The 54,059-nt window shown below is 59.3% G+C and carries 63 protein-coding genes, 1 other RNA gene and 1 pseudogene; 22 read left to right on the plus strand and 43 right to left on the minus strand.

The annotated features are described in order from the left end of the window. From PY650_RS24370 to PY650_RS24380, 3 genes are all read left to right on the plus strand, one after another. A partial coding sequence (locus PY650_RS24370; protein ID WP_285882172.1) for a hypothetical protein occupies positions 1–368 on the plus strand: 368 nt, incomplete at its 5' end. 341 nt (positions 369–709) lie between these two features. Beyond that, positions 710–1,114 (plus strand): hypothetical protein, encoded by a 405-nt coding sequence (locus PY650_RS24375; RefSeq protein WP_285882173.1) that lies wholly within the window; start codon positions 710–712, stop codon positions 1,112–1,114. 386 nt (positions 1,115–1,500) lie between these two features. Further along, positions 1,501–2,160, plus strand: coding sequence for a hypothetical protein (locus tag PY650_RS24380; RefSeq protein ID WP_285882174.1), 660 nt, complete (start codon positions 1,501–1,503; stop codon positions 2,158–2,160). Positions 2,161–2,347: 187 nt separating this feature from the next. Here PY650_RS24380 and PY650_RS37690 read toward each other — a convergent pair. Further along, positions 2,348–2,524 (minus strand): annotated as a pseudogene (locus PY650_RS37690) (non-homologous end-joining DNA ligase); the annotation flags it as partial. Between the two features lie 177 nt (positions 2,525–2,701). On the opposite strand from PY650_RS37690, the gene PY650_RS24390 reads away from it, so the two are divergent. After that, positions 2,702–2,845: a hypothetical protein gene (locus tag PY650_RS24390; protein ID WP_285882175.1), complete on the plus strand. Its 144-nt coding sequence runs from the start codon at positions 2,702–2,704 to the stop codon at positions 2,843–2,845. A 365-nt stretch (positions 2,846–3,210) separates the two neighbouring features. Here the strand turns inward: PY650_RS24390 and PY650_RS24395 are convergent, their stop codons facing one another. The 4 genes from PY650_RS24395 to PY650_RS24410 are packed head-to-tail and all read right to left on the minus strand — an operon-like array spanning position 3,211 to position 4,911. Next, positions 3,211–3,867, minus strand: coding sequence for a terminase small subunit (locus PY650_RS24395; protein WP_285882176.1), 657 nt, complete (start codon positions 3,865–3,867; stop codon positions 3,211–3,213). Between the two features lie 13 nt (positions 3,868–3,880). Next, positions 3,881–4,312 (minus strand): hypothetical protein, encoded by a 432-nt coding sequence (locus PY650_RS24400; protein ID WP_285882177.1) that lies wholly within the window; start codon positions 4,310–4,312, stop codon positions 3,881–3,883. 22 nt (positions 4,313–4,334) lie between these two features. Then, positions 4,335–4,565 carry a hypothetical protein gene (locus PY650_RS24405; RefSeq protein ID WP_285882178.1) on the minus strand — a complete coding sequence of 77 codons (231 nt, stop codon included), beginning with the start codon at positions 4,563–4,565 and terminating at the stop codon, positions 4,335–4,337. A 13-nt stretch (positions 4,566–4,578) separates the two neighbouring features. Next, positions 4,579–4,911, minus strand: a complete 333-nt coding sequence (locus tag PY650_RS24410; protein ID WP_285870810.1) for a hypothetical protein — start codon at positions 4,909–4,911, stop codon at positions 4,579–4,581. Between the two features lie 37 nt (positions 4,912–4,948). Between PY650_RS24410 and PY650_RS24415 the strand changes: the two genes are divergently transcribed. Then, positions 4,949–5,134: a hypothetical protein gene (locus PY650_RS24415; protein WP_285870809.1), complete on the plus strand. Its 186-nt coding sequence runs from the start codon at positions 4,949–4,951 to the stop codon at positions 5,132–5,134. On the opposite strand, the gene PY650_RS24420 is transcribed toward PY650_RS24415, so the two are convergent. After that, positions 5,103–6,623 (minus strand): hypothetical protein, encoded by a 1,521-nt coding sequence (locus PY650_RS24420; protein ID WP_285882179.1) that lies wholly within the window; start codon positions 6,621–6,623, stop codon positions 5,103–5,105. The genes PY650_RS24415 and PY650_RS24420 overlap by 32 nt on opposite strands. Before the next feature lie 30 nt (positions 6,624–6,653). Here PY650_RS24420 and PY650_RS24425 point away from each other — a divergent pair, with 30 nt between their 5' ends. Then, on the plus strand, positions 6,654–6,938 hold the full coding sequence (locus PY650_RS24425) for a hypothetical protein (RefSeq protein ID WP_285882180.1): 285 nt from the start codon (positions 6,654–6,656) through the stop codon (positions 6,936–6,938). Positions 6,939–6,958: 20 nt separating this feature from the next. Here PY650_RS24425 and PY650_RS24430 read toward each other — a convergent pair whose 3' ends face one another. Both PY650_RS24430 and PY650_RS24435 read right to left on the minus strand, forming a co-directional pair. Beyond that, the gene (locus PY650_RS24430; protein ID WP_285882181.1) at positions 6,959–7,234 is read right to left on the minus strand and encodes a hypothetical protein; all 276 of its coding nucleotides are present in this window, start codon (positions 7,232–7,234) and stop codon (positions 6,959–6,961) included. Positions 7,235–7,339: 105 nt separating this feature from the next. Then, a complete protein-coding gene (locus PY650_RS24435) occupies positions 7,340–7,570 on the minus strand; it encodes a hypothetical protein (protein WP_285870807.1) in 231 nt (76 codons plus the stop codon). On the opposite strand from PY650_RS24435, the gene PY650_RS37180 reads away from it, so the two are divergent. Next, the gene (locus PY650_RS37180; RefSeq protein WP_349644513.1) at positions 7,569–7,868 is read left to right on the plus strand and encodes a hypothetical protein; all 300 of its coding nucleotides are present in this window, start codon (positions 7,569–7,571) and stop codon (positions 7,866–7,868) included. The two genes, PY650_RS24435 and PY650_RS37180, sit on opposite strands and share 2 nt — an antisense overlap. Before the next feature lie 101 nt (positions 7,869–7,969). Here PY650_RS37180 and PY650_RS24445 read toward each other — a convergent pair whose 3' ends face one another. The 10 genes from PY650_RS24445 to PY650_RS24490 all read right to left on the minus strand — a co-directional run bounded on the left by PY650_RS24445 (position 7,970) and on the right by PY650_RS24490 (position 14,861). Continuing rightward, entirely contained in the window at positions 7,970–8,653 is a 684-nt protein-coding gene (locus PY650_RS24445; RefSeq protein WP_285882182.1) for a hypothetical protein, read from the minus strand. Between the two features lie 94 nt (positions 8,654–8,747). Continuing rightward, positions 8,748–9,032 (minus strand): hypothetical protein, encoded by a 285-nt coding sequence (locus PY650_RS24450; protein WP_285882183.1) that lies wholly within the window; start codon positions 9,030–9,032, stop codon positions 8,748–8,750. After that, positions 9,029–9,958, minus strand: a complete 930-nt coding sequence (locus tag PY650_RS24455; protein ID WP_285882184.1) for a DUF1376 domain-containing protein — start codon at positions 9,956–9,958, stop codon at positions 9,029–9,031. The genes PY650_RS24450 and PY650_RS24455 overlap by 4 nt, the downstream gene beginning before the upstream one ends. Next, positions 9,958–11,391, minus strand: coding sequence for a replicative DNA helicase (locus tag PY650_RS24460; RefSeq protein ID WP_285882185.1), 1,434 nt, complete (start codon positions 11,389–11,391; stop codon positions 9,958–9,960). The genes PY650_RS24455 and PY650_RS24460 overlap by 1 nt, the downstream gene beginning before the upstream one ends. Then, entirely contained in the window at positions 11,391–11,573 is a 183-nt protein-coding gene (locus PY650_RS24465; RefSeq protein WP_285882187.1) for a hypothetical protein, read from the minus strand. The genes PY650_RS24460 and PY650_RS24465 overlap by 1 nt, the downstream gene beginning before the upstream one ends. Continuing rightward, positions 11,570–11,863 carry a winged helix domain-containing protein gene (locus PY650_RS24470; RefSeq protein WP_285882188.1) on the minus strand — a complete coding sequence of 98 codons (294 nt, stop codon included), beginning with the start codon at positions 11,861–11,863 and terminating at the stop codon, positions 11,570–11,572. The genes PY650_RS24465 and PY650_RS24470 overlap by 4 nt, the downstream gene beginning before the upstream one ends. Then, positions 11,860–12,078, minus strand: a complete 219-nt coding sequence (locus PY650_RS24475; protein WP_285882189.1) for a hypothetical protein — start codon at positions 12,076–12,078, stop codon at positions 11,860–11,862. The genes PY650_RS24470 and PY650_RS24475 overlap by 4 nt, the downstream gene beginning before the upstream one ends. Positions 12,079–12,087: 9 nt before the next feature. Next, positions 12,088–12,300 (minus strand): helix-turn-helix domain-containing protein, encoded by a 213-nt coding sequence (locus PY650_RS24480; protein WP_285882190.1) that lies wholly within the window; start codon positions 12,298–12,300, stop codon positions 12,088–12,090. A gap of 69 nt (positions 12,301–12,369) precedes the next feature. Continuing rightward, entirely contained in the window at positions 12,370–13,416 is a 1,047-nt protein-coding gene (locus PY650_RS24485) for a hypothetical protein (RefSeq protein WP_285882191.1), read from the minus strand. Positions 13,417–13,508: 92 nt separating this feature from the next. Further along, on the minus strand, positions 13,509–14,861 hold the full coding sequence (locus tag PY650_RS24490) for a site-specific integrase (protein ID WP_285882192.1): 1,353 nt from the start codon (positions 14,859–14,861) through the stop codon (positions 13,509–13,511). A gap of 804 nt (positions 14,862–15,665) precedes the next feature. Here PY650_RS24490 and PY650_RS24495 point away from each other — a divergent pair. Next, positions 15,666–16,457 carry a YdcF family protein gene (locus PY650_RS24495; RefSeq protein WP_285882193.1) on the plus strand — a complete coding sequence of 264 codons (792 nt, stop codon included), beginning with the start codon at positions 15,666–15,668 and terminating at the stop codon, positions 16,455–16,457. A 35-nt stretch (positions 16,458–16,492) separates the two neighbouring features. Here PY650_RS24495 and PY650_RS24500 read toward each other — a convergent pair whose 3' ends face one another. Beyond that, positions 16,493–16,969 (minus strand): hypothetical protein, encoded by a 477-nt coding sequence (locus PY650_RS24500; protein WP_285882194.1) that lies wholly within the window; start codon positions 16,967–16,969, stop codon positions 16,493–16,495. Between the two features lie 144 nt (positions 16,970–17,113). Here PY650_RS24500 and PY650_RS24505 point away from each other — a divergent pair, with 144 nt between their 5' ends. Then, positions 17,114–17,749, plus strand: coding sequence for a trimeric intracellular cation channel family protein (locus PY650_RS24505; protein WP_285882196.1), 636 nt, complete (start codon positions 17,114–17,116; stop codon positions 17,747–17,749). Between the two features lie 81 nt (positions 17,750–17,830). Here PY650_RS24505 and irrA read toward each other — a convergent pair whose 3' ends face one another. Further along, a complete protein-coding gene (irrA, locus tag PY650_RS24510; RefSeq protein WP_285870792.1) occupies positions 17,831–18,250 on the minus strand; it encodes an iron response transcriptional regulator IrrA in 420 nt (139 codons plus the stop codon). A gap of 297 nt (positions 18,251–18,547) precedes the next feature. Between irrA and fabA the strand changes: the two genes are divergently transcribed. The 3 genes from fabA to fabI are packed head-to-tail and all read left to right on the plus strand — an operon-like array spanning position 18,548 to position 21,150. Beyond that, positions 18,548–19,063: a 3-hydroxyacyl-[acyl-carrier-protein] dehydratase FabA gene (gene fabA, locus PY650_RS24515; protein WP_120702581.1), complete on the plus strand. Its 516-nt coding sequence runs from the start codon at positions 18,548–18,550 to the stop codon at positions 19,061–19,063. A 52-nt stretch (positions 19,064–19,115) separates the two neighbouring features. After that, the gene (gene fabB, locus PY650_RS24520; RefSeq protein WP_285882197.1) at positions 19,116–20,339 is read left to right on the plus strand and encodes a beta-ketoacyl-ACP synthase I; all 1,224 of its coding nucleotides are present in this window, start codon (positions 19,116–19,118) and stop codon (positions 20,337–20,339) included. A gap of 4 nt (positions 20,340–20,343) precedes the next feature. Continuing rightward, positions 20,344–21,150, plus strand: coding sequence for an enoyl-ACP reductase FabI (gene fabI, locus PY650_RS24525; protein WP_285882198.1), 807 nt, complete (start codon positions 20,344–20,346; stop codon positions 21,148–21,150). Positions 21,151–21,730: 580 nt separating this feature from the next. Here the strand turns inward: fabI and PY650_RS24530 are convergent. The 10 genes from PY650_RS24530 to PY650_RS24575 all read right to left on the minus strand — a co-directional run bounded on the left by PY650_RS24530 (position 21,731) and on the right by PY650_RS24575 (position 34,420). After that, complete coding sequence (locus PY650_RS24530; protein WP_285882199.1) at positions 21,731–22,747, minus strand: class I SAM-dependent methyltransferase; 1,017 nt, start codon at positions 22,745–22,747, stop codon at positions 21,731–21,733. 226 nt (positions 22,748–22,973) lie between these two features. Then, the gene (gene pnp / locus PY650_RS24535; protein WP_285882200.1) at positions 22,974–25,112 is read right to left on the minus strand and encodes a polyribonucleotide nucleotidyltransferase; all 2,139 of its coding nucleotides are present in this window, start codon (positions 25,110–25,112) and stop codon (positions 22,974–22,976) included. Between the two features lie 323 nt (positions 25,113–25,435). Then, positions 25,436–25,705 (minus strand): 30S ribosomal protein S15, encoded by a 270-nt coding sequence (gene rpsO, locus PY650_RS24540; RefSeq protein WP_104821516.1) that lies wholly within the window; start codon positions 25,703–25,705, stop codon positions 25,436–25,438. Between the two features lie 279 nt (positions 25,706–25,984). Further along, positions 25,985–26,917, minus strand: coding sequence for a tRNA pseudouridine(55) synthase TruB (gene truB, locus PY650_RS24545; protein WP_285882201.1), 933 nt, complete (start codon positions 26,915–26,917; stop codon positions 25,985–25,987). 12 nt (positions 26,918–26,929) lie between these two features. Then, a complete protein-coding gene (rbfA, locus tag PY650_RS24550) occupies positions 26,930–27,349 on the minus strand; it encodes a 30S ribosome-binding factor RbfA (protein WP_285882203.1) in 420 nt (139 codons plus the stop codon). A 76-nt stretch (positions 27,350–27,425) separates the two neighbouring features. Continuing rightward, the gene (infB, locus tag PY650_RS24555) at positions 27,426–30,173 is read right to left on the minus strand and encodes a translation initiation factor IF-2 (RefSeq protein ID WP_285882204.1); all 2,748 of its coding nucleotides are present in this window, start codon (positions 30,171–30,173) and stop codon (positions 27,426–27,428) included. 101 nt (positions 30,174–30,274) lie between these two features. After that, the gene (locus PY650_RS24560) at positions 30,275–30,967 is read right to left on the minus strand and encodes an RNA-binding protein (protein ID WP_285882205.1); all 693 of its coding nucleotides are present in this window, start codon (positions 30,965–30,967) and stop codon (positions 30,275–30,277) included. After that, on the minus strand, positions 30,964–32,568 hold the full coding sequence (gene nusA, locus PY650_RS24565) for a transcription termination factor NusA (protein WP_285882206.1): 1,605 nt from the start codon (positions 32,566–32,568) through the stop codon (positions 30,964–30,966). Before nusA ends, PY650_RS24560 begins: the two co-directional genes overlap by 4 nt. 53 nt (positions 32,569–32,621) lie before the next feature. Next, on the minus strand, positions 32,622–33,230 hold the full coding sequence (gene rimP / locus PY650_RS24570) for a ribosome maturation factor RimP (protein WP_285882207.1): 609 nt from the start codon (positions 33,228–33,230) through the stop codon (positions 32,622–32,624). A 254-nt stretch (positions 33,231–33,484) separates the two neighbouring features. Further along, positions 33,485–34,420 (minus strand): LysR substrate-binding domain-containing protein, encoded by a 936-nt coding sequence (locus PY650_RS24575; RefSeq protein ID WP_285882208.1) that lies wholly within the window; start codon positions 34,418–34,420, stop codon positions 33,485–33,487. Positions 34,421–34,508: 88 nt separating this feature from the next. On the opposite strand from PY650_RS24575, the gene PY650_RS24580 reads away from it, so the two are divergent. After that, positions 34,509–36,059: a trimethylamine methyltransferase family protein gene (locus PY650_RS24580; protein ID WP_285882209.1), complete on the plus strand. Its 1,551-nt coding sequence runs from the start codon at positions 34,509–34,511 to the stop codon at positions 36,057–36,059. Positions 36,060–36,185: 126 nt separating this feature from the next. Here the strand turns inward: PY650_RS24580 and PY650_RS24585 are convergent, their stop codons facing one another. Both PY650_RS24585 and recR read right to left on the minus strand, forming a co-directional pair. After that, positions 36,186–37,406 (minus strand): lytic murein transglycosylase, encoded by a 1,221-nt coding sequence (locus PY650_RS24585; RefSeq protein WP_285882210.1) that lies wholly within the window; start codon positions 37,404–37,406, stop codon positions 36,186–36,188. Between the two features lie 239 nt (positions 37,407–37,645). Then, the gene (recR, locus tag PY650_RS24590) at positions 37,646–38,251 is read right to left on the minus strand and encodes a recombination mediator RecR (protein WP_285882211.1); all 606 of its coding nucleotides are present in this window, start codon (positions 38,249–38,251) and stop codon (positions 37,646–37,648) included. A 57-nt stretch (positions 38,252–38,308) separates the two neighbouring features. Between recR and PY650_RS24595 the strand changes: the two genes are divergently transcribed. Further along, complete coding sequence (locus PY650_RS24595) at positions 38,309–38,935, plus strand: MOSC domain-containing protein (RefSeq protein WP_285882213.1); 627 nt, start codon at positions 38,309–38,311, stop codon at positions 38,933–38,935. Positions 38,936–38,937: 2 nt separating this feature from the next. On the opposite strand, the gene PY650_RS24600 is transcribed toward PY650_RS24595, so the two are convergent. Together PY650_RS24600 and PY650_RS24605 are read right to left on the minus strand one after the other, a co-directional pair. Continuing rightward, on the minus strand, positions 38,938–39,549 hold the full coding sequence (locus tag PY650_RS24600; RefSeq protein ID WP_285882245.1) for a LysE family translocator: 612 nt from the start codon (positions 39,547–39,549) through the stop codon (positions 38,938–38,940). 103 nt (positions 39,550–39,652) lie between these two features. Beyond that, entirely contained in the window at positions 39,653–40,189 is a 537-nt protein-coding gene (locus PY650_RS24605) for an RBBP9/YdeN family alpha/beta hydrolase (RefSeq protein ID WP_285882214.1), read from the minus strand. A gap of 112 nt (positions 40,190–40,301) precedes the next feature. Here PY650_RS24605 and PY650_RS24610 point away from each other — a divergent pair, with 112 nt between their 5' ends. Further along, the gene (locus PY650_RS24610) at positions 40,302–40,778 is read left to right on the plus strand and encodes an Lrp/AsnC family transcriptional regulator (RefSeq protein WP_285882215.1); all 477 of its coding nucleotides are present in this window, start codon (positions 40,302–40,304) and stop codon (positions 40,776–40,778) included. A gap of 17 nt (positions 40,779–40,795) precedes the next feature. On the opposite strand, the gene PY650_RS24615 is transcribed toward PY650_RS24610, so the two are convergent. The 3 genes from PY650_RS24615 to ffs form a co-directional block, all read right to left on the minus strand. Beyond that, positions 40,796–41,119, minus strand: coding sequence for a YbaB/EbfC family nucleoid-associated protein (locus tag PY650_RS24615; protein ID WP_285870760.1), 324 nt, complete (start codon positions 41,117–41,119; stop codon positions 40,796–40,798). Between the two features lie 103 nt (positions 41,120–41,222). After that, a complete protein-coding gene (locus tag PY650_RS24620; RefSeq protein WP_285882216.1) occupies positions 41,223–43,106 on the minus strand; it encodes a DNA polymerase III subunit gamma/tau in 1,884 nt (627 codons plus the stop codon). Positions 43,107–43,153: 47 nt separating this feature from the next. Then, positions 43,154–43,250: signal recognition particle sRNA small type (gene ffs, locus PY650_RS24625), an RNA gene on the minus strand. 91 nt (positions 43,251–43,341) lie between these two features. On the opposite strand from ffs, the gene PY650_RS24630 reads away from it, so the two are divergent. From PY650_RS24630 to PY650_RS24650, 5 genes are all read left to right on the plus strand, one after another. Further along, complete coding sequence (locus tag PY650_RS24630; RefSeq protein WP_285882217.1) at positions 43,342–43,752, plus strand: HIT family protein; 411 nt, start codon at positions 43,342–43,344, stop codon at positions 43,750–43,752. Further along, on the plus strand, positions 43,749–44,708 hold the full coding sequence (gene nudC, locus PY650_RS24635) for an NAD(+) diphosphatase (protein ID WP_285882218.1): 960 nt from the start codon (positions 43,749–43,751) through the stop codon (positions 44,706–44,708). The genes PY650_RS24630 and nudC overlap by 4 nt, the downstream gene beginning before the upstream one ends. A 9-nt stretch (positions 44,709–44,717) precedes the next feature. After that, positions 44,718–45,404, plus strand: coding sequence for a helix-turn-helix transcriptional regulator (locus tag PY650_RS24640; protein ID WP_285882219.1), 687 nt, complete (start codon positions 44,718–44,720; stop codon positions 45,402–45,404). An 82-nt stretch (positions 45,405–45,486) separates the two neighbouring features. Next, complete coding sequence (locus PY650_RS24645; protein WP_285882220.1) at positions 45,487–45,723, plus strand: hypothetical protein; 237 nt, start codon at positions 45,487–45,489, stop codon at positions 45,721–45,723. 116 nt (positions 45,724–45,839) lie between these two features. Further along, the gene (locus PY650_RS24650; protein WP_285882221.1) at positions 45,840–46,208 is read left to right on the plus strand and encodes a VOC family protein; all 369 of its coding nucleotides are present in this window, start codon (positions 45,840–45,842) and stop codon (positions 46,206–46,208) included. Between the two features lie 288 nt (positions 46,209–46,496). Here the strand turns inward: PY650_RS24650 and PY650_RS24655 are convergent, their stop codons facing one another. After that, a complete protein-coding gene (locus tag PY650_RS24655) occupies positions 46,497–47,351 on the minus strand; it encodes a prephenate dehydratase (protein WP_285882222.1) in 855 nt (284 codons plus the stop codon). Between the two features lie 26 nt (positions 47,352–47,377). Next, positions 47,378–48,133, minus strand: a complete 756-nt coding sequence (locus tag PY650_RS24660) for a 3-deoxy-manno-octulosonate cytidylyltransferase (protein WP_285882223.1) — start codon at positions 48,131–48,133, stop codon at positions 47,378–47,380. 151 nt (positions 48,134–48,284) lie between these two features. On the opposite strand from PY650_RS24660, the gene PY650_RS24665 reads away from it, so the two are divergent. After that, positions 48,285–48,866, plus strand: a complete 582-nt coding sequence (locus PY650_RS24665; protein WP_285882224.1) for a c-type cytochrome — start codon at positions 48,285–48,287, stop codon at positions 48,864–48,866. Positions 48,867–48,935: 69 nt separating this feature from the next. On the opposite strand, the gene PY650_RS24670 is transcribed toward PY650_RS24665, so the two are convergent. Together PY650_RS24670 and PY650_RS24675 are read right to left on the minus strand one after the other, a co-directional pair. After that, entirely contained in the window at positions 48,936–50,096 is a 1,161-nt protein-coding gene (locus PY650_RS24670) for a patatin-like phospholipase family protein (RefSeq protein ID WP_285882225.1), read from the minus strand. Between the two features lie 154 nt (positions 50,097–50,250). Further along, entirely contained in the window at positions 50,251–51,195 is a 945-nt protein-coding gene (locus tag PY650_RS24675; RefSeq protein WP_285882226.1) for an AEC family transporter, read from the minus strand. Between the two features lie 412 nt (positions 51,196–51,607). Between PY650_RS24675 and PY650_RS24680 the strand changes: the two genes are divergently transcribed. After that, complete coding sequence (locus PY650_RS24680; RefSeq protein WP_285882227.1) at positions 51,608–52,600, plus strand: adenosine kinase; 993 nt, start codon at positions 51,608–51,610, stop codon at positions 52,598–52,600. 87 nt (positions 52,601–52,687) lie between these two features. Here PY650_RS24680 and PY650_RS24685 read toward each other — a convergent pair whose 3' ends face one another. Then, entirely contained in the window at positions 52,688–53,305 is a 618-nt protein-coding gene (locus tag PY650_RS24685; RefSeq protein WP_285882228.1) for a cadmium resistance transporter, read from the minus strand. Positions 53,306–53,398: 93 nt separating this feature from the next. After that, a complete protein-coding gene (locus tag PY650_RS24690) occupies positions 53,399–53,938 on the minus strand; it encodes an SH3 domain-containing protein (RefSeq protein ID WP_285882229.1) in 540 nt (179 codons plus the stop codon). Positions 53,939–54,059 lie beyond the last annotated feature (121 nt).

Here is a 54,059-nt window from a genome sequence, read left to right on the forward strand (position 1 = left end):
TCGGTCACGAACTTCAGGTGAAAATTTGTTGGTCGTCTTGCTCATATCGGCTCCACTTTCTCACGAGTTGGAGCCTCCGGCAAACCCGGCGCGGTTCAAACGACAAAACCCATACTCCCGTATTCACGCTTTGCTATGAGGTCGGGGCTGAAGACGTGGCCGGAGTGCCGACCTTCCACTACATCGCCAATTGGAGCAGGCACTCGTGGAAAGCGTCTATCGATATTTGGATAGACCAGACCACTGGAAAATTCATTAAAACGATAAGCCATTATGAGCCGGGCTATGGCGAATTCTATTTCCCCGTGGCTCTGCGGGCATTTGACTATGACCCCGATCATGCGAGCAAGCCCGACGTTTCAAACTGAGCGTTCCCGCCCGGTCCCAAAGGAAAAGCCAAGTGCGGAAAAAGGTCAGGAAACGTTCCAGTAAGGGTAAGTCGTACGGGCCGTCGGTCGTCTGGGGATACCTCAGCGCATTTGTGATAGGCCCCGCAGCGGTAATATCCCTGATTACAAGACAATCGGCATACGATCTATCTTTGCCCTGGGTGATAGGCCCGGCCGCCTGGTTAGCAACCAGCATAGGGACATTTTCTTTCCTGCGTGCGCTGATCACACGCACAGGGCTCACATGGGGATCGTTGCTCAGTTGTGCGGCTCTTGCGGCTTTCACCGTTACCGGGACGGTATATCTTTGGGCGCCTCCGATGGGGCCGCTGGTGACGCTCTTGCTCGCGCAACTGTCGTCAACGATCATATTCATCCTGCTAGCTGTCCTCTTGCGAAAGATCCAAATCGGCATGGATCCTGTGAGCAATGTGGAGCTTGGGCCACTGCCCGATCTTGAGGCACTCGGCAAGGCGCTACTGGGCGGGATGGCTATGCTAGTTTTCTGGAACGGCCTGACGGTGATATTTTATTACACCCGATGCGCGGACCTTCGGTGCATGAACGGTGAAATGATAATGGGGGTCCGTGGCCCGTTTTCTAACGTCTACTACGCCTGCTACTTCGGAATTTTGGCTTTTGCCGTTCCCATGTGGGCGACCTTTAGGATGCTGCGCGATTGGGCGAGCCGTCCGGAGGAAAAAGAGGAGAAGCCGCCGCAATGATCGATAAGACGAAAAATCTTGGCATCAGACATATATTGCACCGGGCGTGGATCACCTGGAGATATTTTATCTTACTCTGGATCGCGTCATATGTAGCGATATCCATATATCCAAGCGATTGGGTCGCCGGCCCGTTGGTAATGCTAAATGTTGGGATAGGCATAGGCATAATAAACGGCTTGAAGATATTTCCCGGGCAATCGCGTCACCCTGGACGGACGGGAGACGGAACCGAACAGGGATGATCCTGCATCGCGCCGAATTCACTGAGGACCGGAATAAAAACGGACTATGTCAGCCTGCTTGAAGACGCCGCTGATTGTTTCTCTGAGACGCTCCTGCACAAGTCCGTGTGATCCAACTCGTCGGAAGGAAAGAGAAGATATTTGTCTGATTTAGCTACCCGCACAACATCCCCGCCTCGGGATGAATTCAAGTTCTCCTATATACTCTGGGCTTTTCTGTTTGTTCTCTACGTTGACGTCCTCAACGGGATAAGTTTTGCATACGAGCTCTATTTGGAAGGCGATTTGCTGTGGCTAGGCCCGACGCTCATTGCCCCGTTCGTATGGCTCTTTTTCATCGTCTCGAATGCGATAAAGTTGCGTTGGCGGCGGATGCTGTCAGTAGTGGTCGCGCCATTTCTTGGCGCTATGCCAGTGATCGCTTTTGCTTATTTTGGCGCCACCCCTGACCGCGTGCGCTTTGAATATCATAAGTCCGATTTTCTTAAGGATGTGGAAGACAGCGCTGCCGCTCACGGCCATCCCGTGCTTATCAATTGGGGATGGGGAGAAATAGCCGGCGGTTTCGGCGGAGCAAGCACGGAATTCGACTTGATCTATGATGAAACGGATCAGATTGCGTCTCCGCCCGCCAGTTGGTCCGCAGAATTCCGAAACCGATTAATGAATGGGCAGCCGCGTAAACCTGGAGAGAACTATGGTGAAGGCGGAAGATTGTTCCCGTCCGATGACAACGTGTCGGAGCCCGTTATAGATAGTATGGGCGGCCACTTCTATCTCGTATCGCAGTTGTTCGAGTAGATCGCCCCGGACCAACCATCGAATTCTGCCTGGATCTTGTAGCGAGCGCCGCTCACGAACGTCATGTTCTGCAGCAGAATAGAGATATCATTTGCTGACGCTCCGAACGCCCCCCCGAGTGTGCGCCGCTGAGCGGGTCGACCAGTATTGGGGCCGGTCACCTTACTGTAGGCGCGGGTATGGCCCGTATCGCCGCCGTTGCCGCCGCCGACGGTTCGTAACCAACTATCATGAAGCTATCGCTCTGGACGCATTTGACCTTGATCCAATCGCCGCGGCGATCGGAGTGATACGGCGCATCGGTCCGCTTGGCGATGATGCTCTCAAGGCCATGCTCGTACGCGGCGGCAAACAGTGCGGCGCCTACCTCTAAAGGGGTACACGCAATTCTTCGACACGCCCCAACCAATGCGTTAGTATCTCCTAATAATCTCGCAGCAGATCTAGCTCGACCTCGGTGGTAGACGGCAGTCAATCCGAGGCGATTGGATTCTGCTGACAACCTTGTTCTGCAAGGCTGAAATTCAGAGAGGGCAAGGGCATGAGCGACGCAAAGACCAGCAGCTTGACGATTGCTGTTGTAGTTCCGTGGCTTTTAACCCTCGTCACCCTGGGGTTTGGGGGCTTAAAATACTTAATTGATCAGCGGCATGCGAACGAAAGCCGTATTGCAGAGCAACAGTAGGCGAATCAAAGGCCGTTTCTGGAAAAACAATTAGAGGTGGGTTTCCAGGCGGTGGACATAGCAGCGGGGCTCGCGACGGAAACAGATCCCGTCAAGTGGGAACAGGATCGTATAGCTTTTTGGCGCCTGTATTGGGGAACACTCAGTATCGTGGAAGACCGTGGAGTTGAGAGTGCCATGGTTAATCTAGGCCGCAGTGTCCCAGATCACGCGCCAAATCCGCCTCCTACCCTACCTATGTCGGCGCTTGGCGCTCCGTCCTACGAACTAGCACATGCAGTTCGCGACCTGGTATTGGCCAGTTGGAAGATTCAGTTATCGCCGTTGCAAGGGCTGCGAGTAGAATCAGCGAAGTGACATAGTCATCAGTGCTTGCCGCTGTGCTGCGCCAGCCATTCCTCTTCAGTCACAGGCTGCGCGCTGACGACGAAATTCGTATTCACGTTCTCGGTGCGCTCGACGAACATTCCGAGATGCTTGCCAATGTCGACGAGGGCTGCACGCTTGTCGTGAAGCTTGATCTTTAGGCCACCGGCCGCATTCTGGCTGATCTCGGCAATTGCGGCCGCCGTCTCGTCGTCGATATCCTCGCTGGCGATGAGCTGAACATTGTTCGTCACGATGTTTTTGATCACCGCGACGTCGCCGCCATCCGGATTGTCTTCCTCGGTGATCAAGCTTGTCTGCCAAGTCACAGCACGGCGGATGTCTGCAAACCCAATTTTGGCGAGTTCCTTCAAGACGCGATCTGCCGTAATATCAGTGCGATTTGCCCGCGCCTTCATGGCGCTTTGCACCGCTGCGAAAACATGCGGCTTCACCTTACCATTGCTTACCCACTGGTAAGCCTTGGAAGCCGCCACGGTTTTGCTATATCCGGCTTCGATCGCCGCTCGCTTCGGATCGAGGTCGATTAAGTATTCTCGCACAAATCGGATCTCGCGATGCGTCAGGCCTTCTTCCCAATCGGCCAAGGCACCAATTGCAGAATCCGAGGTTTTGATGTCATCGATCTTGCTCATATCCAACCCGATCTCAACGTTTCGCTATCGCAGCTTCGAGAGCTTCCAGCCGATCCATTATCTCGCCTGCCTCTACCGCCTTCCTGTGGCTGTCGATGATGGCGACAATGCTCTGCGCCTCAGACGGTGACAGCTCGCCTTTGCTGGCGGCACCGAGCACACCCGCAATCGCCGCGGGGATATCCTTCGCGCTTTCGATCTGCTTCATGGGAAACGTGATTGCGCGAGGAATTGGGGCCGGTCGCGGGTGCAGGAAGGCGGCCGCGCGTTCCGCTGCCCAATCTCGGCGTTTCTGTTCGGCCTCTTCGTCCATCATCACATCAAGAAGGTACTGCAGCGGCGATTTTGCCGATCCGAGGATATCCGCGGCAAGCTCGACGGTGCGCTGATTCAGCGATCCTTTTTTCCTTCCCGCTCCCGGCCTCGCACCGCCTACTTTCGCCATGTATGATATTTCCTGATTGATTTCAGTGGACGGTTGCCGACATCAATTCGGGCTCGGTCATCACTTCGCCCGGCCCGATGCTTCTCCACATGATCAGCAAATCATTATCGAGCAGCGAATAGCCGTGGGACGCAAGACACTTGGCGATGTCGGTATCCGTATGGTGCTCGTCAGCGAGCACAAAGAATGTTCGTCGCACCGATGGTTTTATAGCGGCTTCGATCTTTTCCAACCTTTGACGAATGGAGGTCATGTACCGGCTCCGATCAATTCAAGCGTGCGCCGCCGGTCTGGAGAGCGTGGTCCGTCCCGAGATGGGCTATTGCTTTGGTGAGGTAGGCCCGAGCGTAGAAGACGGCAGTTGCCCGGGTGTCTTCGTCATCCATGACCGCCTCGATTGCTTGGCTCAGAAGCGTTCGAGAGAGGCAAAGCAACGCCACAGCGTCGTTCGCGCCACGGCACTCGGCCTGGTCAATGACATCGAGGGCACGATCCATGGAAGCTTTGGTAGCATCGTCCTGGCGACCACCAGCCTTCAGCGCCATGATCAAGGAGACGGCTTCCGCAACCGAATTGATATTGTTCGAGCAAAGTGCCATTTATTGTAGACCTTTCACCGTTTGTGCGCGGGCCATCATGTCTTCCGATCGAATGAACCTGCTGATCGCTGTCTGCTTTGTCGTCTTCGCCGTCATTATGGGCGCCATGACGTGGTTCTTGCGATACATGGGCCTAGAGTTTGTCCTCGGCGCCCTGTTCGGATCGACGCTCATGATCGGCTGTTTCGGTGTCATCTCCCGAGATTTCCGTAACCTGAAGTAAGCTGGCGACCGCCCTGTTGCGTCATCGCCGCAACCAAGGCAGCGATGCGCGGATCTGACATCGGGACGCCGGCACGATTGGCGAGAGCCGCTACCAGTGCGTCACGCTGCGCGCCCTGTGCCACCGAAAGGCTACCTAACTCATTCGCGAACCTAGATCCTGCCCGTTCGGCCTGATCATCCAAAACGCTCCTGACAGCCTTGTGCGCTACCTTCAGGCCAAGGCCGGTCATGGTGGTGTCGGCGGGCACTTCCGCTGTCCTTGAGACGTTATCGAGCATGTTGCCAAAGCGGTTGGCCATCGCTGTATCCGAGCCGCGCGTAACGCGATTGGTGGTATCAGCGAAGGCCTTTTCGTTTTCCAGAACCTGAAACAGGCGATCCGCCTTATCCTGACCAAACAGCGTAGCGAGCCGAGCTCGGTTCCAATCACCTTCGCCTTTGATGAGCTGATTCATTCTCGCAACGTCATTGGTGTTTGTGCCGACGATGCGGTCAATTTCAGCCCGTGCGCCCTGTGAGAGGCGAAACGGAACTGCGGATGGTCCAATCTGCATTCCCTGCGGCTGCGCGCCCTGCTGGACTTCCTGAACCAATTCCGAAGGCCGCGGCGCGGTCCGGCCGCTGTCGAGTACCTGCTGGCCCCGAGATACGGCGTCATTCTGGCGAGCCAGTTCGGCATACATCGCGTCCGGTTCCTTGATCTGAGGAACCGCCCGGGTGAGCGCGTCGTCAAGCATCTGACGCGCCTCGGTCAGAGCGCTGATCGCCTTGACGTTCTGCTCGTTCGACAGCATGCCATCGATCGCCTGACGGGTCTCGAACATGACGCGCGGATCGCTCGAAAGCTGATCTGTGCCATTCACATTCAGCATGCCGCGCACCTGGCGAAGGGCATTTTGTGCCGGTCCGCGAAGCCGGTTGATATCGGCATCAATGGCGTCGGCTATCGGTTGAACATCGTAGGGGCTGGCGCCTTGAAATGCTTGCCGATAGGCCGGGCCAACGGCTTGCTGATTTCCGGCGATATTGGCCTCTACCTCGGATGGAACGACATTGGGGCCGAGATTTTCGTCGATGGCTGCCGCGAGGCGCGCATTTGCACCCTGTGCTCTCTCGGTCAGCGGCGTGACGATAGCGTCACGCATTCCGGGCTGAGTTGCCGCCCCACGAGCCACTCCGAGCCATTCCGGAGAAACGTCCGCCAATGTTGCATCATCGCCCATACGCGAGAGAGCGTCTCGAAGCAGCGCAACCTTATCCGGATTGGCCATTGCTTCTTGCAAATAGCGCTGGGCTGGCCCGGATAGGCCGGAAACAGCATCGGGCGAGGTCGTGAAGCTCCGTACCGCCGAACCGATAGCATTGCCAATCACTGGCGCAGCAACGCCGACCATGGCACCGACACCAGCGCCCAACGCAGTCTGCTTTGGATCGAAATCCGACCGCACCCCGCTGTCGGCGGCGCCGATGCCGGTGCCGGACAGCATGGAAGCCCCAATTTTCGCGAGGCGAGATCCTTGGCCAAGACCAAACAAGCCGGGCGCCGCGGCCACGACGGGAGCGGTAGCCGCCACACCGCCAGCCACCTGCAACCCGGTGTCAACATATGGATGCTCGGCATGGAATGCCTGATCTGTCCCGTTTTGGATATCAAGCGACTGCTGATATCGATCGCCAATCGACCCTTTCAGTTGGTCTTGTTCATCGAACAGAGGATTCAGGGCATACGAAAGCAGGGCGTTCGTACCTGCGTCCATGCGGTTGAGCAGACCGCCGACGACCGGAACGCCGGTTGCAACTGAGCGAACAGCATTATTTGTCGTCAAGCCGCCTTGATTGCCGGCAGGCTGATCAAGCGTGGCTCCTGCTGGCAACGGTGGGAGCGCAGCATTTGAACTAACCGGAAAATTCTCGGTTTGACCTGATACAGCGGGAACGTCGAGCGTAGCGCCAGGAGGAAGCGGCGGAAGGGCTGCCATTGTCCCTTGCTGCGGCTGATCAAGCGTAAATCCCGGTGGAGGTGCAGGAATCTGGGACGCCGCTCCTTGCGTAGCCGGCTGATCCAGTTGGAAGCCCTGAGGCAACGCATGAAACGCATTCGCCAAGTCCTGATCGGACATGGCGTTGAATTGGGGATATTGCTGGCGGAGCGCAGATAGCGCCTGTTGCGGGACACTCGGGGGGATTCTGCCAATTGACGGCATTAGCGCACCTCCGCGATATCGCCAGGTTGGAAAACACCAGAGAAATCGCGACCTGCGCGCTTGAGCTTTTCAGCCGCCGCCTGAAGGCAAAACTCGTTCGGCGTCATACCGGCACGGTTGGCGGCATCAAACAAGCTCTCGCGAAAACCTTCCATCACAGTCGCGCCTCGGAGCATCACCGGAACCCGACGTTCTCGCCGGTCGGTCTTCCCGGCAGTATTGCAGTTCATGGCAATCTCCAATGAAAGAACACAAGGGGCAAAACGCCTTCAACTGGCAGCTTTTCCTTGGGTTCGTTTTACTCCCGTCATCCAGTTAGAGCTTCGCCGCCGCAGTGAAGAAGTCGTCGATTTGCTGGGACGTGAAAACCATGGCGGCGAAGCCTTGCTGCATCATCGGCGACGATTTGACGAAAGAGCCGGAGTATTCGTAGGCGATCTGCGTTGCCCGATCCTGCGTTTTTACCCAAGCATCTACCTGGTCGAGGAGGCCGGCCGCGAGGAGCTGCAGCTTGAATTGACGCGCTGACACGGAGGTGACCTCAACAAATGGTTCAGGAGTGGCTTCATTGAACGTAGCCTCCTCGTCCGGAGAAAGAACGATATCAGCGCCATCTTTATTGATTATGATCAACTTACCATTCCTTCTATTGCTAGAGTTCCGGAAAGCGTCACCGCCCCTACGGGACCGATGCGGATTGCGTTTCTAGGGGTGGTGCTGTTTCGAAATTGCGCGCCGCGCTGCACATAAATGGTAGTCGCGCCACCATTGAAGTCTGTGGTGCTTGAGAGGCCAAGGGCCCCTCCCGAAGAGACATTGAATTCCTCCACAAGCAGATCGACGCCACAAGAGGTAAGTGCATTCGAAATGAGAGCATATGACGATGCAGTTTGCTGCAATGCTGCAGTAGCAGAACCGGTCGCAGAAATAATTTGTGCGCTATAATCGGATGCACCGGCGTCAAATGTGCTGCCGTTGTTTGTACTGGAGCGCCAATAAATATCGCTTTGGGCAGATAGAATGATAACCCCATGGATACGCAGCCGCCGATATGCGGAAAGATTTGTAAAATCAACGGCAGCCACCCCGGAAAATGTCGACACCTGAATCAGCGCCCACGGGATACCAAGATTTATTCTGGCGTTCACGACATCCGATGCACCATGACCGCCAGCAACGATCGGGCGAGGCGTGTTGGCGTCCGTAGCGAGGTCGGCGAAGATGCCGTTGACGACCCCGCTTTGAATGAGCGTATTTGGCGTGAATGTGCTGCCGGGTGGTAATGAAAATACACCGCTTCCGTTTCGGGGCATTAGCGTCTCCTGTTGCGTCGCAGACAGAATCGCATTCTTAGCCGGGGCCCAACAGACCCTCGGAAATGCGCGGAAATCGGCGACACAGAACAAGTCAGCTTTCCGCTGTCCCCGTTTCAGTAAAATGTCGGCGGACAAGTGGATTTGTTCGGTCTCCAGCACGAAGTAGTTCCAGCGCCTCCGGGTCGTCCTGCATCACCATGTTGAGGGCGGGCAGAGAGATGACGAGCGCTCCGCCGGACATGGGCACACGACCAATGCCGAAGCGTTTGCACCACGTCCGAATCGTCCGATCTGTCTTTCCGGTGTGCTGGCAGGCTTCCCGAATTCCGATGCGCTCGGCGGGGCGGATGAAAATCGGTGGAACTCGCTCGCTCATGCTCCACGCTCCATCTCGGTCCATCCGTCGCCGTCGCCGGGTTCGAGCAGGTGAACAGGGACGCGACAGCCCGTCATTCCGGGCAATGGCCCCAACTCGCGCGTTGACCATCGGCGCTGGCGTCGGGCGCTCTGCAGGCGAGCTGCCCACTTCTCGCTCGTCTCGATGGCGACTGCGCCCGCGACGTTTTCCCAACTGCAGGCGTTGATCCATCTGGCCGCGTGCTTGACGTATTGAGGATCTTTGCCCCTGGCCTCGATTGCGAATGCGGTAACCGCCGTGACGATAGTGTCGAGGGGAACCTTCATCCGTGCCTTCCGAAAGGCTGCGAGGGCGTCTTTGCGATCGACCTTCCGGGGATAGACCGGCCAGAACTTTTCCTCGAACTCGGTGGCGATCAGGTCCTTTTTCGGCTCTCGAATATTGGCTTCGGAAAGGCCATTTTCAGCGCCGTCCCGCGAACTCGTTTTGCGGGAATTATTATCTTTTATGGATATGGATATGGATTGTTGCCGTTCTGTTGGCACTTCCGTTACCCGTTCCGTTGGTACTTCCGTTACAACAGCCGTTGGGATGGTATTGTTCTTTTTCAATGCCTTAGCGTTCGAAGATGCAAATCCAGCGGCGCGTTTTTGTTCGCGACTTCGCTCAACGAATTCGCGCCCGGCCGTCAGCCTTTTCTGCGTCCAAAGTCCTTCCCGGAGGGTCCAGAAGCCCATGACGACCGGCTTCAACGTTGCCCACTTTTTGGGGGTAACGCCGACCATCAAAGCGAGCCGGCGGTCGTCGTCGGGAAGGCCACATTCGGCGGTCCGCCAGGCGAACATCAGGAGCCGAAGATAGACGCCATGCTCCTCGTTGGTCAGGTGCTGCGTGTCCGCAATATAGGCGTCGGTGAACAGCGGGAGAGAGGGATATTGCGCCATTACGACCTCGCAGCGTTGCGGACCGCGGAGCAGGCAATATCGACGAAAAGGTCGACGGTCCGGGTCGGGCCGTTGCGCTGCTTGGCGATGATGAATTCGAGACGGTTCTGGCATTCGAGGAGCTTGTCGCTGCGCTCGAATTCGTCGTCGGCGGTCTTGGCCTTCTCGCGCGCCAAATAATAGCTCTCGCGATACAAGAAAATGACCGTGTCGGCGTCCTGCTCGATCGAGCCGGATTCGCGGAGGTCCGACAACATCGGCCGCTTGTCCTCGCGGGTTTCGACCTGGCGGGAAAGCTGAGACAGGGCCAACAGCGCGACATTGTACTCTCGGGCCATGTTCCGGAGCGCCGCGGAGATTTCCGTGATTTCGTGCGTCCGATTGCCCTGATATCGCGACGACGCCGCGACGAGCTGCAGATAATCGACCATCAGCACCTCGATCGGTGTGCCGGCCCTCTCGGCGATTTCGGCCATCCTTTCGAACTTCACGCGGATGTCATTGATCGCGAGGCCCGACGCGTCCTCGATCTGCAGCGGCAGCCCCGAAAGCACGGCCTGTGCGGCATAGACATGCTCCATGGAGGCGTCATTGACGCGCCCGGCCATCAAGTCAGAATATTCGACCCGGCCGAACCGATCGAAGGCAATGTCGCTGAGAGCCCGCATTGCCAGGGTGCGAGCGCCCATCTCAAGCGAGATGAAGCCGACGCCGACGCCAGCCGCCGCGGCTTTGATGCCGACGCCGAGCCCGATGGCGGTCTTGCCCATTGCCGGCCGAGCACCAAGGACCGTCATTTCGCCCCGCTGGAGGCCGCCCGTCGCGCGATCGACGTCGGCGAGACCCCAAGTGATGCCGGTCAAACCGTTGCCCTGCGTCCTGGCATCCTCAATCGCCGTGACGGCTGCTTCGGAGGCTTCGGCCATCGTGAAGCGGGTCTTGCTGCGCTTGCCAGTCCGGAGTGCGGCACCAATGTCGTCGAGCGTCCGACCGAGAGAGCGGATAAGCTCTGCCGGGTGGGTTGCCGGATCGGCGGCGGCCGCCTGCACGACAGCGGCCTGATTCCCGAGTGAAATTCTTGCCCACTGCTGAAGCATTGCCTGGATGCTGGTCCGAAGGCCGGGCACGCCACGCACGCAGCCACCGACCAAGCGGGCGAGGTATTCCGAAAGACCAATGCCGAGTCGGCCTTTTACCGCGTCCTGCTCTTCCTTGCTGAAGAGTTTGTACACGACCGGCAGACCGGCATTGCCATAGGCGCTATCCGCTTCCTGCATGCGTTCGAATATCCGCCGATGCAGGTTCTCGACAAAATGCTCCGGCCGCAGCGTGCCGGAGACGAGCTTAAGATTTCCGGATGACAGGAGCGTACCGAGCACTTCCTGTTCCAACTCCGGAATATAACCGTCTTGAGAAATTGATGGCGTGCTCATCAGCCGAACGCCCTCCGAGCCGTGCGGTATTTCTGCGCCAGGGCGCAGGCCTCACAGGCTTCTTTCATCGAAAGGGAGAAACGTTCACGGATGGTCGGAACCGCCTTTGCGGGCTGCTCCTTTTGATCAGCAAGCCATTGTGCGGCGGCGACCGTGTTCGGGTTTTCGGAGGCGTCCGTCATGCGGACCTCCGATCATCGCATTGAAGAACCATCACCTCGGACTTCAAGCGGTAGACCGCGTGGTGCCCCGGAAAGTCGCCGCTATGGGGGGTGTTCACGGTCTCGATGAGAAATCCGTAGCTACGCAACTTAAAAATGTAATGAGAAAGACGAATGCCAGGGTGATGGAGGGAGGAAATACCCTGATCGCCGTTCTTGATCAGCAACTGCATCGTTTGGGCTTCTCGGCCATGGACGAACATTTCCGAGCCGTCAGATACCTTACGGACTTTGATCTTAAGCTTGCTCATGCTCGACCTCCCAGGCCAGAAAGCCGGCAGATCGTCTGAGCGTGCCAGAAGGACACGCGGAAGCGACGCATGACGGACTTGACCGCCAGCAATTCAGATTGAAATTCGAAGTGGGTTTCGGTACGGTTCAGGACGTCGACGCTGCTGGAAAAAGCTTTGACTTCCTGAACCCGGTGAGCGCCTGCCAGCGCTGCCGGGTTTTCCATCTTGATCATGGCCGCACCTCACGCCGCGACCGAGGTAGCGCGACGACGGTTTGCCGCGATCCACTTTTCAAGATCATTAGGATCGTAGACGACGACTCGGCCGAGCTTGATGTATTCGGGACCACCGCCAATCAAGCGAAGCTTCCTTAGCATCCCCTCCGAAAGATTGGCGTAAGTCGCCGCTTGCTTCGTGCGAAGCATCCGACGTTCACTATTTGCTGCGTCAGCCATGTTTGTTCCTTTTCAGCTACCGGAAGAGATGTTCCGTGACTGAAAGGTCGCCGACTGAAATTTCGCCGTCTATTTTCGCATATTCGCCGACGTAAAAAACTGGCGAAACTCTTCTAACTCATTGGTTCTATTCTGATTTACAGGCCCTCGCTTCCCTCTTCCGCCAGAGAAAAGGTTTTTGAAGTCGTCTTCGGCGAAAACCTCACGAATGTTAGTCCGGCTGGCGTTCAATAATTTGGGTAGATCAGTTTCTGCTTCGTCCTTGCTCCACATCAAGAGACCACGCGACTTGAAGAAACCGGACGCGGCGTGGAATGCATCTCGTACTTGCTGCTTGCCCGCAGGGCGCTGACTTAGCGGGGGACTGGGCGTCTCCTGAGGTTGGACGGGTTCAGTCATCTGAGCACGCCACTCCCGTTCGATATCCGATCGGGATAGATGCACGTCCGAATAATAGACCTCATCCGGCTTGTGTTTTTCTACGAACCGAAAATTCCGCAAGCCACCAGAGCCGGCATCGTTAGCCAACGGTCGCCCCGGCTCGACAAAATCAAGCACTGCCCATCGAAAGGACTCGATGCGCTCATGTTCGCCGGTGGTTGCCCGTATGCCCGTTGCAGCGATTTTGTCGCTGTACAATGCGGTAAAGAATTCCGCCTTCCCTTTCACAAAATCTGGGAAGTGATTGAACCGGCCTACGCGATTTTCCCTATCAGCAGCGATTTTGAGCCCACTTAGAGACGCCGGTGACATCGCGCCGAGGTACCATTGCTCAGGCCGCGGTCGAAGCGGAGGGCGACCGGGCACGTTCTGCTCCCGAGGGACTGTTCGCCAGACAAGGCACGACTTTCGATAGGGGTCATAGAAATCAGTGACAAGGTCATAGTCGCGCCAGAACATCCAGGCCATGGCCATGACAGGTGACCATACAGGCTCGTGCGCCACTGGAAAGCGGCTCTTGTCGGCAAAACTTTCGAGTCGTCCGAGACCTTGCCGGTCAGCTTCCTTCTGCGCTTCCGGAGGAGTCAGCATCCCTTCTTCGACCCGATCAATCAGAGCTTGGCATTGCTCGTAGCGGTCCGATGCGGCTTGAGCCGCTTTCAAATCTAATGTCATCGTGCACCTGCGATGCACCAGCTTAGCCGCAGGGAAACCGGTGGTGCTGACCGGCTTGTCGGGTGCCCCCTATCCCTGCAGTATGGTCGCGATCAGGATTTTCCCGGTCGCAATGGATGTACATTCTCTCGCCGCGGCCGGTCGCCCATGGCATCGACGATTTTCGAACCGATGAGATCGGAGGCGCGGCGCTTCGGATCGTCAGCAAGATGCGCATACCGCTCTGTCGTTTTCATCTGGGTGTGTCCAAGGAGCTTGCCGATGATCTGAAGGCTGAGGTTTGCCTCTACGCCGACCGATGCATGGGTGTGCCTCAAGTCGTGGATGCGAACCCTGAGCCTTGGATCTTCGGCCGCCGCATCGAGGCCAGCGCGTTTGCGAATGTGGTGCCAAGGTCTCTTCAGATCGGAACGGGGGCGATGCTCGATCTTGCCGTCTTCGAGAACCTTCGGTTCGCCCGGAATGACGTAGGGGCCCACCTTAGGCAGCTCGGCAAGAATGACCTGTGCCGGACCGTTGAGGATGACGGTTTTCTTCCTCGTCTTGCTGTCATCGAGAAACAGGAGGCCGCGCTGCAGGTCTACATTGGACCATTTAAGTTTGAGGATTTCGCCGCGGCGGGCGCCTGTCAGAATGAACAGACGAAGCGCGGCGGCGGCAAAGGCATCAATCTTGATGCGCCTGTTCTCAGTCTTTGGCGCATGCTTCACCTGCTTCTTCGGATCTGGGTCCCACGGGATACCGCCCGTCTCAGCCTCACGGATGGCATCGCCGAGACGCCCCAACTCCTCGCTTGTCAGATATCGCTCGCGGCTGTCTTCCGGATATTTCGTAATGCCGGCGGCCGGGTTCTCCATCTTTGGCAGGGCTTTGACGTCGATGCCCCAAGTGTACATTGAGCTGACCGTGGATAGGACCCTATTTGCCGTAATCGGCTTGTCCTTCAACGAGACGTGCAGCTTTTCGATATCCCCTTTGCCAACATCCTTGCCCTTCTTGCGGCCAAGCGTCTCGGAAGCGATGCCCAGCCAATGAGCGTAGAGCTTATAAGTTGAACTCTTCTTTTTCGCGTCGACCGATAGCAGATAGTCGTCCTTGAGCGTGTCGAATGTCGGAGACAATCGCTCGGCGCTCTTCTCCTTCGCCGGGTCCTTGCCCTGCACAACTTCGGCCAAGACCGATTTCGCAAGGCGTCTTGCCTCATCCGGGGTGACCTTCTTTGTGCTGCCGATGGTGTATTTCCGAGCCGCGCCATCACGGCCGCCCCCATACCGATAGAGGACTACGTAGGACATCGAGCCAGTTGGCCGAACTCGGATCGCAAAACCTGTCGCGCTGGTATCGGACACAAAATATTCGCTCTCGCCTGGCTCAACCCGCTTAAGCAGATTGAGGGTAATCTCAGCGGTTATCGCGGAGTTGATAGGAGGTTCTTTTTTTGCCATCGGGGAAGCACCAGGGAAGCACAGAATGGGAATCTTGATATCTATTCATCGCGGATGGTAGCAGAGATTCGTTGAAATTAAAGAGATTTCGGGACATCCATGGCTCCCGATATTTCTCGGTAGCCGATTGACCCATTGCATGGCATGCAAGAGGTCAGCGGTTCGATCCCGCTTAGCTCCACCAGCCTTCGCTCACCGAGCTTTGGCTCGGCAGGCCGGCAAACGAAGGCTTTACCGCTGAAGCTGCGTAGCAGCGTAAGCGGACCTCTTTGCTCGGTGTGAGTTATTTTCTCATTTTTTGAAATTTGCTCTGTGGCAAACAACCCAGTTCTGAGCGCGCGGTAGTTGCATTGATTGGCGGACACTCTATCATGCCTGCACATGTAATACGTCTACATCCTCGCAAGCCACGAGTTCCTGGGCTGTCACTATATCGGCGTCACTGGCGATCTTAAGACCGCTTGGCAAAGCACAATGCCAAGGATTTGCCGCATACCTCGAAATATGCTCACGGTCGATCAAGACTTATGTCGCCTGTTGCGATGAATCCAAGGCAGTCGCGTCCGATATCTGAAATCGGGTTCGGGACGCGTCTTCGCACAGAAGTAATTGTAGTCTCAACCCGCCAGCACCCAGCATTATCTTGAGATTGACGACACCTTTCCATGTTAGGCTCCGCACCATTTCCCTCCCGCACCCACCGAATTAGCCACATTGCAGCGCAAAAAAATCTGCTAGTTAGAAACCCATCGTTTTCTGCGAATGCTCCAAAGAGCTCCGGCTCGACATGCCCGAGGATATATCTTGTTCGTTTTTTCCAAACTCGTATGGATTTTTGGTCAGCCGCTTTCACTGGCTTTTTTCTTCGGCGTATTGGCGCTTATCGCCAGCCTTCTTCACAAGCGCTTCATCGCTATCGTCTCGACGTTTCTCTCAGTCCTGATCCTGTTTGTCGCGCTTTACACGACGACGGGCGCCTATATCGTCCAGGGGCTGGAGGAACGTTTTCCGCATCCGACTGGTGATCCCGCCGAACTCAAGTGCATGATTGTTCTTGGCGGCGCCACGCAGAACGAAGTGACGACGGCGCGGGGCGGTTATGAGCTCGATTCGGCCGGAGACCGCCTCATCGAGACGTTGCGGCTAGCGCAGAAGTTTCCGCAGGCGCGCGTCGTCGTCTCCGGCGGCGACGGCTCGATCAGTGGCAACTACGAGGGCGATGCCGTGATTTCCGAGCGCTTCTTTGTTGCTCTCGGCCTACCGAAGTCCCGGCTCATCGAGGACACGACGTCGCGCACCACCTTCGAAAATGCCGTCAACACGAAGGAGTTGCTGGCCAAGAACGGACTTTCCGATTGTCTGCTGATCACGTCCGGCTTCCATATGCCGCGCTCCGTGGGCATCTTCCGCAAGCAAGGCATCGATATCGTCCCCTGGCCGGTCGATTACCGCAGCACGGGCAAGGAAACGCTTGGGTTCGATTTCACCCAGCCGTCGCTGAACGCACAATTGTTGGCGACCGGCATCCGCGAATGGATCGGTCTCGTTGGCTACTACGCCGCCGGACGCACCTCGGCCCTCTATCCGGGCCCGTAGTCGCGTGGCCGGATCCTACTAGGGGTGCGTAGCGTTTACTTTTTTGACACGGTGACGAATTTCACGCCGCGGACGCGGACGGTAATCTCGCAATGGCCGCCATCGGCGCGATCGCAGTAGTGCGGGTGCATCTTCATGACCAGCACCATGTTGCCGAAGCGCTGGATGAAATCGTAGCCGTAGATTTGTGCGGTGGCGACGAGAATAAAGCCGCCTTCGGCGACATGGATGTAGAAGTTGTAAGGGCAGCCCTCGTCGGTGCAGTCAGGCCCCTTTTCCCCCTTGCAGGTGATTTCGCCCTCGTTGATCACCATGTCGGTCAACGTATCGTTGTTGATGTCCCGTTCCGTGGCAAAGCCGTCCCCGAAGCTCGCCTGGCCCCCACAGCGCTTGGTGAAGTGCTCCTTCTCGAAGGCGACGGGATCTTGCACGATCGATTGCTGCGCTTGCGCCACCACGGGCATGATCACGAGCGCGATGAGATTCAGGATCACGATCAGCAGGGACTTCACGGGGTATTTCCTCTTGAAAGCGCAGGGACGGCCGCCGGCGTGGCGGCGACCGCTGCGGCATCTTTATAGCTGCCTGCTTGCGCGGCCCTTGCCGCCGTGATTCACTCCTCCGAAAAACCTGCCGGCACTCTTCTGGAGCCTCGAATGTCGCTTCTTTCGTTTCTCGATTACGTCGGCGTCGCTCTGTTCGCCGCGACCGGCGGGCTGTCGGCCTCGCGCAAGCAGCTCGATCTGATCGGCTTCCTGTTTTTTGCGGCGGTCACCGGTATCGGCGGTGGCACGCTCAGGGATATCATCCTCGGCCGCGTGCCGGTCTTTTGGGTGGTGAACCCCACCTATATCATCATTTGCGCGGTCGTCGGTGTGCTGGTCTTCTTCACCGCGCATCTGTTCGAATCGCGCTATCGGCTGCTGATCTGGCTCGATGCGGTCGGTCTGTCCGCCTATTGCGTCATGGGTGCGGCTAAGGGCATGGCTGCGACGGGCTCGCCGACGGTAGCGATCGTCACCGGTGCGCTAACGGCGACTTTCGGCGGCATCCTGCGTGACCTGCTGGCAAACGAACCCTCGGTGCTGCTGCGGCCGGAAATCTATGTGACTGCGGCGCTGGTAGGAGCCAGCGTCTTTACCGCTGCGAACGAGACGATGATGCCGCTCTACGCCTCCGCCGCGATCGGAGTTGCCGCAGCCTTCGCGGTCCGTGGCGGCGCGCTCTGGTTCGGCTGGACCTTCCCGACTTACCATCATAGGCCCGGCCGGCATCCCGATGACGTGATGTAATGGGAGGCGGTACGAATTAGGCGGTAGGCAATAGCAAATGGCTAGAAGACAATCCTATCGCCTATTGCCTATTGCCCAGCCTTACCGCTGCTTGCGGCGCAGGCGGATCACGACGTCGACATGCGCGATTTCCATGCCCTTCGGCGGCTCCGGCAGATTGTCGATCGTCAGATTGCTGACCGGAATGTCCAACACTTCGTTATGGCCTTCGACGAAGAAGTGGTGGTGGTCGGAAACGTTGGTGTCGAAATAGGTCTTGGTGCTTTCGACGGCGAGCACGCGGATCAGGCCGGCCTCCGTGAACTGATGCAGGGTGTTGTAGACGGTGGCGAGCGAAACCGGCACGCCGGCCGCGACTGCCTCTTCATGCAGTTCTTCGACGGTTAGGTGACGGTCGCCTTTGGCGAAGAGGAGATCTCCGAGCGCGACGCGCTGGCGGGTTGGCCTCAGGCCCGCGCTGCGGAGCCTGGTTTCGATGGCAATTTCGGGCTCTACCGCCATTCAGGGAACTCCAGATTCCTGATCCTAGTAAATCTTTACTAAGCCATATAACTTTTGAGGAGATTGCTTTCAATAGTTTCAATGGAGTGGGAAGGCAGCTGAAAGCCGTAAAAATAGGTTCTTGGCGCATTTGCCTCTGGCAGCAGCCCTAGCCTTCCTGTATGCGACCACCACATAACAGTGAAGTGTGTAAGATCGGATGGTGGAATTGGGCGTCATGCTTGCGCTTCATTTTCTGTCGATCTTGCACTAAAGCTTCACATTCATCGGCATCCTTGTGGGGGAAACGGAATTTTTATGACGACGAGACAATCCAGCTTCAACTATGAGGAAATCCTGGCCTGCGGCCGCGGCGAACTGTTCGGCCCGGGCAACGCACAGCTTCCCCTGCCACCGATGCTGATGGTCCATCGCATTACAGATATTTCCGAAACCGGTGGGGCCTTCGACAAAGGCTATATTCGCGCCGAATACGACGTGCGTCCCGATGACTGGTACTTCCCCTGTCATTTCGCCGGCAATCCGATCATGCCGGGTTGCCTCGGCCTCGACGGCATGTGGCAGCTCACCGGCTTCTTCCTTGGCTGGCTCGGCGAACCGGGTCGCGGCATGGCACTGTCGACCGGCGAAGTGAAGTTCAAGGGCATGGTTCGTCCGGACACGAAGCTCCTCGAATACGGCATCGATTTCAAACGCGTCATGCGCGGCCGCCTCGTCCTCGGCACTGCCGACGGCTGGCTGAAGGCCGACGGCGAGGTCATTTATCAGGCGACAGACCTGCGCGTAGGCCTGTCGAAGGACAAGGCTGCCTGAACCGCGGCACTGCCGCCTTCACAAAAGAGACGTTTTAGAAAAGGTCATCGACATGAGACGGGTAGTTGTTACGGGTCTGGGGATTGTCTCTTCGATTGGAAACGATGCTCGAGAAGTGACTGCCTCGCTGCGCGAAGCCAAGTCCGGCATTTCTTTTTCCTCCGATTTCGCCGAACACGGCTTCAAATGCCAGGTTTGGGGGGCGCCGAAGATCGACACGACCGATCTGGTGGACCGTCGCGCGATGCGCTTCCTGTCGCAAGGCGGCGCCTGGAACCATGTTGCCATGAAGCAGGCAATTGCCGACAGCGGCCTCGAAGAGAGCGAGATCACCAATGAACGCACCGGCATTATCATGGGCTCGGGCGGCCCGTCGACCCGCACGCTGATCGAAGCCGCCGATATCACCCGCAAGAACAACAGCCCGAAGCGCATCGGCCCCTTCGCCGTTCCGAAGTCGATGTCGTCGACCGCCTCGGCAACGCTTGCGACTTGGTTCAAGATCCACGGCGTCAACTACTCCATTTCGTCCGCCTGCTCGACCTCGGCGCACTGCATCGGCAACGCCGCCGAGATGATCCAATGGGGCAAGCAGGACCTCATGTTCGCCGGCGGCCACGAGGATCTCGACTGGACCATGTCGAATCTCTTCGATGCCATGGGCGCCATGTCTTCCGACTTTAACCAGAATCATCCGGAGACCGCTTCGCGCGCCTATGACGCTAAGCGCGACGGCTTCGTCATTGCCGGCGGCGCCGGCGTGCTGGTTCTGGAGGAGCTGGAACACGCAAAGGCGCGCGGCGCCAAGATATATGCCGAAATTGTCGGTTACGGCGCCACTTCCGATGGCTACGACATGGTGGCGCCTTCGGGCGAGGGGGCGGTGCGCTGCATGCGCCAGGCGCTCGCCACCGTGAAGGGCGACATCGATTATATCAACACCCACGGCACCTCGACACCGGTGGGCGACAGCAAGGAAATTGGCGCGATTCGCGAAGTCTTTGGCAGCAAGATCCCGCCGATCCAGTCGACCAAGTCGCTGACAGGCCATTCGCTCGGCGCAGCCGGCGTGCAGGAATCGATCTACTCGATCCTGATGATGCAAGAGCGCTTCATCGGCGAAAGCGCTCATATCACTGAACTCGACCCGGAATTCGAAGGTGTGCCGATCGTGCGCAAGCGCATCGACAACGCCAGGATCGACACGGCACTTTCCAATTCCTTCGGCTTCGGCGGCACCAACGCCACGCTCGTATTCCAGCGCTATAACGGATAAGGCAATGACCGGAATCATGCAGGGTAAGCGCGGCCTCATCATGGGCGTCGCAAACAATCATTCGATTGCCTGGGGTATTTCAAAAGCGCTTGCAGCCGAAGGCGCTGAACTGGCTTTCACATTTCAGGGCGAGGCGCTCGGCAAACGCGTCAAGCCGCTCGCAGCCGAAGTCGGCTCGGATTTTCTTCTGCCTTGCGACGTCGAAGATATCGCCTCTGTCGATTCCGTCTTCGAGAATATCAGAGCGCGTTGGGGCAAGCTGGATTTCATCGTCCACGCCATCGGCTTTTCCGACAAGAACGAGCTGAAGGGCCTCTACGCCAACACCACGCGCGATAATTTCACGCGGACCATGGTGATCTCCTGCTTCTCCTTCACCGAGATTGCCAAGCGCGCCGCCGACCTGATGGTCGAAGGCGGCAGCATGCTGACGTTGACCTATAACGGCTCGACACGCGTCATCCCAAACTACAACGTCATGGGCGTCGCCAAGGCGGCTCTGGAAGCCTCCGTGCGCTATCTCGCCGCCGATTACGGTCCGCGCGGAATCCGCGTCAACGCCATCTCGGCCGGTCCGATCCGCACGCTCGCCGGTGCCGGCATTTCCGATGCCAGGGCCATCCTCTCCTGGAACCAGCGCAACGCGCCACTGCGCAAATCGGTCACCATAGATCAAGTGGGCTCTTCGTCACTCTATCTCCTGTCGGATCTGTCGGCCGGCGTCACTGGCGAGATCCATTTTGTCGATGCCGGCTACAACATCACCTCGATGCCGACATTGGAAACGCTGTCGAAAGCCGACGCGGAGTAACAGTGCTGATCTAAATTGCGCTCTCGGCCCTTGGCCGGGAGGACTGAACCTCAGGATATCCTTTCAGAGGATTCCCGATGACGTCCAGCGACACCGAACCCTTCGCAGCCACCGAACGTCTCTTTCTTAGAAGATTCGCCCGGAGGATTTCGAAGCCTACCGCGCTTTCGCTCCCTGCTGGAGTTCTACCGTTTCCTCTACAGCGACCCACCATCGGCACAGGAGCTGCTCGAGCGTTTTGATGCCGGTTTGAATATCCGTTTGTCGGAAGACGGCGATATCCCAGTTCCAGGCCGCTCGATCCACTGGATGAGCCGACCTCGCTCCAAGCCTCTACCACTGTGCGGGCATTGGGACCGGATATATTGCGCGCAATTGCCATTCTGCTCGTCATGCTCGTGCATCTCTGCCGGAGAAGCGACGCGGCTGCCGCTGGCCGGGATCAAGCCCTATGGCTACGCTCTGGTTTCTTGTCGAAAGAAACTTCCTGACGCTGCGCGATCACGTGATGCCCGCTCGCGCCGAGCTGGCTAGATCCGGCTCACTAAAGAAAAGGCGGCCAATCGGCCGCCGTCGTCGTTTATTTCTTCGCCCACAGCAACTTGAAGCGTGCATTGCGGCAGGTCTCACCATGCTCGCGGAAATTCTCAGCCAGCACCGGTTCGTAGGGTAGGCCGCGATTGGCGACCAGCATCAGGCGGCCGCCGCTGCGCAGTGCCGAGGATGCCGCCTTGATCATCACCTGGCCGAGCGAAGGTTCGGCGGCATGGCCTTGATGGAAGGGCGGGTTCATGATCACCAGATCGTACTTGTCCTTGATCGGTTCGCTCGCCAGATCATGCCAGAAGAAGCGCTGAGCGACCTTCGGGCAGTTTTCCAGGAGATTGGCGCGGGCCGCCTCCAGCGCTTCGTAGTGGGCCTCGTAGAGGTCCAGACGCGCGATTCTTGGCGACTTGGTCGCGAGTTCTACCGAGAGATAGCCCCAGCCGGCGCCGAAATCGGCGGCGTCGCCCGAAAAATCGGTCGGCAGGCGAGATGCCAGGAGTTCGGAACCTTCGTCGAAGCGGTCGTGCGAGAACATCCCCGCAGCGGTGGTGAAGCGGCCGCCGATGCGCGTCGCCGGCTTTGCCAATTGTGCAGCCATGGTGCTGATGTCGGCCGGACGCGCAAGCCAGAAAGCAACGCCATGATATTTCGGCATATGGCCGACATCCACGCCAAGACCTTCGATACGCTTGCGCAACGGCTGAATGCCGTCTTCCTTGCCGCCGGCCACGACGATGAGGCCGCCCTCCTTCACGCGCGAAAGCGCTTGGGCGATATGATCTTCATTCTCACCCTTGTGCTTGGTGCAAAGCACAAGCGCGCCGTCATAATCCTCACCTTCGATCTCCGGCGTCACGTCGATCCGTTGCGCCTGAAGCTGGCGATAGAAGGGTCTGTATCCCTGGACGGCGGATAGCGATGCCGCAAAACCGTCCGGTAAGGAAAAGCCTGCTTCCGCTCCGAGAAACAGGATGCGTTCGCTTTCGCTGGGCACGTCAACAGTGCCGGAGGCAAAGGGGTGGAACAGGGTCTTCAAGGCATCGCGGCTCATAAGCATGGTCTCGTCATGGGAATGGGTTTCGCTCGTCGGCTATGCGCGCCATTTTCACCTCATGCTCTGCCCCTCACCCTAGCCCCTCTCCTCGTTGGAACGGGGAGAGGGCTAGGGCGAGGGGTCAGGCACGTAGTTTCCGCGAAATTGGCCGGACCGAAAGCATTCAATATAAAAAGGGCGCGGAAACGAATTCCGCGCCCCGGAACCTGAATGAAGGCGGGGCTTATTCGGCCGCGTCATCCTTCTTCTTTTCCGCAACGATTTCCTGGCCGGAAGCCTGATCGACGACCTTCATGGACAGGCGAACCTTGCCGCGCTCGTCGAAGCCGAGCAGCTTGACCCAAACCTTGTCGCCTTCCTTGACGACGTCGGTCGTCTTGGCAACGCGCTCCGAGGCGAGCTGCGAGATGTGGACGAGACCGTCGCGGGCGCCGAAGAAGTTGACGAAAGCGCCGAAGTCCGCGGTCTTGACAACCGTGCCTTCGTAGATCTGGCCGACCTCCGGCTCCGCAACGATCGAGTGGATCCACTTGCGGGCCGCTTCGATTTCCTTGCCGGAGGACGAAGCGATCTTGACCGTGCCGTCGTCTTCGATGTTGATCTTCGCGCCGGTCTTTTCGACGATTTCGCGGATGACCTTACCGCCGGAGCCGATGACTTCGCGGATCTTGTCGACCGGGATGTTCATGACTTCGATGCGCGGGGCGAATTCGCCGAGCTGACCGCGGCTTTCGGAGATGGCCTTGGCCATTTCGCCGAGAATGTGCAGACGGCCACCCTTGGCCTGGTTCAGGGCCACCTTCATGATCTCTTCGGTAATGCCGTCGATCTTGATGTCCATCTGCAGCGAGGTCACTCCGGCTTCCGTGCCGGCAACCTTGAAGTCCATGTCGCCGAGGTGATCCTCGTCACCCAGGATGTCGGAGAGAACGGCGAAGCGCTCGCCTTCCTTGATCAGGCCCATGGCGATACCGGCAACCGGCTTTGCCAGCGGCACGCCGGCATCCATCAGCGCCAGCGAGGTGCCGCAAACGGTTGCCATCGAGGACGAGCCGTTGGACTCGGTGATTTCGGAGACGACACGCAGCGTGTAGGGGAACTGTTCCGCCGTCGGCAGCATCGGGTGGATGGCTCGCCAGGCGAGCTTGCCGTGGCCGATTTCGCGGCGGCCAGGAGAACCCATGCGGCCCGTTTCGCCGACCGAGTAGGGCGGGAAGTTGTAGTGCAGCATGAAGTTTTCTTTGTACATGCCGGTCAGGCTATCGACGAACTGCTCGTCTTCGCCGGTGCCGAGCGTGGCAACGACGACCGCCTGCGTTTCACCGCGGGTGAAGAGGGCGGAACCGTGTGTGCGCGGCAGCAAGCCGACTTCGGCAAGGATCGGGCGAACCGTCTGCAGGTCACGGCCGTCGATGCGGCTGGAGGTGTCGAGGATGTTCCAGCGAACGATCTTCGCCTGCAGGTGCTTGAAGATGGCGCCAACTTCTTCGGCCGTGTATTTGGCTTCGCCTTCCTCGGGCAGGAAGTGCGCCTTGACTTTGGCCTTCACAGCGTCGACGGCGGCGTAACGATCAGCCTTCTGGGTGATCTTGTAGGCTTCGCGCAGCTCTGCTTCGGCAAGGCCGAGCATTTCAGTTTCGAGCTCCGAGAAATCGTCCGGCGTAAAATCGCGCGGTTCCTTGGCGGCGACTTCGGCGAGCTTGATGATCGCGTCGATGACCGGCTGGAAGCCACGATGGCCGAACATGACAGCGCCAAGCATAACGTCTTCCGGCAGTTCCTTAGCTTCGGACTCAACCATCAGAACGGCTTCCTGCGTGCCGGCGACGACGAGGTCGAGGCTCGATTCGTCCATCTCGTCGAGATGCGGGTTGAGCACGTATTCGCCGTTGATGTAGCCGACGCGGGCGCCGCCGATCGGGCCCATGAACGGGATGCCGGAAAGGGTCAGGGCAGCCGAGGTCGCGACCATGGACAGCACGTCCGGATCGTTCTCGAGGTCATGCTGGATGACCGTGACGACGACCTGCGTGTCGTTCTTGTAGCCTTCCGGGAAAAGCGGACGGATCGGGCGGTCGATCAGGCGGGAAACGAGGGTTTCGTTTTCGCTCGGACGTCCTTCGCGCTTGAAATAGCCACCGGGGATCTTGCCGGCTGCATAGGTCTTTTCCTGGTAGTTGACGGTGAGCGGGAAGAAATCCTGGCCCGGCTTCGGGGCCTTGGCGGAAACCACGGTGGCGAGAACCACGGTCTCGCCGTAGGTTGCGATGACGGCGCCATCAGCCTGGCGGGCGATCTTGCCGGTCTCGAGCTTCAGCGGGCGGCCGGCCCACTCGATTTCGACGGTATGGATATCGAACATATTTTGTCCTTGCGTAGTGCGGGAAAAGGCGCCGTTACCCATGAATCGGCAGGCGCGTCTTCAACCGCACGAAGTGTGACGCATCACGGGCAAGACAACGAGAGGCTTTCAAGGATCGGCCGAAGCGTGAAGCTTCGGCTGAAAGCATCCGGCAATCCTGCCCCATGACAGGTCAACGGTTGTAATTGGCAGGACCGGCCCATCCGGCCTGCCGGTCGTCTCACATCGCGCAAACGGAAAGCGCGCCGGAGACAAGTTTGTCGGGTTTCAAACCCTCATAAGCATCCGGCGGACGTCCACGCGAACGCCCGCCGGAAATTCCATTAGCGGCGGATACCGAGGCTGGAGATCAGCTTGGTATAACGGCCTTCGTCCTTCTTCTTGAGGTAATCAAGAAGCGAGCGCCGGCTGGAAACCATCGTCAGGAGGCCACGGCGGGAGTGATTGTCCTTCTTGTGGTCCTTGAAGTGGTTGGTGAGGTTGTTGATGCGCTCGGTCAGGATCGCAACCTGGACTTCCGGAGAACCGGTGTCGCCTTCGGCGGTAGCGTATTCCTTGATCAGCGCAGCCTTGCGCTCAGCAGTAATCGACATCGGATGGTCCTTTCTATGAGAGGAAATAATGTCGCCAAACGCCGGGATGTCGTCCAGCATTGGCCGCGAATGCAATGGGGCAGGCCCGATGCTGGCGCTGCCTATAGACTATTTGGGCTGCAAAGGGAAGAGACTCAGTTTTACCTTCGCCCCGGTGGGGAGAAGGCCGGGCGGAGCCCGGGCTGAGGGCAATGCACCGTGGGGCGACCGTTCGTTTTCCCGGCAACTCGCCCTCATCCGCCCTTCGGACGCCTTCTCTCCGAGCGGAGGAGAAAAAACTCAGCCAAAAACCCGCTTCGGCCGAAACTCGCCCTGGTCGATCTCGCCAATGGCGATCAGTTTGCCGCGTGCCGTGGCATAGGCCTCTGTTTCGGCAACCGGCGCATCGCGCCCGCGCACGAGAATTGGATTGCCCATCTTCAGGCGATGGGCCTGATCGTCGTTGATGACGAGATGCGGCAGCGCCGACAGCGCTTCCGCCGTATCGATCAGCAACGCGTCGAGAGCGGCGAGCCGCTCGTCCGCATCTTCGACTGCCTCAAGGGCGACGAGATTGGCGAGCGGCACCATCATCTCCTCAGCAAAGGGGGCGACGAAGCTGCGGCGCAGGCCGGAGATATGGCCGTAACAGCCGAGATCGCGGCCGAAATCGCGGGCGAGCGCTCGAACATAGGTGCCCTTACCGCATTCCACTTCGAAATGCGCCTTGTTGGCATCCGGGCAGGCCAGCAGCGTCAGGCGGAAAATCTCTACTTCGCGCGACGGGATTTCGACCGTTTCGCCGTCACGAGCGAGATCATAGGCGCGCTCGCCGGCTATCTTGATTGCGGAAAACTGCGGCGGGATCTGATGGATGACGCCCGTATATTTCGGCAGCAGAGCGCGAATATCCTCTTCACCCGGACGCTTGTCCGAAGTCGCGGTGACCTCGCCTTCGAGGTCGTCCGTGGCGCGTTCCTCGCCCCAGGTGACGGTGAATTCATAGATCTTCCTGCCGTCCATGACGTAAGGAACTGTCTTGGTGGCGTCGCCAAGGGCGATCGGCAGCATGCCGGAGGCGAGCGGATCGAGCGTGCCGGCATGGCCCGCTTTCTGCGCCTTGAACAGCCACTTGATCTTGGAAACGGCCTCTGTCGAGCCGAAGTCCACCGGCTTGTCGAGGATCAGCCAGCCGGAAATCGGGCGGCCTTTGGGTTTGCGTGGTTTGGACATTCTCTGTCTCTGTTATCGGTCTTTGTCGGTGTCGGTATCGCCGTCTTCGAGGTCGCGTTGGACCTCCGGCGAGCGCAACAACGCATCGATCTTCTGGTAATTGTCGAAGCTGGTGTCGTCGCGAAAGCGGATCTCTGGCATGTATTTCATCTGCCGAAGCTGCGGTCCAAGGCGGCCGCGGATGAATTTCGCATGGCGATTGAGCGTTTCGATGACGGCCTGGTGGTCGGTGACGCCGAGCGGCGTCACATAGGCGGTGGCGATCTTCAGATCCGGCGACATGCGCACCTCGGAAATGGAGATGACGGTGCGCTCGATCAGGTCGTCACGCACCTCGCCGCGCTGCAGAACCTGCGTGATCGCGGCGCGCACCTGCTCGCCGACGCGAAGCATGCGCTGCGAGGGCGCGGAAGAAGTTGGTCTTGTTGCCATTTGTCTTGGTCCCAAAAGGTTCGGGCGCCGGACTGGTGGTTCCGGCGCCCGTCCGAATGTTTCAATCTTTCCTGCCTTACAGCGTGCGGGTGATGTGCTCGACGCGGAAGCATTCGATCGTGTCGCCGATGCGAATGTCTTCGTAGTTCTCGAACGCCATGCCGCATTCCTGGCCGACATTGACTTCGGAGACTTCATCCTTGAAGCGCTTGAGCGTCTTGAGCTTGCCTTCGTGGATGACGACGTTGTCGCGCACCAGACGGACACCGACGCCGCGCTCGACCTTGCCCTCGGTGACACGGCAACCTGCGACCTTGCCGACCTTCGTGATGTTGAACACCTCGAGGATCTCGGCATTGCCGAGGAAGGTTTCGCGCCGTTCCGGAGACAGCAGGCCCGACATCGCCGCCTTCACGTCATCCACCAGATCGTAGATGATGTTGTAGTAGCGGATTTCGATGCCTTCACGCTCGGCGAGAGTGCGCGCCTGGGCATTGGCGCGGACGTTGAAGCCGATGATCGCCGCGTCGGATGCTCCAGCCAGCGAGATATCGGATTCGGTCACACCGCCGACGCCGGAATGCACGATGCGGGCACGGACTTCGTCGGTGCCGAGCTTGTCCAGCGCGCCGGCAATGGCTTCGATCGAACCCTGCACGTCGCCCTTGATGACCAGCGGGAATTCCTTGATGCCCGAGGCCTGCAGCTGCGACATCATCTGCTCCAGCGAGCCGCGTTGGCCGGACTGGCGAGCGGCCGCCTTGTCGCGGGTGAGGCGCTGGCGGTATTCCGAGATTTCGCGGGCACGGCTTTCGCTTTCGACGACGGCGAACTTGTCGCCGGCCTGCGGCGTACCGGAAAGGCCGAGGATCTCGACTGGCATGGCGGGACCAGCTTCCTTCACATGCTCGCCCTTGTCGTTGACCAGCGCGCGCACGCGGCCCCACTGATCGCCGGCAACGACGATCTGACCCGGACGGAGCGTGCCTTTCTGGACGAGGACGGTGGCGACGGAGCCGCGGCCGCGATCAAGCTGGGCTTCGATGACGGTACCTTCCGCCGTGCGGTTCGGATTGGCCTTGAGGTCAAGGATTTCCGCCTGCAGCAGAATGGCTTCGAGCAGCTTGTCGAGGTTGGTGCCGTTCTTCGCGGAGACTTCCACGTCGAGCACCTCACCGCCCATGGATTCAACGAAGACTTCGTGCTGCAGCAGTTCCGTGCGAACCTTCTGAGCGTTGGCCGTCGGCTTGTCGATCTTGTTGATCGCAACGATGATCGGAACACCGGCCGCCTTGGCGTGGTTGATCGATTCGATCGTCTGCGGCATCACGCTGTCGTCGGCCGCAACCACCAGCACGGCGATGTCGGTCGCCTGGGCGCCGCGAGCACGCATGGCGGTAAAGGCCGCGTGGCCGGGGGTGTCGATGAAGGTGATCTTCTGGCCGTTCTGCTCGACCTGATAGGCGCCGATATGCTGGGTAATGCCACCGGCTTCGCCAGCCACCACGTTCGCATGGCGGATGGCGTCGAGTAGCGAGGTCTTGCCGTGGTCGACGTGACCCATGATCGTGACGACAGGCGGACGGGAAACAAGTTCGCCGTCTTCGTCGGCAACGTTGAAGATGCCCTGTTCGACGTCGGATTCCGAAACGCGCTTGACCGTGTGGCCGAATTCACCGGCAATGAGCTCGGCGAGGTCGGCATCGATAATGTCGCCCGGCTTCATCATCTGACCTTCCTTCATCAGGAACTTGATGACGTCGACTGCGCGTTCGGACATGCGCTGCGACAGTTCCTGAATGGTGATGGTCTCCGGCAGCACGACTTCACGCGAAATCTTTTCGCGCGTTTCCTGCATCTGGCTGCGGCGGAACTTTTCCTGACGGCGGCGCATGGCCGAAAGCGAGCGACCACGCGCATTGCCATCTTCGTCGACATCGGCCGTCGTTACCGTCAGCTTGCCGCGGCGGCGATCATCGTCCGTCTTCGGACGTGTGACAGGCTTTGCCGGTTCTGGGCGCACCACCTTGCCGCGCGCCGGGCCGCCACGCGCCGGGCCGCGATCGTCTTCTTCTTCATTGAGGGGACGACGTCGGTTGAGCGGCGTTTCCGTAGCAGGCGCGCCGGGACGCGCAGGCTGGGGAGCTGCATCCGGGCGACGAGCAACCACAGGTGCCGCAGCGGCCGGCTGTGCTGCCGGCTTCGGTGCTTCCACCTTGGCTTCGACCGGCGCGGGAGGTGCTTCCTCGACCTTGGTCTCGGCGGCGCGAGTTGCCTCTTCCGCGGCGAGGCGGGCAGCTTCGGCCTGCTCTGCGATGCGGCGTGCTTCCTCTTCCCGCTGGCGGCGGGCTTCTTCCTCGGCGCGGCGGGCCGCATCGGCGGCGTCACGGGCCTGGGCTTCGGCGAGCGCGCGGCGGCGTGCATCCATTTCGCCAGCCGAAAGGTGGTTCAAAACCACCGGTCGCGACGAACGGTCCTGCTGCGGGCGCTGCTGGTTGTTCTGGTTGGATTGCTGCGGTCGCTGCTGCTGGCCACCTGGCTGATGAATGCGCGGAGCTGGCTGCGGCGGGCGCGGCGGCTGCGGTGTCGGTTCCGCGACGCGCGTCACGGATGCCGTTGCGGCAGCCGTCGTCGTCGGGGTGGTCATTGGCTTTTCGTCTTCAGGGCGTAGCGGGCGACGCTTGCGAGTCTCGACCACGACTGCCTTGGTGCGACCGCGGCCCATGTCCTGGCGCACGGTGCCCTGGTTCACGCCTGAGGGCTTCAGGGTGAGGGTCTTCTTACCCGAAACACTCAGCGTCTTGTCGTCTTTATTGTCGGTCATTCCGTTCCCGTTCCTTCGGACAGGGCACGGAATCGTCCGTCACACCCTGTCGTTCAATACATGTACCTTAATGAGGCGTCCGGCATCGGCCGGTGACCGCGTCATTGTTTTCGCCGGCCAGCGCCGCCCGTTGCCCGGGACTGACCGCCGTTGCGGTACCGTTCGAGCAGGTTTGCGCGCTTCACTACACCCTCACCTGCCTGCCCTGCAAGCGCCGCGGCATGGATAAAAGCGTTCTGGCCCATCAGTTCTTCCATTTCCGCCTCCGTGAAGACACGGAATGACGGTATTTCCTTTTCAGTCTCCATCCCAAGATGCCAGGCTTTTCGGGCCTGGTCGATCTTGCGAACACCGTCGGCGGCGGCATCCATCGCGTGGAACACGGCAAGTGCCGAGCCGTTGCGAACGGCGCCGTCTACCTTCGACGAACCGCTGACGAACTGGCCCGCCTTGCGCGCCATATTCATCATCCCGGCAAGCTGCGCCGCAAGAAGCCGGTCGACGGTGGCGCCGAGATTGATCGGTGCCGTCACCTCCGCCTTCAGGGCGCGGGAAAACATTTTCTTCGCCACTGCCTTGTCCACCAGCGCCCGGTCGAGTTTGACCCAGCAGCCGCGTCCCGGCAGTTGCCGCTTCAGATCGGGAACAACTGTTCCGTCCGGAGCGGCGACGAAGCGGATCAGTTCGTCCGGCGATCCGCTTTCGCGTGTTACGATGCACATCCGGCCGTTCACGTCGCTACCCCCGAGATCATCGTCCTCAGGCGGTGCGTCCGGCCCCCCGGTGCTCATCATGCTTCTTGCTCGGCCTCGTCCTCCGTGGCCTCTTCGGCCTCAGCGGCGAGATCGGCTTCGGTGATCCAGCCGGCCAACAGGCGGGCCTGCACGACCATCTGCTCAGCTTCGACTCGCGACACTTCAAGTTTGGAGAACAGGCCTTCGAACTTCTTCGTTTCGCCGTTCTTGCGCTCGGTCCAGCCGACGAGATCGTCCGCGGCGCAGCCGGCGAAGTCCTCGATCGTCTTGATGCCGTCCTCACCGAGAGCGACCATCATCTGCGCGGACATGCCGTTGATCTGGCGCAGCTCGTCGGAAACGCCAAGCGCCTTGCGCTTCTCGTCCATTTCGGCTTCCAGGCGCTCCAGATATTCGCGGGCGCGGTCCTGGATTTCCTGGGCGGTCTCTTCATCGAAACCGTCGATGGACGAGATTTCGTCGAGATCGACATAAGCCAGTTCCTCGACGGCGGCGAAGCCTTCCGAGGCCAGAACCTGACCGACCATTTCGTCGACATCGAGTGCATCCATGAACAGGTTGGTGCGCTCGTTGAATTCCTTCTGACGGCGCTCCGATTCTTCGGCTTCGGTCATGATGTCGATATCCCAGCCGGTGAGCTGCGAAGCGAGGCGGACGTTCTGGCCGCGGCGGCCGATGGCGAGCGACAGCTGTTCGTCCGGAACCACGACTTCGATCCGCTCTGCATCCTCATCGAGAACGACCTTGGCGACTTCAGCCGGCTGCAGCGCGTTGACAACGAAATTCGCCGGCTCGTTGGACCACGGAATGATGTCGATTTTTTCACCCTGCAATTCGCCGACGACGGCTTGGACGCGCGAACCGCGCATACCAACGCAGGCGCCGACCGGATCGATCGACGAGTCGTTCGAAATGACCGCGATCTTGGCGCGCGAGCCTGGATCGCGGGCGACCGACTTCACCTGGATGATGCCGTCGTAGATCTCAGGCACTTCCATGGTAAAGAGCTTGACCATGAACTGCGGATGTGTGCGCGACAGGAAGATCTGCGGACCGCGCTGTTCGCGGCGAACGTCGTAGACATAGGCGCGGACGCGGTCGCCATAGCGGAAGTTCTCGCGCGGGATCATCTCGTCGCGGCGGATGATGCCTTCGCCGCGGCCGAGGTCGACGATGACGTTGCCGTATTCGACGCGCTTGACTGTACCGTTGACGATTTCGCCGACGCGATCCTTGAATTCGTCGAACTGACGGTCACGCTCGGCTTCGCGCACCTTCTGCACGATGACCTGTTTGGCCGACTGGGCCGCGATACGGCCGAAATCCATCGGTGGCAGCGGATCGGCGATGAAGTCGCCGAGAACGGCATCCGGGTTGCGGTCGCGGGCAAGTTCCAGCGGGATCTGCGTGGAATAGTCCTCGGCTTTTTCGACGACTTCGAGCAGGCGCTGCAGGCGGATTTCGCCGGTCTTCGGATTGATGTCCGCACGGATGTTCGACTCCGTGCCGTAACGCGAACGCGCGGCCTTCTGGATCGCGTCCGCCATTGCGGCAAGCACGATCTCGCGGTCGATGACCTTTTCGCGCGCCACTGCATCTGCGATCTGCAGAAGTTCTAGCCGGTTCGCACTGACTGCCATTGTCTTTAGTCTCCGTCTTCCTGCTCAGGGGTTCCCGTCCCGTCGAGCGGTGGTTATTCTTCTTCTTCGTCCGCGTTGTTCTGGTTCGCAGCCTGGGCCTTTGCCAGCTTGTCGGCGCGCAGCGCATCGCGGATGAGATCGTCCGTCAGGATCAGCTTGGCGTCAGCCAGCGTACTGAACGGAATAGTCACCTTCGGTTCTTCGCCGTAAGCGACCTGATCGCGCTCGATCGTAAAACCCTCGGCGCTGACATCGGCGATCTTGCCGCGAAACCGCTTGCGGTTATCCACCAGGATCGAGGTCTCGCACTTGATAAGATGACCGATCCAGCGGCTGAAATCCGACTTGCGCACCATCGGGCGGTCGATTCCGGGCGAAGACACTTCCAGATGATACGCTTTATCAATCGGATCTTCCACATCCAGCACGGGCGAAATCGCCGTCGAGACCTCTTCGCAATCCTCGACAGTCATGGTGCCGTCGTTGCGCTCGGTCATGATTTGCAACGTCAGGCCGTTCTGATTGAGGAGGCGCACGCGTACCAGACGGAAGCCTATGCCGATGAGCACGGGCTCGATGATGGCGGCGATGCGCTGGTCAAGGCCGGTTTCGACGATCAACCTCGGTTCGTTGGCATTGTTTGCGTTTGTCTCTTCCGACAAGCGTTCACTCCTGCATTGTCGATGCATTTGGAGATCGAACTAATAAAAAAGAGCGGGTCCTTGCGGCCCACTCTTCATCATCCGATCAAGAATTTGATGCGGATATAAGCCCGTTCCCGTCAAATTGCAAGGTCTTCGCATCGAAAGCCGGCTCTGCAGCTTATTTCCGGATTTTTGTAGCAAGTGTCGCCAAGTCTTGCGAGGTATCATCGATGGCAACTTTGTGCCAGAAGCGGAGATCTCGCCGGCTGGGTTTAGGCGGAACGAAGCGCCTCGTCGCGACTCCGTCTTCCTTCTTCGATAAGCCAGTCGCGTACACGCTGCGCCTGGGCGTTGAGTTCCCTCGATCGCGGCCAGACAACATGGAACGCCATATTGGTATTCAGAACATGCCCGCCGACGGCGACTAGCGCCCCTGATCGAAGCTGATCTTCGATCAGATGCTGCCAGCCGAGCGCGATGCCTTCGCCTGCCAGAACGGCCTGCATGACGAGAACATAGTCGTTGATCGTCAGCCGCCGCGGCTGCGGGATATACCGTACCCCAGCGCTCGCGAACCATTCGGACCAGTCGCAAGCAGCCCGGACCGGTTCTTCGAGATGGATCAATGGCAGCGCCAGCAGGTCTTCCGGGCGCTCGGGGCGCCGACGCTTTTCTATGAAACGCGGGCTGGCCACGGGAAACACGACCTCCGGCGCCAGCATCGCGCAATGATAACGCGGCCAATTTGCGGGATTGCCACCTCGAACTCCAAGTGGGATTGGTTCCTCGTCCAGGTCGAGATCACGCACGCTCGTTTGGATGCGTAGATCGATATCCGGAAGGTCTGCCCGCAGACGCGCCAGGCGCGGCAGCATCCACATGGAACCGAAAGCAGTCGAAGCTGCAAGCGTAACATTGGATTCCCGACCCTTCGTTCGAATATCCTCCGCCGACCTCTGGATGCGCGACAAGCCTACAGTGACGTCCACGTGGAAGCGCTCCCCTACGTCGGTCAGCTCAACATTCCGACGCTCGCGGTGGAAGAGCGGTACGCCAAGCTGATCTTCGAGCTTGCGAACGGCCAATGACACAGCTGCCTGGCTCATGCCCAGCTCCTCCGCCGCGCGACTAAAGTTCTGATGCCGTCCGGCAGCCTCGAAGATGATGAGTGCCGAGGCAGACGGCAGTAGCCTTCGAAAGGTTTCCATAAGCTCAGCTTATACAGATACCAAGTTTTTTCCAGCGTTACAGAAACTCGAAGTCGTCTTAGCCTTAATTGGGATCAAGGAGACCGGTATGAGCGAGGCAATAGTCGGCGATAATTCAGGCAAACGGGCACGCGGCGGCCGGTCCGCTCGTCGAGAAGGGACCGCCAAGCCGCACGGCATTCCCTATATCGTCCGCAACATACCGACCTACGACCTCCTTTCGGAGGAAAACCTTCAGAAGATCGAACGGACGGCCGATCGTATCCTCGCGGAGATCGGCATCGAGTTCCGCGACGACCCCGTGTCCTTAGACCACTGGAAGCGGGCCGGAGCCCAGGTCGACGGCGTTCGCGTCCGGTTCGAACCCGGCATGCTGCAGGAGATCGTCGCTTGCGCGCCGCGTGAATTCACCCAGCATGCGCGCAATCCCGCAAACAATGTTCAGATCGGAGGTGCAAAGGTCGTCTTCTCGCCCGCCTACGGCTCGCCTTTCGTCATGGATATCGACAAGGGTCGCCGCTATGGAACGATCGAAGACTTTCAAAACTTCATCAAGCTGGCCCAGGCAAGCCCTTGGCTGCATCATTCCGGTGGCACGATTTGCGAGCCGGTCGACGTGCCCGTTAACAAGCGCCATCTCGACATGGTTTACAGCCACATCAAGTATTCCGACCGTGCATTCATGGGCTCGGTAACGGCGGAGGAGCGCGCCGAGGATTCGATCGAGATGACCCGCATTCTCTTCGGCACCGACTTCGTCGACCGAAACTGCGTTATCCTCGGCAACGTCAACGTCAATTCTCCGCTCGTTTGGGATGGGACAATGACGAAGTCTTTGCGAGCCTATGCTCGCGCCAATCAGGCTGCCGTCATCGTACCCTTCATCCTCGGCGGCGCGATGGGGCCCGTCACCAATGCGGGAGCGATTGCCCAATCCTATGCCGAGACGCTAGCCGGCTGTGCCCTTACGCAGCTCGAACGCAAGGGCGCTCCGGTCATCTTCGGAAATTTCCTATCCTCCATGTCGCTGCGTTCAGGGTCACCCACTTTCGGCACCCCAGAGCCAGCCATCGGTTCGATGGTCGTTGGGCAGCTCGCGCGGCGGCTCAATCTTCCACTGAGATGTGCCGGCAACTTCTCCAATTCCAAGCTACCGGACGGCCAAGCCATGCAGGAGGGCCTGATGTCCATGCTGTCGGCCATCCATTGCGGGGCGAACTTCATCCTGCATTCGGCAGGCTTCCTGGACGGACTGCTCGTTATGTCCTACGAGAAGTTTGTGATGGACGCCGACCTGTGTGGGGCGCTGCATTCCTACCTCGCGGGCGTCACGGTCGATGACAATACGCTCGCTTTCGACGCCTTCCAAGAGGTCGGCCCCGGCAGCCATTTCCTGGGCTCGGCCCATACGATGCGGAACTACCAGACCGCATTCTGGGATTCGACGCTTTCGGACAACGAGCCTTTCGAGAAATGGAGCGAGGAAGGCGGTTCCACGGACATTGCAACCCGCGCCAACAGACAGTGGAAAAGAACGCTCGAAAACTACGAGGAACCGCCGCTCGATATCGCAGTCGACGAAGCCCTATGCGATTTCATGGCAAGACGCAAAGCGTCGATGGCAGACGGCTGGTATTGAATTTCGCCATCATATCGGCTGACGACAAAGGGGTTTGGACGATTTTTGCGTATACTCTGCGGCGACTAGGCGCCTGTCCGCCTCGGCCCAACCCCGCAGCTGGTGGCATCCGCTATCGAATTCTGCCTATTTCAACAGGCCGAGCATCGAACTGTCGGGGTAGCAGGTGGGCGTGCGGCCGCTCTTTTCCTGCCATTGGCCGATCGATCGCCGCGTTTTGTAGCCCGGCAATCCATCGGTGCCGCCGACGTCGTATCCCTTGCGCTCCAGGGTCACCTGCATGCCGGCGACGTCGGAGCGCAGCATCTTGCCGACATCGCCCCATTGGCCCTGGAAGGCTCCCGCGCCATAGGCGATACGGTCGGCGAGATTGCCGATATAGAGGCCGTAGAGGTCGGAATTATTGTATTCCTTGATGACGTAGAAATTCGGCGTCACGATGAATTCCGGCCCGTCGCGGCCGGCCGGCACGAGCATCATCCCGCCGGCGCGAAGCTCGTCGGACGGGAAAGCCTTTCCGGATATCCTGGCGATCCCGAGCGAGCTCCATTGCGAAATCGGCTTGACGAGATCCGGTCCTTCCTGCGCGCAGGAAACGCTTTCCGGTATCGTCACTTCATAGCCCCAGCCGCGGCCGCGCTGCCACCCCTTCTGAACCAGATAGTTGGCTATGGAGCCAAGCGTATCGGGCACCGAAGTCCAGATGTTGCGACGGCCGTCCCCGTCGAAATCAACCGCATATTTCAGATAGCTGGTCGGCATGAACTGCGGCTGGCCGAGTGCGCCGGCCCAGGAGCCCAGGAACTGATCCGGCGTGACGTCGCCATGTTCGAGAATGCTGAGCGCGGCGATGAGTTCGGTGCGAAACATCTCCTTGCGCGTCGACATGAAGGCTTTGGTCGCCAGCACCTGGATCGCCGAATTCGGCAGCTTCGCGGCTCCGAAGCCGGTCTCGCGGCCCCAGATGGCAAGAACGATGGGACCGGGCACACCATAGACCTTCTCGATCCTCTTCAGCGTCGGGCCATATTGCGAAGCGAAGCTGCGTCCGGTAGCCGCAAGCTTCTGCAGCCGTGCTTCGTTGAAATAAGGAGCAGGTGAGGAAAATTCCGCCTGTGTCTGCGGCTGTTCCTTGGGCTTTGGAAAACCCGGCGGGGCGAGATCGGGCAGGTCCCAATTCAGCATTACACCGGAAAAAGCGGCCTTGAAGGTCTTTTCTGAAATGCCGTCCTTCTTGGCTTCCGGCCAGAGGTCGTTTTGGACCCAGGTCTGGAACTGCGTCTCGACATCGGCCTTGGAGGCAGCGAGGGCGGGCAGAGGGAGAAGAGTGAAAAGGACGATAAGCATACGCAGAAAATGATGCGCGATACCCCCCTCGTCCTTCGGACCTTTCGGGACATTTCCTCTGTGAGCGGCGAGATCATGTACGGGGACTTTGTTGCCTCGCTCGTCTTCAGAGTTTTCTGCCAGTTTAAAAATAGATTGTTTGGCGATGGCCATAGCGCGGGTTACCGATCTGCCTCGTGGGGGAGATGTCGCGAAGTGACAGAGGGGGGTGTGTGCGCTCTTCATACTCTGCCTTTCCCTCAAATCGCCGTCCGTGCCCGCAGCGCCGCCGTCAGCGTACCTTCATCGAGATAATCAAGTTCGCCACCGACCGGGACGCCGTGGGCGAGGCGGGTGATCTTCACCTCCAGGCCGGCAAGCTGGTCGGTTATATAGTGTGCAGTGGTTTGTCCTTCGACGGTGGCGTTGACGGCGATAATGATTTCACGGACGCCGCCCTTACTGACGCGTTCGATCAGGCCTCGGATATTGAGGTCGTCGGGACCGACGCCGTCGAGCGGTGAGAGTACGCCGCCGAGTACATGATAGGCGGCATTCATCGCGCCGGCGCGCTCCAGCGCCCATAGGTCGGCGACATCCTCGACAATGATGATAACCGACTGATCGCGCCGGTCGTCCGTGCAGACGGTGCAAGGGTCGACAGTATCGACATTGCCGCAGCGCGAGCAGATCTTCACCTTGTCATAGGCATCGCCCATGGCATGGGAGAGAGGGCCGAGCAATTGGTCCTTCTTCTTGATCAGATGCAATGCGGCGCGGCGCGCCGAGCGCGGGCCGAGGCCTGGCACTTTTGCCAGAAGCTGGATGAGTTTTTCAATTTCGGGACCGGTAACTCGCTTTGCCATGGGAGGCTTTTAGCTCATATGCTGCAGGAACGAAATCGCGGAACGGATGATCGCCCCATGAAAATTCTGGCCGTCTGCATCGGCGCCGCCGAAACACTGCCCGGCAAGAGCTACAAGACCGGCATCAACAAGCGCGCGATCGGCGGTACGGTCATGATTGACGCCGAGGGTATCATCGGCGACGCCGTCTGCAATCGCGAACATCACGGCGGCCGCGATCAGGCCGTTTATGTCGAAGGTTCGTTGACACTGGATTGGTGGTCGAACGAACTGGGGCGCAGGCTGGAGCCCGGCACCTTCGGCGAAAACATCGTCATCGAGGGGCTCGACAATCGCGATGTTGCCGTCGGCGACAGATTCATAGCTGACGATTTAATCCTGGAGGTGACTTCGGCTCGCATTCCGTGCTCGACCTTCGCCGCGAAAATGGGCGATCCGAAATTCGTCAAGCGCTATACGAAAGCGGGCCGCCCTGGCATTTATTGCCGCGTCATCAAAAACGGCACCGCCACCGCCGGAACACCGGTGACCTATATTCCCCATGGCGGCCCAAAGGTCACCATGCCGGAAATGATGGCAACCTTCGGCAAACGATTGTCGGCCGAGGACCGCGCGCGCTATCTGTCGGCGCCTATTCACTACAAGCTCCGCGCACTTCTCGACGACGAAACCCTCGATGCCTAAGTCTATCGCATGGCGATGGCGACAGCCGCGCCAGCCATGGTGCCGGCGCTGGCGCGGTTGGCCATCCGCACGGCGCGGCGGCTTTTCAGGAAACCGCGCGCCTTGATGGCGAAAAAAGCCCAGCTCAGATCGATGACCGCCAGCACGACAAACATGGTCGCCACCAGCTCGACCCAGCCGGCCAGAGTGACGGCATGGATATCGATGATCGACGGCAGCAGCGCCACATAGAACATCATGATCTTGGGATTGCCCATCGTCACGGTCAGACCGGCGAAGAAGAGACGGAGCGGCGATTGCGCATCCGGCAGCTCTTCCTCCGTCGTATTGACGGCGGCGAACCACATTTTCCAGGCGAGATAGAGCAGATAGATCACGCCGGCCCATTTGATCGCGACGAATGCCCAATGGAAGGTCTCGGCAATGGCCGCCAGTCCCGCTACCGCACAGGTCAGCCAGATCCCTTCGCCAATCCACATGGCGGCAAGGAACGGCAGCACGTCGCGCGCGCCCTTGGTCAGCACGCGGGCGACAAGCGCGGCAACGCTCGGCCCCGGCGATCCGGCAGCGGCGAACAACGCGCCGGCAAAAACAAGCAATGTCGTCAGGCTCATGACGTTCTCTCGGATGTTCGGATATTCGCGGACGAAAAAAATCAGTCCGATATGCTTTTTGAATACCATCCCGCCGCGCATTTTCCAAACGTCCTACATCGCCTCAGGCTAGTCTGGCATGGAAGCCTCCGAAAAGTGCGTAGCCTTCCGGCCAATCGCCAATTGCGGAATTCGCATTGATATGGCCGAGCGGGCCGACATCGATCAACTCGCTGCCCCAGATTGCGGCGCTTTCCTTCACATAGTCGAACGAGCCGAAGGGATCATCGGTGCTGGCGACGAGGAGCGACGGAAACGGCAGTCGTTGGCGCGGAGGATTGGCGAAACTAGGGGCCTCGGCCAGATAGACGTTACCTGTGGGATCAGGCGCTGCGACGAGGAAGGCGCCGAGGATCAATGCCTGAGCGGACGCCGCCCAATGCGCGACCAACTGGCAGGCGAGACTGTGGGCGACGAGGACCGGCGGTGCCTTCGAACGGCCGATCTCCCGGTCGAGCGCCGCGATCCAATCGGTCAATTCCGGCCTGTCCCAGCTCGTCGGCTGGAAACGGCGCATCTGCGGATCCTGTCGTTCCCACAGTGTTTGCCAGTGGCCCTCCCCCGATCCACCGAGGCCGGGCAGGGTGATAATATCGCTCATGACGCTCCTTCCGCAGTCCGTTGACTGATCGAAACTGGCATGTCGCATGGGCAATTGACATTGCAATCCATCGGATAAAACTTCTGCGCGCCGATGAAAACAAGGTGAAAGAATGGAAAGTTTCGAGAAAGACCTGGACCCCACCGATCTGTCGATGATCGAGATCTTGCAGGAGGATGGGCGGATTTCCGTATCGGAACTCGGCCGCCGGGTGGGGCTTTCGCAGCCGGCGGCCTCGGAACGCCTGAAACGGCTTGAGGAGCGCGGCATCATTGCCGGCTATCGCGCTGTGGTCGATCCCGTTGCTGTCGGTCTCGGCATGATGGCCATCGTCCGGCTGCGGACGACCCATGAGCATATACGCCCCTGCCTAAGGCAATTTTCGGAGATGCCGCAGATCATCGAGGTCCTGCGGCTGACCGGCGAGGATTGTTTCCTGCTCAAGGTCCTGGTACCGACACCATCAGACCTTGAAACCATCGTCGATTCTATCGCCCGTCACGGCGCCGTCACCACGTCGCTGGTATTGCGCAACGGGCCGGCGAAACCGATCGGCCGCGCGCTCATCCGCAAGACGATAGTGCGTTGACGATGCGTGTAAGCTTCTCAGAAAGGTAGCTTGAAGCCGGGCGGGATTGGCAGGCCGGCCGTCAGTTCGCGGGTCTTTTCGGCAGCCAGCGCCTCGGCCTTTTCCTGGGCGTCCTTGCTTGCAGCGACGATCAGGTCCTCGAGGATTTCGACGTCGTCTTCCTTGAAGAGTGACGGATCGATCTTGATGGCCAGCATCTGGGCTTTGCCGTTCACAGTGACGGTAACGAGGCCGCCGCCGGCCTTGCCCTCGGCCCGGATGTCGGCGATTTCCGCCTGCATCTTTTCCATCTTCGCCTGCATTTCCTTCACTTTGCCCATCATGCCCATGATGTCGCGCATCGTCGTTCGTCCTTCTTCTCGTCTCTTTGTCTTGTTGGATATAATCTAATTCGAAAACCGCTTGCGTCTTTTCTTATGCGGCGTATCGCTTCCTATCATATCCCTAGAATTCGATATCATCGCCCGGCAGGATGTCGCCGTCATCGGATTCGGCAGCTGCTGGAGCAGCGGTTTGTTCCTCTTCTTCCGTTTCCGGCGCACGCACGCGAACGTCGATGATCTTGGCGCCTGGAAATTGCGACAGGATCGCCGCCACATCGGGGTCCTGGCGGGCGTCGGCGACCCGTTGCTGCTGCGCGTTTGCTTCGGCTTCCACCAGGGTCGGTTCGCCGTCGTCGCGGCTGAGGCTGACAATCCAATGGATTCCGGTCCATTCCTTCAGCTTGACGGCGAGTTCGTTCAGCAGCGTTCCCGGCGCGCCCGGCGTCAGATTGACGTCAAGCCGGCCGGGCTCGAGCCGCACCGGGCGAACGAAGCTGCGCACCAGCGCCTTCAGTTTCGGATCGCGCTTCTGGCCGGCGAGTTCTGCGATATCGGCCACAGAATTGACGGGAACCAGCGGCTTCGGCGCTTCGGCGGGTTTTGGCTCGATGCGCCCGACAGCGGGGGTGATTTGGGGCTGCGTATTCGGAACCGACCGCAGCATGGCGACCGGCGCCGGCGGCGTCGGTGCAGGCCGCGGTTGCGCGGTTTCAACCGTGCGTGCCATAACATTGCCCTGGTAGGAGACCGGCGTTCCAGCGCTGTTGCCGGCTGACGGGGCGGACGACGGACGCGCGCCACCATTGCCATCAGAAAATTCGGCAAGCCGCCGTGCCGCATCTTCCGGCGCCGGCAGATGGGCGGCGTGGGCCAGACGGATCAGCACCATTTCGGCGGCACCGGCCGTGCGGGCCGCGCTCTCAGTTTCTGGAATGCCCTTCAGCAGCATCTGCCAGAAGCGCGACAGCGTGGTAACCGCCATGCCCTGCGCGAATTCGGCCGCCTTGGTGCGCTCGACCTCGCTGAGCGACGGATCATTGGCGGAATCAGGCACATATTTCAGGCGGGTGACGAGATGGGTGAAATCGGCAAGGTCGGTCAGCACGACGACAGGATTGGCGCCGGCCTCGTACTGGCTGTTGAACTCAGCCAAAGCGGCGGCGACATCGCCCTTGATGATGTGGTGGAAGAGATCGACGATGCGGGCGCGGTCCGCCAGCCCCAGCATCGAGCGGACGGCTTCCCCCGCAACCACGCCGCTGCCGTGGGCTATTGCCTGGTCGAGCAGCGACAGGCCGTCACGGGCCGAACCCTCGGCGGCACGGGCGATCATGGCGAGCGCTTCCGGCTCCGCCTCGATGCCTTCCTTGGCTGCGATGGTGGTGAACAGGCCGACGAGATCGGAGGCGCTGATGCGGCGCAGGTCGAAGCGCTGGCAGCGCGAGAGAACCGTGATCGGTACCTTGCGGATTTCGGTGGTGGCGAAGATGAACTTCACATGCTCCGGCGGCTCTTCCAGCGTCTTCAGCAGGCCGTTGAAGGCAGCCGTCGACAGCATGTGCACTTCGTCGATGATGTAGACCTTGTAGCGTGCCGAGACAGGGCGGTAACGTACCTGCTCGATGATCTCGCGGATGTCGTCGATGCCCGTGTGCGAGGCGGCGTCCATCTCGATGACGTCGACATGCCGGCCTTCCATGATTGCCTGGCAATGTTCGCCGGGTTCGCGCAGATCGATTGTCGGCCTGTCGACCGCGGTGGTCTTGTAGTTGAGCGCGCGCGCCAGGATGCGGGCCGTGGTCGTCTTGCCGACGCCGCGCACACCGGTCAGCATGTAGGCCTGGGCAATACGGCCGGTCTCGAACGCATTGGTCAGCGTGCGAACCATTGGCTCCTGGCCGACCATCAGGTCGGTGAAATCCTTGGGTCGGTATTTGCGAGCCAGAACCCGGTAACTGGTGCCGGTCGAAGCGGCATCTTTTGCTTGTCGCTCGGTGTCGCTCATTGCCCTGCTTATTGCCCGCAGAAAGCCGGGCCTTGCTTTCGGAAAGGGTGGGAGGCTGGCACGATGACCCGTGCCGGGCTCGTTAGGGCTGCTTCCTTCCGGACCTGACCCGGTTGGCGAGTGGCTCGTCCACCACCAACCTCCCGGATGCACATATCGGCAATATCGGCATCAAAAGCAAGCCAAGGTCAAAAAAAACTGCTAAACATTTGATAAAACACTGGAGGACAGCCCATTGCAGGATTTTGCGCTCGACGATCGTCTGGCGAATGGCAGCGTTTCCGTCACGATTACCGGCCTTTGCGACGTGCGGCTGATGAAGGATCGTCGCTGGCCGTGGCTATTGTTGGTGCCCCGCCGGCCCGGCATATCGGAAATATTCGAGCTGACGCCGCTCGATCAGGTCCTGCTGAACTTCGAAACCAACAAGGTCGGTGCTGCCTTGAAGACGGTGACGGGAGCGACAAAAATCAACATCGGGGCTCTTGGAAATATCGTCCGACAGCTTCATGTTCATGTCATTGCGCGGTTCGAAGGGGACACGAACTGGCCCGGCCCGATCTGGGGTCACGGCAGGGCAGAACCCTATGCGGACGAAGACATGAACAGCTTCATAGCCAAGTTGCGGGAAACGCTTTCACAATGAACCATTCCATCTTCTCTTCGGATGCCCCCCACTCGGAAGCCAGCAGCCTCACCGCCTTTGCGGAAAATCAGCTTAATCGGGATGCCGAGCACCGCGACGAGGAATCGATCGTGCATGCGCTCGCCAAGGAAGGCACGCATATCCTGGCCTTTGCCAAGGACAAGCTGGTGCTAAAACATGACGGCCAGGTGCTTGACCCGCTGTTTGCGCGCTACGAGTTGCAGGAGCTAGATCCGGACTGGGAGGCGGCAGTGCTGCTCGGCTACCGCAAGACCGGCGAGCCGCGGCTGGCCGTTCCGGTACGTATCAATGCCGACGAACTCGCCAGCCACTATAAGCCCGCCGACATGCGCTCGCTCTGGCGCGATCTCCTGCTCGAAGGCGAAATTCTCGGCGAGGCCGCGCAAGGCATGAGCCTTATCCGCTGGAACAGCGACAACCGCTTTTGCGGTCGGTGCGGCTCGATCATGGAACTCCGCATCGGAGGCTATAAGCGGGTCTGCACGGCCTGCGAACACATAATCTTCCCGCGCACCGATCCGGTCGTCATCATGCTGACGATCGACGAGGAGAGGAACCTCTGCCTGCTCGGCCGCAGCCATCATTTCGCGCCGGGGATGTATTCCTGCCTCGCCGGCTTCGTCGAACCGGGCGAAACCATCGAGAATGCCGTGCGCCGCGAAACGCATGAGGAGTCCGGCATTCACATCGGCCGCGTGCGCTATCATGCCTCGCAACCCTGGCCGATGCCGCATTCCTTGATGATCGGCTGTTATGCCGAGGCGAAGTCGACAGAAATTCATATGGATGTCGCTGAGCTTGATGACTGCCGCTGGTTTACGCCGGAAGAGACGCTCGCCATGCTCGACCGCGTCTCGGCTTCCGGCAATACTTCTCCGCCCAAGGGCGCCATCGCCCATCGCCTGATGCGCGACTGGGTGGAATGGAAGCGATAGGCGCTTGTCATGGCGCGCTCTGAACGGTTGCTGACCCTGCTACAGACGCTCAGGCGTTACCGCCGCCCGGTCAGCGGCGCGACCCTCGCAGAGGAGACCGGCGTCAGCCTGCGTACGCTCTATCGCGATATCGCCAGCCTGCAGACCCAAGGCGCCATGATCGAAGGCGAGCCTGGCATCGGCTATGTTTTGAAGCCGGGCTTCATGCTGCCGCCAATGATGTTTTCGCAGGACGAGATCGAGGCGCTGGTGCTGGGGTCGAGATGGGTGGCGCGCGCGACCGATTCGCGACTGGCAGCAGCCGGAGCCGACGCTCTTGCCAAGATCGCTGCCGTGCTGCCGGCCGAAATGCGTGAGGCGGTCGATCAGGCTGCCGTAATCGTCGCCACGCGCCGCATAACGGAGGATAAGGCCGATCTTTCCCTCATGCGCAAGGCAATCCGTACGGAGCGGATGGTGCAATTGACCTATGGCGACGTGAACGGCGCCATTTCGACCAGGCGTATCTGGCCCTTCGCGCTTGGCTATTTCGACAACGCGCGCATCATCATGGCCTGGTGCGAGCTGCGTCAGGATTTTCGCCATTTCCGCGCCGACCGTATCATCGATTTCGCAGTGCTCGAGGCGCGCTACCCACGCCGCCGAATCGCACTTGCAAGGGAATGGCACGCCCAGCAGGGCATTGCCAACGATTGATCTCCGGCATAAGGCTGCTGCCAGAAACTGTCAGTAGCTACCGCTATGATCGGCACCATCCAGGCAGGAAGGAGGACCGATCATGGCAAGCCACGCTATCATCGTCACGAAACAAGCGCATCGCGACGTCAACGAGGCCCGCAAAAGCAAAGATCTTTCAATGCCGGCATGGCCGCTCCGCCTTCTGTTGGGTGCACTTCGCTATTTTGCAGGCAGAGGGAATCGCTTCGATATAGAGGGCGTACCGGATTCGATGAAGCGCGATCTGGGCTTTCTGGACGGCTGTGAGCCGTACCGTGAGGAAGAAAGGATGCACTAAACGCATCCTCATAAACATCCGATCCGCTGACGATCCATGGCCGGCAGGCTCCGTCCTGGCTCCCGGACCGCATCTGTCATGCCCTTATATCCCCGTAAAACAAGAGGAATATTCAAATGACAAGCCCGAATCTCATCATCTTCTACGTCAAGGATCCGGCCGAAAGCGTGCCTTTCTATCGCGACCTGCTCGGTCGCGAACCAGCCGTCGCCGCACCGAATTTCGCCGCCTTCCCGCTCGACAATGGTTTCACCCTCGGCCTCTGGCGCCGCAGCAGCGTCGAGCCGCAGCCGTCCGCTATCGGTAGTCGCGGCGAACTTGCCTTCATGGTCGAAGGCGAGGGCGCGGTCGCGGAGCACTACAAGGACTGGAAAGCCCGCGGTCTGCCTATAGCGCAGGAGCTGACGACGCTCGATTTCGGCCCGACCTTCGTCGTGCTCGATCCCGACGGCCATCGTCTCCGGGTTTGTGAGCCGGATAAGTGAATCCCATACTTTGCGATTTTTGCTCCTAACCCTAGCCCCCTCCCCGTTTGGACGGGGAGGGGGCGGCCCATTTATCCTCGCCCAAATGAGCTGCTGTAGGGAATGCTGTGGTGCGTCTATCTCTTTTTCCCCGCGTGCGGGCTGCAACCATCTGAGTTTCGTGTCGCACAATGAGGGCTGATCTTCTCGCACGCAACCGCATAACCTACTCTGCCTCATCCTAAGCCGTGGAGCTCGAAGAGCGAAGCCTCGAAGGACCGAGGGTGGGGCCTTCGAGGCAAACCCGGCTCAAAGGTCGCCCCGCATCGGATGACCTCTATAGACGCCCAGAATGCGGACCTTTTCCGAGAAGAACCGCAATTCCTCCAGCGCGCGCCGGACATTCGGATCGGAGGGATGGCCCTCGATATCCGCATAAAACTGCGTTGCTACAAAACGGCCGCCAAGCTGATAGCTTTCGAGCTTGGTCATGTTGATGCCGTTGGTTGCGAAGCCACCGAGCGCCTTATAGAGCGCGGCCGGAATGTTTCGGACGTTGAAGACGAAGGTGGTGACGATCTTTTCCTCGGGCGAGCCGCGCTGCGCCCAGTTTTCGTCGCGCGACAGCACCACGAAGCGCGTCACGTTACTTTCGGTGTCCTCGACATTTTCCGCAACGATTTCGAGCCCGTAGAGTTCGGCCGCCAGCCGCGGCGCAAGGGCGGCCATGGTGCGGTCGCCGGTTTCTTGCACGAGCTTGGCCGCACCGGCCGTATCGCCGGCAATGATGGGCTTCCAGCCATTGGCGCGCACGATCTTGCGGCATTGGCCAAGCGCATGAATATGGCTGTGAACCGTGCGGATCTCTTCCTTCTTCACGCCGGGCAGGACCATGAGCTGGAAGTGGATCGGCATGAAATATTCACCGACGATATGCAGTCGCGATTCGGGCAGCAGATGATGGATATCAGCGACGCGGCCGGCGATCGTGTTTTCGATCGGGATCATGCCAAGATCGGCATCGCCATTGTCGACGGCAGTGAAGGCGTCCTCAAAGGTCTGGCAGGGCAGCGGCTCCATCGTCGGGAACATGTCGAGGCTGGCCATGTGAGAATTGGCGCCATAGTCGCCCTGAAAAGAAATTCTGTTCGTCTTGGTGATCATTGGGACTGCCTTTGGGGGAAATTCCGTCAGAGAGCGGCGCCGGAAAGGATGCGGCGGGCCTTTTCGAGGTCGCCGGGAGTATCGACACCGAGCGGTATCGTGTCAACGATCTCGACATCGATGCGCATGCCCGCTTCGAGCGCCCGCAATTGCTCCAGTGATTCGCGCTTTTCCAGCGGCGAAGGGCCAAGGCTGACGAATTTCTCCAACGCTGCGCGGCGATAGGTGTAAAGGCCGATGTGATGATAAAGCGGCCCCGCGCCGTAAGGCGCCGTGGCGCGCGTAAAATAAAGCGCCCGCATGCGTTTATCCGAAAGAGCGGAGCCAACCAGCTTGACGACGCTTGGCTTGGTCTTCTCTTCCTCATCGGTGATTTCGACGGCAAGCGTCGCAATGTCGACGGCAGGGTTTTCGAGCGGGCGCAACGAAGCGCGGATGGTGTCGGGATCGATGGTCGGCAGGTCGCCCTGGACATTCATGACGATCTCGGCGAGACCATCGGGATCGACGGCTTTCAGCGCCTCGTAGATGCGGTCGGAGCCGGATTGATGGTCCTGGCTGGTCATGACGACTTCAAATCCGGCTTTAGCCACTGCGGCGAAAGTATCGTCGTGGTCGACGGCGACAACGATGCGACCGATCGCCGCCTCGCATGCGCGTTTGGCAACCTGTACGATCATGGGCAGACCGCAAATATCGGCGAGCGGTTTGCCCGGCAGGCGGGTCGAGGCCATCCGGGCAGGTATGAGCACCAGCGTCTTGTCTAACTTGGGATCTGTCATTGTTGGGCCTTCTAATCCCGCCGGAAAAGTGTCAAAAAGTCTCACGGTGGATACCGTTTAGAGAGTTGCAAGAAACTGCCAAAAGACATAGGTTTCGCGCGAATTCAAGATGGGCCGGCAGCCGCTGCCGGGGGTGAGGGGAGCATAGCAGATGAATTCATCCTACGTGAACATGGGTGTCGGGGCACTTCTGGCCACACTTTTTGTGCTAAAGTCCGTGTCGCTCGCGTCGGGATTTATTTTTAGTTCAGAAGCGCCGGAAAAGCCGGGCTTCGCAATTATCGTCGCTGAAGATACGTCTGCCGGAGCAGGCGGCCAGGCAGCCGCCGCCAAACAGGAAACGCCGATCGCGCAATTGCTGCAAAAAGCCGACGCCAAGGCCGGCGAATCGATCTTCAAGAAGTGTCAGGCCTGTCATGATGGCACTAAGGGCGGGCCGAACAAGGTCGGTCCGAATCTCTGGGGTGTGGTCGATCGCCCGATCGCCTCGCACGAAGGTTTTGGTTATTCCTCCGGCATGAAGGATTTCTCCAAGGGCAGCAGCGAAAAGTGGACCTACGATCATCTCTATCATTTCCTCGAAGCTCCGAAGAAATTCATCGCGGGAACGGCGATGGGCTTTGCCGGCCTGCCGAAGGAAGAAGATCGCGCCAATATCATCGCCTATCTGCGCACGCTCGCCGATACGCCGGAGCCGCTGCCTGACGCGAACGCTCCCGCAGCGACGAACTAAACTGCCTCAAGCGAACACATGCAAAAGCCCGGACGTCTCGACCGGGCTTTTTTCAGTCCAGTCAGCCACTCAAACGACGTGCTTGCGCGAGCGCATCTTCTGATCGAGGTCGAAGACTTTGAGCCCGTCCTCAATGCTTGGAGGCACGCGCCAATCCTCTGAGGCCAGTGCTTTCCGGCAATCGCGCAGGCCGGCCTGCCAGTGCTCGTGCATCGATAAAGCCGAAAATTCATAGTCCTTCGAATGGGAGCGGAACTGCTTGTTGCGGTAGATCAGGTGGATGATCGTGACGCCGTAGTCGGAACAGTTTTCCTTGAGCTTCTGGATTTCCGGATCAGCTTTAGCCTCCTCGGGCAGGCGCGCGTAGAGCTCCGAGATTGTCCGGCGTAGCTGGTGCCGTTCGAGAAAAAGATCGGTGTTGAGTCGGGTGCGGCTGGAGTAGGTAATATCCTTGCGCCGTTCCTCCACCTCTTCGAGGTCCTGCGGCAACGGGCCGGTAGCGCTGAAGAGGTCCACCTGGAAAACGACCGTGTCGACACCTGCGCCGCTCCTCAGCACATAAGTCAGCGGGGTGTTCGAGACCAGGCCGCCGTCCCAGTAGTATTCGTTGCCGATCTTGATCGCTGGAAAGCCGGGCGGTAGCGCACCGCTTGCCATGACGTGCTCGGGTTTGATCTTGATGTCCCTATTGTCGAAGTAGGCGAAATTGCCCGTTCGGACATTGACGGAGCCGAGGCTCAGTCGCACAGGGCCGTGGTTGATGCGGTCGAAATCGACGTGGTCGAGCAGGGTCTGGCGCAGTTGCTCGGTGTCGTAAATGCTCGTCGCGCCCGCCGAACCCCGCGACTGAAACCACGAAGGGATCTGCCAGGGGGAAAAGAAGCCGGGCACGCCGAACGTCGACACCCACCAGCTGCTGACGGTGCGATAGAAATGGTTGGTCTCGCGCTGCTTCTCCATGAAGAGGTCAACCGGTAACTGTACGCTGACCTTATTCCAGAACGAACGCAATTTCTCGAGCCGCTGGCCTGGCACGTTGCCCGCCATGATCGAGGCATTGATCGCGCCGATCGAGATACCGGCGATCCAATCCGGCTCAATATCGACTTGCCTCAGCGCTTCGAAAGCGCCTGCCTGATATGAGCCGAGAGCGCCGCCCCCCTGCAGGACGAAGACCTTCTGCGCATAGGCCGACGCGGGGTTCGTGATGACTGGAGCTGCAATATTCATGGTTCCATCCTTTGCTGCGCTCCACCCTTAAGGGTGGGACTGCGCGAATATATGGCCATTTTCGTGCCTGCTTCTCCGAACGCGGAGATATATCGTCGAAGTGCTTGGCGGCGAGCACACGCAAGACTGCTTTGCACCGTTTGGAAATCGCATGCTAGCCGAGCATATAGGCCCAAAGTGACACTGTGAGTGCACCGAGCGCTGTCGTCAGCGTAATCGTCGACGCCGCGAGACTGTGGCCGACACCGAAGCGATTGGCAATGAGCCAGGCGTTCACACCTGTTGGAACCGAAGAGGTGAGCACTAGTGCCTTTCGCCAATCCGGGCTAAGGCCGAGAAGGTAGCCGGCCGCAAGCACACAGACGGGCAGCAACAAAAGCTTGAAGCCCGAAGTGACGCTGGCAATGCCGAGATTGCCGGAAAGTCCATATTGCCGCAGCGCCATGCCAAGTGAAATCAACGCGGCCGGGCCCGCGATTTTGGCGATGTCACTTACCACGTTGCCGAGTGTCGTCGGCAACGAAATGCCGACGACGTGCACGACAAGGCCGGCGAACAGCCCGACGACCAGCGGATTGCGGACCAGGTTTCTGCCGACCTGCTGCAGGACCGCCGCTATGCTGCGCCCGGAACCGCCGTTCTGAATGCGCTCGGCCCGTTCCATCAGCATCGTGCCAACGATCATCATCACCGGCAGATGCACGGCAAGCAGGATCGACATTGCCACGATGCCGTCGGGGCCGACGGCACGGCCCACCAGCGGCAGGCCGATGAAAATATTGTTGGCGAAGGCAGACGATACGCCGGCGAGCACTCCGATTCGCGCGTCTCGCCCAAACAGCCGCGTCGCCGTCAGATGGCCGGCTGTCCAGGCGACCGTGACGCCGGCAAAATAGGCGATCCACAGCCGGAACGGCGAAGCTCCATGAAAATCCGCTTCAGCAATAGTCTGAAACAAAAGAAGCGGCACCGCGATCTTGAAGTCGAACTCGCTCATCGCCTCGCCGACGTTGGCTGACAATATGCCGGCACGCACAATCACCCAGCCGATGAGGATCAGCACGAAAATTGGCAGGACATCGGAGAAGATTTCGGACATGCCGGGTGAGGGGGCTGCAAACTGGAGGATATTGAGACGTGATCGCGAAGTTGTAGCAGCTTGCCGCCTCGTGAGAAGCCGAAAAGCGGGCAGAAACAAAAAAAGCGAGCAACGCCCGCTTTTCCGAACCCGGCTCCGGCCGGCGTCCTCCCGGTGCACAAGCCGCCAGTTCATCCGTGGTCGGCGCGCGTACCGGTGAGGCGGAAGGTATCATACCTTCCCAGGACTGGCGTGGACGCGTTGTCCGCATCCCATGCCAGTTCACTTGATGAACATTTACAGATGGAAAGTGACAGCGAGATGACTGGTTGAGATTTAGTTACCGCATGTGAAGCCGATTTTCCTTCCAAACTTCTGAAAAACCGCTAATACCGGATACCGGCTATCACCAATACTGGGGACCCCCTTTTTGATGACTCGTTTCGACGTACTGACTGTTGGCAATGCTATTGTTGACATTATCTCCCGCTGTAATGACCAATTCCTGATCGACAACCAGATCACCAAAGCTGCGATGAACCTCATCGATGCCGAGCGGGCCGAGTTGCTCTATTCGCGCATGGGTCCGGCGCTCGAAGCCTCTGGCGGCAGCGCCGGCAATACGGCAGCAGGCGTGGCGAATTTCGGCGGTAGGGCAGCCTATTTTGGCAAGGTTGCGGATGATCAGTTGGGGGAAATCTTCGCGCATGACATCCGCGCCCAGGGCGTGCGTTACGAAACCAAACCGAAGGGTACGTTCCCGCCGACCGCCCGTTCCATGATCTTCGTCACTGAGGACGGCGAGCGTTCGATGAACACCTATCTCGGTGCCTGCGTCGAGCTTGGTCCGGAGGACGTCGAAGCCGATGTCGTTGCCGACGCCAAGGTCACCTATTTCGAAGGTTATCTCTGGGATCCGCCGCGCGCCAAGGAAGCGATTCGCGAATGCGCCCGCATTTCCCATTCCAATGGCCGGGAAATGTCGATGACCTTGTCCGATAGCTTCTGCGTCGGCCGGTATCGCGAGGAGTTCCTCGATCTCATGCGCTCCGGCACAGTCGATATCGTTTTTGCCAACCGCGACGAGGCATTGTCGCTCTATGAGACCGATGATTTCGAGAACGCACTGAAGCTGATTGCGGCCGACTGCAAGATCGCAGCCGTGACAACAGGAAAGGATGGCGCCGTCATCGTGCGCGGCAACGAGCGCTATGTCGTCGATGCGCATCCGATCGTGGAGCGCGTCGATACGACCGGTGCCGGCGATCTTTTCGCTGCTGGCTTCCTGTTCGGCTATACGGAGGGTCGTACCCTCGAAGACTGCGGCAAGCTCGGCAACCTCGCCGCGGCTATCGTCATCGAACAGATCGGCCCACGGCCGATGCGGTCGCTTTCGGATGCTGCGAAGGAATTCGGGCTTCTTTAAATACCGCCACAAATGAGCCCACGCATTGGCTCATGCTAAAACTCGAAAGCCGCTCGCAGCAGACCGTTGTCGCGGCTTTTGTTGGGGCTATAAAAGCCGGCTAAGGAACTCGATGGTTCCGGCTTCATGCAGGATGAGTATTCCGAGGCCCACTAGGATGAATGGTACGATCCAATGTCCAAAACGCCTGATCGGTGCGCCTATCGTGCGGTGATTGACCAGGAAGTGTGCGGCGCCGAGCCATAGAGCCGTGAGTAGGGCGAAGACGATACCGACGATCGCGATCTGATCGATCGTTCGCGTGGCAAATACTGGCGTATAGATGCCGATATTATCGCCGCCATTCGCAATCGTAACTGCAGCAACAGCCGCGATCTTGCCGTGTCCGGCCGACGCCTTTTCATGATCTTCAAGATTATCATCGGCTTCAGCGCCTTGCCGCAATGCCCATAGCTTCTTCAAGCCAAGAAATATCGGTGCGAGGCCAAGGAGACCCATATAGGCAGCCGGAACGACGAGCGAGAGCAAAGAGGCGAGAACGCTCGCGCCGTAAAGAGCGGCAACACCCAGATACTGGCCGACGACAACCTCTCGGGGGCGGAATTTGGGATCCGCAAAAAATCCGAGCATTACAAAGATGTCATCCACATTGGTCGATGCAAACAGAATGATGGCTACGCCAAGAGTTCCGAGCAAATATTCCATGATCACCGTTTCCCGCCTTTGATGTTCCGATGCATCGTCGCGTCGGAAGAGTCACGCGGTCGCAGCTACCATAGAATTTTGAGGACTATCTTTTTATTTGAAAGCTTCACCGGGATAGGCGCCCCAGATTTCGGATTGCGCCACCCAGCCTTCGGTACCGTCGGCGGTCGCCAGGCACCAGTCGCCGGTGCATTCGCGGATGTTCATCATCACGCCCGGCTGGAGTTTGGCGATGACGGTGCTCGACGGCTGCGCGTCGCGGCGCATGTTGACGAAGACCGCTTTGCCCTTGCCCTTCATCCACGGCGCGGCGATCGCCGAGCGTTGGCCGGACAGCAACGACTGGTTGACCCAGCCTTCGGTGCCGTCGGCATCACGGACGCGGCGCCAATTGTCGTATTCCTGGATGATCTCGACCGGTAATCCCTGCTTGAGATAGAGCCATGACACAGCGTAGTCCGAGCTCGGGCCGACGCGCAGGTTGACCCGCTTCGACTTAAGGGTGACGAACCGCGGCAGCGGCAATCCGCTCGGGCCCTTGGCGGCCTGGGCGGCGGCAAGATCGGCGGTTGCGCCGGCCATCATCAGGCCGATCGCCAAAACAGCGCAGGACTTCAGTACTTTGCCACGCATAGGGATTTCCGTTCGCTCATCATGACCAAGGCGGCCTATCGTTCCGGTTTATCGGCAAATCCCTGCGCCGCGCCCACGAGTTTTATTTGTCTTCGCCTGCGGGTCTGGTAGAAATGCTCGG

This window comes from Martinezella calliandrae, assembly GCF_030272695.1.
Classification (GTDB): domain Bacteria; phylum Pseudomonadota; class Alphaproteobacteria; order Rhizobiales; family Rhizobiaceae; genus Rhizobium; species Rhizobium calliandrae.

Excerpts from the sequence above, each read along its gene's own strand:
- PY650_RS24375 (WP_285882173.1), top strand. The coding sequence starts at position 710 with ATGGGGCCGCTGGTGACGCTCTTGCTCGCGCAACTGTCGTCAACGATC.
- PY650_RS24390 (WP_285882175.1), top strand. The coding sequence starts at position 2,702 with ATGAGCGACGCAAAGACCAGCAGCTTGACGATTGCTGTTGTAGTTCCG.
- PY650_RS24395 (WP_285882176.1), bottom strand. The coding sequence starts at position 3,867 with ATGAGCAAGATCGATGACATCAAAACCTCGGATTCTGCAATTGGTGCC.
- PY650_RS24400 (WP_285882177.1), bottom strand. The coding sequence starts at position 4,312 with ATGGCGAAAGTAGGCGGTGCGAGGCCGGGAGCGGGAAGGAAAAAAGGA.
- PY650_RS24405 (WP_285882178.1), bottom strand. The coding sequence starts at position 4,565 with ATGACCTCCATTCGTCAAAGGTTGGAAAAGATCGAAGCCGCTATAAAA.
- PY650_RS24410 (WP_285870810.1), bottom strand. The coding sequence starts at position 4,911 with ATGGCACTTTGCTCGAACAATATCAATTCGGTTGCGGAAGCCGTCTCC.
- PY650_RS24415 (WP_285870809.1), top strand. The coding sequence starts at position 4,949 with ATGTCTTCCGATCGAATGAACCTGCTGATCGCTGTCTGCTTTGTCGTC.
- PY650_RS24420 (WP_285882179.1), bottom strand. The coding sequence starts at position 6,623 with ATGCTGTCCGGCACCGGCATCGGCGCCGCCGACAGCGGGGTGCGGTCG.
- PY650_RS24430 (WP_285882181.1), bottom strand. The coding sequence starts at position 7,234 with ATGCGTTTCATGCGTTGCCTCAGGGCTTCCAACTGGATCAGCCGGCTA.
- PY650_RS37180 (WP_349644513.1), top strand. The coding sequence starts at position 7,569 with ATGGCAATCTCCAATGAAAGAACACAAGGGGCAAAACGCCTTCAACTG.
- PY650_RS24435 (WP_285870807.1), bottom strand. The coding sequence starts at position 7,570 with ATGAACTGCAATACTGCCGGGAAGACCGACCGGCGAGAACGTCGGGTT.
- PY650_RS24445 (WP_285882182.1), bottom strand. The coding sequence starts at position 8,653 with ATGCCCCGAAACGGAAGCGGTGTATTTTCATTACCACCCGGCAGCACA.
- PY650_RS24450 (WP_285882183.1), bottom strand. The coding sequence starts at position 9,032 with ATGAGCGAGCGAGTTCCACCGATTTTCATCCGCCCCGCCGAGCGCATC.
- PY650_RS24455 (WP_285882184.1), bottom strand. The coding sequence starts at position 9,958 with ATGGCGCAATATCCCTCTCTCCCGCTGTTCACCGACGCCTATATTGCG.
- PY650_RS24460 (WP_285882185.1), bottom strand. The coding sequence starts at position 11,391 with ATGAGCACGCCATCAATTTCTCAAGACGGTTATATTCCGGAGTTGGAA.
- PY650_RS24465 (WP_285882187.1), bottom strand. The coding sequence starts at position 11,573 with ATGACGGACGCCTCCGAAAACCCGAACACGGTCGCCGCCGCACAATGG.
- PY650_RS24470 (WP_285882188.1), bottom strand. The coding sequence starts at position 11,863 with ATGAGCAAGCTTAAGATCAAAGTCCGTAAGGTATCTGACGGCTCGGAA.
- PY650_RS24475 (WP_285882189.1), bottom strand. The coding sequence starts at position 12,078 with ATGATCAAGATGGAAAACCCGGCAGCGCTGGCAGGCGCTCACCGGGTT.
- PY650_RS24480 (WP_285882190.1), bottom strand. The coding sequence starts at position 12,300 with ATGGCTGACGCAGCAAATAGTGAACGTCGGATGCTTCGCACGAAGCAA.
- PY650_RS24485 (WP_285882191.1), bottom strand. The coding sequence starts at position 13,416 with ATGACATTAGATTTGAAAGCGGCTCAAGCCGCATCGGACCGCTACGAG.
- PY650_RS24490 (WP_285882192.1), bottom strand. The coding sequence starts at position 14,861 with ATGGCAAAAAAAGAACCTCCTATCAACTCCGCGATAACCGCTGAGATT.
- PY650_RS24505 (WP_285882196.1), top strand. The coding sequence starts at position 17,114 with ATGTCGCTTCTTTCGTTTCTCGATTACGTCGGCGTCGCTCTGTTCGCC.
- irrA (WP_285870792.1), bottom strand. The coding sequence starts at position 18,250 with ATGGCGGTAGAGCCCGAAATTGCCATCGAAACCAGGCTCCGCAGCGCG.
- fabA (WP_120702581.1), top strand. The coding sequence starts at position 18,548 with ATGACGACGAGACAATCCAGCTTCAACTATGAGGAAATCCTGGCCTGC.
- fabB (WP_285882197.1), top strand. The coding sequence starts at position 19,116 with ATGAGACGGGTAGTTGTTACGGGTCTGGGGATTGTCTCTTCGATTGGA.
- fabI (WP_285882198.1), top strand. The coding sequence starts at position 20,344 with ATGACCGGAATCATGCAGGGTAAGCGCGGCCTCATCATGGGCGTCGCA.
- PY650_RS24530 (WP_285882199.1), bottom strand. The coding sequence starts at position 22,747 with ATGAGCCGCGATGCCTTGAAGACCCTGTTCCACCCCTTTGCCTCCGGC.
- pnp (WP_285882200.1), bottom strand. The coding sequence starts at position 25,112 with ATGTTCGATATCCATACCGTCGAAATCGAGTGGGCCGGCCGCCCGCTG.
- rpsO (WP_104821516.1), bottom strand. The coding sequence starts at position 25,705 with ATGTCGATTACTGCTGAGCGCAAGGCTGCGCTGATCAAGGAATACGCT.
- truB (WP_285882201.1), bottom strand. The coding sequence starts at position 26,917 with ATGTCCAAACCACGCAAACCCAAAGGCCGCCCGATTTCCGGCTGGCTG.
- rbfA (WP_285882203.1), bottom strand. The coding sequence starts at position 27,349 with ATGGCAACAAGACCAACTTCTTCCGCGCCCTCGCAGCGCATGCTTCGC.
- infB (WP_285882204.1), bottom strand. The coding sequence starts at position 30,173 with ATGACCGACAATAAAGACGACAAGACGCTGAGTGTTTCGGGTAAGAAG.
- PY650_RS24560 (WP_285882205.1), bottom strand. The coding sequence starts at position 30,967 with ATGATGAGCACCGGGGGGCCGGACGCACCGCCTGAGGACGATGATCTC.
- nusA (WP_285882206.1), bottom strand. The coding sequence starts at position 32,568 with ATGGCAGTCAGTGCGAACCGGCTAGAACTTCTGCAGATCGCAGATGCA.
- PY650_RS24575 (WP_285882208.1), bottom strand. The coding sequence starts at position 34,420 with ATGGAAACCTTTCGAAGGCTACTGCCGTCTGCCTCGGCACTCATCATC.
- PY650_RS24580 (WP_285882209.1), top strand. The coding sequence starts at position 34,509 with ATGAGCGAGGCAATAGTCGGCGATAATTCAGGCAAACGGGCACGCGGC.
- PY650_RS24585 (WP_285882210.1), bottom strand. The coding sequence starts at position 37,406 with ATGCTTATCGTCCTTTTCACTCTTCTCCCTCTGCCCGCCCTCGCTGCC.
- recR (WP_285882211.1), bottom strand. The coding sequence starts at position 38,251 with ATGGCAAAGCGAGTTACCGGTCCCGAAATTGAAAAACTCATCCAGCTT.
- PY650_RS24595 (WP_285882213.1), top strand. The coding sequence starts at position 38,309 with ATGAAAATTCTGGCCGTCTGCATCGGCGCCGCCGAAACACTGCCCGGC.
- PY650_RS24600 (WP_285882245.1), bottom strand. The coding sequence starts at position 39,549 with ATGAGCCTGACGACATTGCTTGTTTTTGCCGGCGCGTTGTTCGCCGCT.
- PY650_RS24605 (WP_285882214.1), bottom strand. The coding sequence starts at position 40,189 with ATGAGCGATATTATCACCCTGCCCGGCCTCGGTGGATCGGGGGAGGGC.
- PY650_RS24610 (WP_285882215.1), top strand. The coding sequence starts at position 40,302 with ATGGAAAGTTTCGAGAAAGACCTGGACCCCACCGATCTGTCGATGATC.
- PY650_RS24615 (WP_285870760.1), bottom strand. The coding sequence starts at position 41,119 with ATGCGCGACATCATGGGCATGATGGGCAAAGTGAAGGAAATGCAGGCG.
- PY650_RS24620 (WP_285882216.1), bottom strand. The coding sequence starts at position 43,106 with ATGAGCGACACCGAGCGACAAGCAAAAGATGCCGCTTCGACCGGCACC.
- nudC (WP_285882218.1), top strand. The coding sequence starts at position 43,749 with ATGAACCATTCCATCTTCTCTTCGGATGCCCCCCACTCGGAAGCCAGC.
- PY650_RS24640 (WP_285882219.1), top strand. The coding sequence starts at position 44,718 with ATGGCGCGCTCTGAACGGTTGCTGACCCTGCTACAGACGCTCAGGCGT.
- PY650_RS24645 (WP_285882220.1), top strand. The coding sequence starts at position 45,487 with ATGGCAAGCCACGCTATCATCGTCACGAAACAAGCGCATCGCGACGTC.
- PY650_RS24650 (WP_285882221.1), top strand. The coding sequence starts at position 45,840 with ATGACAAGCCCGAATCTCATCATCTTCTACGTCAAGGATCCGGCCGAA.
- PY650_RS24655 (WP_285882222.1), bottom strand. The coding sequence starts at position 47,351 with ATGATCACCAAGACGAACAGAATTTCTTTTCAGGGCGACTATGGCGCC.
- PY650_RS24660 (WP_285882223.1), bottom strand. The coding sequence starts at position 48,133 with ATGACAGATCCCAAGTTAGACAAGACGCTGGTGCTCATACCTGCCCGG.
- PY650_RS24665 (WP_285882224.1), top strand. The coding sequence starts at position 48,285 with ATGAATTCATCCTACGTGAACATGGGTGTCGGGGCACTTCTGGCCACA.
- PY650_RS24670 (WP_285882225.1), bottom strand. The coding sequence starts at position 50,096 with ATGAATATTGCAGCTCCAGTCATCACGAACCCCGCGTCGGCCTATGCG.
- PY650_RS24675 (WP_285882226.1), bottom strand. The coding sequence starts at position 51,195 with ATGTCCGAAATCTTCTCCGATGTCCTGCCAATTTTCGTGCTGATCCTC.
- PY650_RS24680 (WP_285882227.1), top strand. The coding sequence starts at position 51,608 with ATGACTCGTTTCGACGTACTGACTGTTGGCAATGCTATTGTTGACATT.
- PY650_RS24685 (WP_285882228.1), bottom strand. The coding sequence starts at position 53,305 with ATGGAATATTTGCTCGGAACTCTTGGCGTAGCCATCATTCTGTTTGCA.
- PY650_RS24690 (WP_285882229.1), bottom strand. The coding sequence starts at position 53,938 with ATGCGTGGCAAAGTACTGAAGTCCTGCGCTGTTTTGGCGATCGGCCTG.